The organism is Pseudomonas sp. PD9R (assembly GCF_019200975.1).
GTDB lineage: Bacteria > Pseudomonadota > Gammaproteobacteria > Pseudomonadales > Pseudomonadaceae > Aquipseudomonas.
This window is the reverse complement of the sequence record NZ_JAHTMR010000009.1, coordinates 173,015-227,575: the sequence shown is the minus strand read 5'-3', so window position 1 is coordinate 227,575 and position 54,561 is coordinate 173,015. Positions and strand designations below refer to the sequence as shown.

General features: G+C 58.0%; 58 protein-coding genes and 5 pseudogenes (1 of these 63 running past the window's edge). 27 read left to right on the top strand and 36 right to left on the bottom strand.

Annotated elements, in window-relative coordinates; all coding sequences use genetic code 11:
- From KUF73_RS18935 to KUF73_RS18925, 3 genes and pseudogenes are all read left to right on the top strand, one after another.
- Positions 1–615: pseudogene (locus KUF73_RS18935) on the top strand (colicin E3/pyocin S6 family cytotoxin); its annotated part reaches 165 nt to the left of the window's first position; the annotation flags it as partial.
- Complete coding sequence (locus KUF73_RS18930) at positions 612–842, top strand: hypothetical protein (protein ID WP_218439577.1); 231 nt, start codon at positions 612–614, stop codon at positions 840–842. The pseudogene KUF73_RS18935 and the gene KUF73_RS18930, both read left to right, overlap by 4 nt.
- A gap of 353 nt (positions 843–1,195) precedes the next feature.
- On the top strand, positions 1,196–2,185 hold the full coding sequence (locus tag KUF73_RS18925) for a hypothetical protein (protein ID WP_218439576.1): 990 nt from the start codon (positions 1,196–1,198) through the stop codon (positions 2,183–2,185).
- A 14-nt stretch (positions 2,186–2,199) separates the two neighbouring features.
- Here the strand turns inward: KUF73_RS18925 and KUF73_RS18920 are convergent, their stop codons facing one another.
- Positions 2,200–2,904 carry a hypothetical protein gene (locus tag KUF73_RS18920; protein WP_218439575.1) on the bottom strand — a complete coding sequence of 235 codons (705 nt, stop codon included), beginning with the start codon at positions 2,902–2,904 and terminating at the stop codon, positions 2,200–2,202.
- Positions 2,905–2,940: 36 nt separating this feature from the next.
- Positions 2,941–3,072: a hypothetical protein gene (locus KUF73_RS31440; RefSeq protein ID WP_256345661.1), complete on the bottom strand. Its 132-nt coding sequence runs from the start codon at positions 3,070–3,072 to the stop codon at positions 2,941–2,943.
- A gap of 250 nt (positions 3,073–3,322) precedes the next feature.
- Between KUF73_RS31440 and KUF73_RS18915 the strand changes: the two genes are divergently transcribed.
- Entirely contained in the window at positions 3,323–3,640 is a 318-nt protein-coding gene (locus tag KUF73_RS18915; RefSeq protein ID WP_218439574.1) for a helix-turn-helix transcriptional regulator, read from the top strand.
- Positions 3,641–3,688: 48 nt separating this feature from the next.
- Here the strand turns inward: KUF73_RS18915 and KUF73_RS18910 are convergent, their stop codons facing one another.
- On the bottom strand, positions 3,689–4,747 hold the full coding sequence (locus KUF73_RS18910; RefSeq protein ID WP_218439573.1) for an MBL fold metallo-hydrolase: 1,059 nt from the start codon (positions 4,745–4,747) through the stop codon (positions 3,689–3,691).
- Between the two features lie 216 nt (positions 4,748–4,963).
- Between KUF73_RS18910 and KUF73_RS18905 the strand changes: the two genes are divergently transcribed.
- Entirely contained in the window at positions 4,964–5,572 is a 609-nt protein-coding gene (locus KUF73_RS18905) for a TetR/AcrR family transcriptional regulator (RefSeq protein WP_218439572.1), read from the top strand.
- 107 nt (positions 5,573–5,679) lie between these two features.
- Positions 5,680–6,213 carry a DUF1003 domain-containing protein gene (locus tag KUF73_RS18900; RefSeq protein WP_218439571.1) on the top strand — a complete coding sequence of 178 codons (534 nt, stop codon included), beginning with the start codon at positions 5,680–5,682 and terminating at the stop codon, positions 6,211–6,213.
- Positions 6,214–6,219: 6 nt separating this feature from the next.
- Here KUF73_RS18900 and KUF73_RS18895 read toward each other — a convergent pair whose 3' ends face one another.
- A complete protein-coding gene (locus KUF73_RS18895; RefSeq protein ID WP_218439570.1) occupies positions 6,220–7,161 on the bottom strand; it encodes a LysR family transcriptional regulator in 942 nt (313 codons plus the stop codon).
- A 141-nt stretch (positions 7,162–7,302) separates the two neighbouring features.
- Between KUF73_RS18895 and KUF73_RS18890 the strand changes: the two genes are divergently transcribed.
- Positions 7,303–8,022, top strand: a complete 720-nt coding sequence (locus tag KUF73_RS18890; protein WP_218439569.1) for a CTP synthase — start codon at positions 7,303–7,305, stop codon at positions 8,020–8,022.
- Positions 8,019–8,342 (top strand): antibiotic biosynthesis monooxygenase, encoded by a 324-nt coding sequence (locus tag KUF73_RS18885; RefSeq protein ID WP_218439568.1) that lies wholly within the window; start codon positions 8,019–8,021, stop codon positions 8,340–8,342. Before KUF73_RS18890 ends, KUF73_RS18885 begins: the two co-directional genes overlap by 4 nt.
- A gap of 22 nt (positions 8,343–8,364) precedes the next feature.
- On the opposite strand, the pseudogene KUF73_RS18880 reads toward KUF73_RS18885, so the two are convergent.
- Positions 8,365–8,469: pseudogene (locus KUF73_RS18880) on the bottom strand (DUF2025 family protein); the annotation flags it as partial.
- A 233-nt stretch (positions 8,470–8,702) separates the two neighbouring features.
- On the opposite strand from KUF73_RS18880, the gene KUF73_RS18875 reads away from it, so the two are divergent.
- Together KUF73_RS18875 and KUF73_RS18870 are read left to right on the top strand one after the other, a co-directional pair.
- On the top strand, positions 8,703–9,830 hold the full coding sequence (locus KUF73_RS18875) for a glycerophosphodiester phosphodiesterase (RefSeq protein ID WP_218439567.1): 1,128 nt from the start codon (positions 8,703–8,705) through the stop codon (positions 9,828–9,830).
- A 170-nt stretch (positions 9,831–10,000) separates the two neighbouring features.
- On the top strand, positions 10,001–10,306 hold the full coding sequence (locus KUF73_RS18870) for a PepSY domain-containing protein (RefSeq protein ID WP_218439566.1): 306 nt from the start codon (positions 10,001–10,003) through the stop codon (positions 10,304–10,306).
- Positions 10,307–10,376: 70 nt separating this feature from the next.
- Here the strand turns inward: KUF73_RS18870 and KUF73_RS18865 are convergent, their stop codons facing one another.
- Positions 10,377–10,817, bottom strand: coding sequence for a hypothetical protein (locus tag KUF73_RS18865; protein ID WP_218439565.1), 441 nt, complete (start codon positions 10,815–10,817; stop codon positions 10,377–10,379).
- 208 nt (positions 10,818–11,025) lie between these two features.
- Between KUF73_RS18865 and KUF73_RS18860 the strand changes: the two genes are divergently transcribed.
- Positions 11,026–12,048: a transporter gene (locus KUF73_RS18860; protein WP_218439564.1), complete on the top strand. Its 1,023-nt coding sequence runs from the start codon at positions 11,026–11,028 to the stop codon at positions 12,046–12,048.
- Between the two features lie 182 nt (positions 12,049–12,230).
- Positions 12,231–13,844, top strand: coding sequence for an inorganic phosphate transporter (locus tag KUF73_RS18855; protein ID WP_218439563.1), 1,614 nt, complete (start codon positions 12,231–12,233; stop codon positions 13,842–13,844).
- A gap of 114 nt (positions 13,845–13,958) precedes the next feature.
- On the opposite strand, the pseudogene KUF73_RS18850 reads toward KUF73_RS18855, so the two are convergent.
- Together KUF73_RS18850 and KUF73_RS18845 are read right to left on the bottom strand one after the other, a co-directional pair.
- Positions 13,959–14,363 (bottom strand): annotated as a pseudogene (locus KUF73_RS18850) (LysR substrate-binding domain-containing protein); the annotation flags it as partial.
- 81 nt (positions 14,364–14,444) lie between these two features.
- Complete coding sequence (locus KUF73_RS18845; RefSeq protein WP_218439562.1) at positions 14,445–14,885, bottom strand: multidrug/biocide efflux PACE transporter; 441 nt, start codon at positions 14,883–14,885, stop codon at positions 14,445–14,447.
- A gap of 90 nt (positions 14,886–14,975) precedes the next feature.
- Here KUF73_RS18845 and KUF73_RS18840 point away from each other — a divergent pair, with 90 nt between their 5' ends.
- Positions 14,976–15,830: a LysR family transcriptional regulator gene (locus KUF73_RS18840; RefSeq protein ID WP_218439561.1), complete on the top strand. Its 855-nt coding sequence runs from the start codon at positions 14,976–14,978 to the stop codon at positions 15,828–15,830.
- A gap of 107 nt (positions 15,831–15,937) precedes the next feature.
- On the opposite strand, the gene KUF73_RS18835 is transcribed toward KUF73_RS18840, so the two are convergent.
- The 3 genes from KUF73_RS18835 to KUF73_RS18825 form a co-directional block, all read right to left on the bottom strand.
- Positions 15,938–17,173, bottom strand: a complete 1,236-nt coding sequence (locus KUF73_RS18835; RefSeq protein WP_218439560.1) for an RNA polymerase sigma factor — start codon at positions 17,171–17,173, stop codon at positions 15,938–15,940.
- Position 17,174: 1 nt separating this feature from the next.
- Complete coding sequence (locus KUF73_RS18830; RefSeq protein ID WP_218439559.1) at positions 17,175–17,519, bottom strand: YciI family protein; 345 nt, start codon at positions 17,517–17,519, stop codon at positions 17,175–17,177.
- 66 nt (positions 17,520–17,585) lie between these two features.
- Complete coding sequence (locus tag KUF73_RS18825) at positions 17,586–18,011, bottom strand: nuclear transport factor 2 family protein (protein WP_218439558.1); 426 nt, start codon at positions 18,009–18,011, stop codon at positions 17,586–17,588.
- Between the two features lie 141 nt (positions 18,012–18,152).
- Between KUF73_RS18825 and KUF73_RS18820 the strand changes: the two genes are divergently transcribed.
- Positions 18,153–18,638: an N-acetyltransferase gene (locus tag KUF73_RS18820; protein ID WP_218439557.1), complete on the top strand. Its 486-nt coding sequence runs from the start codon at positions 18,153–18,155 to the stop codon at positions 18,636–18,638.
- 112 nt (positions 18,639–18,750) lie between these two features.
- Here the strand turns inward: KUF73_RS18820 and KUF73_RS18815 are convergent, their stop codons facing one another.
- From KUF73_RS18815 to KUF73_RS18805, 3 genes are all read right to left on the bottom strand, one after another.
- Positions 18,751–19,239: a GNAT family N-acetyltransferase gene (locus KUF73_RS18815; RefSeq protein WP_218439556.1), complete on the bottom strand. Its 489-nt coding sequence runs from the start codon at positions 19,237–19,239 to the stop codon at positions 18,751–18,753.
- A gap of 99 nt (positions 19,240–19,338) precedes the next feature.
- Positions 19,339–19,824 (bottom strand): GyrI-like domain-containing protein, encoded by a 486-nt coding sequence (locus KUF73_RS18810; protein WP_218439555.1) that lies wholly within the window; start codon positions 19,822–19,824, stop codon positions 19,339–19,341.
- A 66-nt stretch (positions 19,825–19,890) separates the two neighbouring features.
- On the bottom strand, positions 19,891–20,553 hold the full coding sequence (locus KUF73_RS18805) for a LysE family translocator (RefSeq protein ID WP_218439554.1): 663 nt from the start codon (positions 20,551–20,553) through the stop codon (positions 19,891–19,893).
- Between the two features lie 139 nt (positions 20,554–20,692).
- Between KUF73_RS18805 and alaC the strand changes: the two genes are divergently transcribed.
- Positions 20,693–21,901, top strand: a complete 1,209-nt coding sequence (gene alaC / locus KUF73_RS18800) for an alanine transaminase (RefSeq protein WP_218439553.1) — start codon at positions 20,693–20,695, stop codon at positions 21,899–21,901.
- A gap of 159 nt (positions 21,902–22,060) precedes the next feature.
- Here the strand turns inward: alaC and KUF73_RS18795 are convergent, their stop codons facing one another.
- Both KUF73_RS18795 and KUF73_RS18790 read right to left on the bottom strand, forming a co-directional pair.
- Positions 22,061–23,413 carry a GntP family permease gene (locus KUF73_RS18795; RefSeq protein WP_218439552.1) on the bottom strand — a complete coding sequence of 451 codons (1,353 nt, stop codon included), beginning with the start codon at positions 23,411–23,413 and terminating at the stop codon, positions 22,061–22,063.
- An 81-nt stretch (positions 23,414–23,494) separates the two neighbouring features.
- Positions 23,495–24,028 (bottom strand): gluconokinase, encoded by a 534-nt coding sequence (locus KUF73_RS18790; RefSeq protein ID WP_218439551.1) that lies wholly within the window; start codon positions 24,026–24,028, stop codon positions 23,495–23,497.
- Between the two features lie 373 nt (positions 24,029–24,401).
- Here KUF73_RS18790 and KUF73_RS18785 point away from each other — a divergent pair, with 373 nt between their 5' ends.
- The 5 genes from KUF73_RS18785 (at position 24,402) to KUF73_RS18765 (ending at position 29,182) form a co-directional block, all read left to right on the top strand.
- Positions 24,402–25,433, top strand: coding sequence for a LacI family DNA-binding transcriptional regulator (locus KUF73_RS18785; RefSeq protein WP_218439550.1), 1,032 nt, complete (start codon positions 24,402–24,404; stop codon positions 25,431–25,433).
- Positions 25,434–25,642: 209 nt separating this feature from the next.
- Entirely contained in the window at positions 25,643–26,128 is a 486-nt protein-coding gene (locus tag KUF73_RS18780) for a hypothetical protein (protein WP_218439549.1), read from the top strand.
- A gap of 130 nt (positions 26,129–26,258) precedes the next feature.
- Positions 26,259–26,897, top strand: coding sequence for a glutathione S-transferase family protein (locus tag KUF73_RS18775; protein ID WP_218439548.1), 639 nt, complete (start codon positions 26,259–26,261; stop codon positions 26,895–26,897).
- Positions 26,898–27,035: 138 nt separating this feature from the next.
- Positions 27,036–28,460 (top strand): MFS transporter, encoded by a 1,425-nt coding sequence (locus KUF73_RS18770; RefSeq protein WP_218439547.1) that lies wholly within the window; start codon positions 27,036–27,038, stop codon positions 28,458–28,460.
- Positions 28,461–28,624: 164 nt separating this feature from the next.
- Positions 28,625–29,182: a hypothetical protein gene (locus KUF73_RS18765; protein WP_218439546.1), complete on the top strand. Its 558-nt coding sequence runs from the start codon at positions 28,625–28,627 to the stop codon at positions 29,180–29,182.
- 77 nt (positions 29,183–29,259) lie between these two features.
- On the opposite strand, the pseudogene KUF73_RS31830 reads toward KUF73_RS18765, so the two are convergent.
- The 7 genes and pseudogenes from KUF73_RS31830 to KUF73_RS18735 all read right to left on the bottom strand — a co-directional run.
- Positions 29,260–29,676, bottom strand: a pseudogene (locus KUF73_RS31830) (methyl-accepting chemotaxis protein); the annotation flags it as partial.
- Positions 29,677–29,802: 126 nt separating this feature from the next.
- Positions 29,803–30,474, bottom strand: a pseudogene (locus tag KUF73_RS31825) (PAS domain-containing protein); the annotation flags it as partial.
- 515 nt (positions 30,475–30,989) lie between these two features.
- Positions 30,990–31,634 carry a peptidase inhibitor family I36 protein gene (locus KUF73_RS18755; protein ID WP_218439544.1) on the bottom strand — a complete coding sequence of 215 codons (645 nt, stop codon included), beginning with the start codon at positions 31,632–31,634 and terminating at the stop codon, positions 30,990–30,992.
- Positions 31,635–31,773: 139 nt separating this feature from the next.
- A complete protein-coding gene (locus KUF73_RS18750) occupies positions 31,774–32,787 on the bottom strand; it encodes an ABC transporter substrate-binding protein (RefSeq protein ID WP_218439543.1) in 1,014 nt (337 codons plus the stop codon).
- Positions 32,784–33,317: a sigma-70 family RNA polymerase sigma factor gene (locus tag KUF73_RS18745; RefSeq protein WP_218439542.1), complete on the bottom strand. Its 534-nt coding sequence runs from the start codon at positions 33,315–33,317 to the stop codon at positions 32,784–32,786. Before KUF73_RS18745 ends, KUF73_RS18750 begins: the two co-directional genes overlap by 4 nt.
- A 191-nt stretch (positions 33,318–33,508) precedes the next feature.
- A complete protein-coding gene (locus KUF73_RS18740; protein ID WP_218439541.1) occupies positions 33,509–34,300 on the bottom strand; it encodes a phosphate/phosphite/phosphonate ABC transporter substrate-binding protein in 792 nt (263 codons plus the stop codon).
- A 140-nt stretch (positions 34,301–34,440) separates the two neighbouring features.
- Positions 34,441–35,382 (bottom strand): fatty acid desaturase, encoded by a 942-nt coding sequence (locus KUF73_RS18735; protein ID WP_218439540.1) that lies wholly within the window; start codon positions 35,380–35,382, stop codon positions 34,441–34,443.
- Positions 35,383–35,771: 389 nt separating this feature from the next.
- Here KUF73_RS18735 and KUF73_RS18730 point away from each other — a divergent pair, with 389 nt between their 5' ends.
- Positions 35,772–36,209 (top strand): GNAT family N-acetyltransferase, encoded by a 438-nt coding sequence (locus tag KUF73_RS18730; RefSeq protein WP_218439539.1) that lies wholly within the window; start codon positions 35,772–35,774, stop codon positions 36,207–36,209.
- 61 nt (positions 36,210–36,270) lie between these two features.
- Complete coding sequence (locus KUF73_RS18725) at positions 36,271–37,089, top strand: class I SAM-dependent methyltransferase (protein ID WP_218439538.1); 819 nt, start codon at positions 36,271–36,273, stop codon at positions 37,087–37,089.
- Positions 37,090–37,163: 74 nt separating this feature from the next.
- On the opposite strand, the gene def is transcribed toward KUF73_RS18725, so the two are convergent.
- The 3 genes from def to KUF73_RS18710 all read right to left on the bottom strand — a co-directional run bounded on the left by def (position 37,164) and on the right by KUF73_RS18710 (position 39,030).
- On the bottom strand, positions 37,164–37,703 hold the full coding sequence (gene def, locus KUF73_RS18720) for a peptide deformylase (RefSeq protein ID WP_218439537.1): 540 nt from the start codon (positions 37,701–37,703) through the stop codon (positions 37,164–37,166).
- Positions 37,700–38,662 carry a YihY/virulence factor BrkB family protein gene (locus KUF73_RS18715; RefSeq protein WP_218439536.1) on the bottom strand — a complete coding sequence of 321 codons (963 nt, stop codon included), beginning with the start codon at positions 38,660–38,662 and terminating at the stop codon, positions 37,700–37,702. Before KUF73_RS18715 ends, def begins: the two co-directional genes overlap by 4 nt.
- 176 nt (positions 38,663–38,838) lie before the next feature.
- The gene (locus tag KUF73_RS18710) at positions 38,839–39,030 is read right to left on the bottom strand and encodes a CsbD family protein (protein ID WP_218439535.1); all 192 of its coding nucleotides are present in this window, start codon (positions 39,028–39,030) and stop codon (positions 38,839–38,841) included.
- Positions 39,031–39,229: 199 nt separating this feature from the next.
- On the opposite strand from KUF73_RS18710, the gene KUF73_RS18705 reads away from it, so the two are divergent.
- Entirely contained in the window at positions 39,230–39,607 is a 378-nt protein-coding gene (locus KUF73_RS18705; RefSeq protein ID WP_218439534.1) for a hypothetical protein, read from the top strand.
- Between the two features lie 114 nt (positions 39,608–39,721).
- On the opposite strand, the gene fadD1 is transcribed toward KUF73_RS18705, so the two are convergent.
- Both fadD1 and fadD2 read right to left on the bottom strand, forming a co-directional pair.
- Positions 39,722–41,422 (bottom strand): long-chain-fatty-acid--CoA ligase FadD1, encoded by a 1,701-nt coding sequence (gene fadD1 / locus KUF73_RS18700; RefSeq protein ID WP_218439533.1) that lies wholly within the window; start codon positions 41,420–41,422, stop codon positions 39,722–39,724.
- A 357-nt stretch (positions 41,423–41,779) separates the two neighbouring features.
- Positions 41,780–43,468, bottom strand: coding sequence for a long-chain-fatty-acid--CoA ligase FadD2 (gene fadD2 / locus KUF73_RS18695; RefSeq protein ID WP_218439532.1), 1,689 nt, complete (start codon positions 43,466–43,468; stop codon positions 41,780–41,782).
- A gap of 270 nt (positions 43,469–43,738) precedes the next feature.
- Between fadD2 and KUF73_RS18690 the strand changes: the two genes are divergently transcribed.
- Positions 43,739–44,683 (top strand): alpha/beta hydrolase, encoded by a 945-nt coding sequence (locus tag KUF73_RS18690; protein WP_218439531.1) that lies wholly within the window; start codon positions 43,739–43,741, stop codon positions 44,681–44,683.
- A 41-nt stretch (positions 44,684–44,724) separates the two neighbouring features.
- Positions 44,725–45,195, top strand: coding sequence for a MaoC family dehydratase (locus KUF73_RS18685; protein WP_218439530.1), 471 nt, complete (start codon positions 44,725–44,727; stop codon positions 45,193–45,195).
- 126 nt (positions 45,196–45,321) lie between these two features.
- Here the strand turns inward: KUF73_RS18685 and KUF73_RS18680 are convergent, their stop codons facing one another.
- From KUF73_RS18680 to KUF73_RS18665, 4 genes are all read right to left on the bottom strand, one after another.
- Positions 45,322–46,185, bottom strand: a complete 864-nt coding sequence (locus tag KUF73_RS18680) for an HlyD family secretion protein (protein WP_218439529.1) — start codon at positions 46,183–46,185, stop codon at positions 45,322–45,324.
- A gap of 10 nt (positions 46,186–46,195) precedes the next feature.
- Positions 46,196–46,402, bottom strand: coding sequence for a DUF1656 domain-containing protein (locus KUF73_RS18675; RefSeq protein ID WP_128605587.1), 207 nt, complete (start codon positions 46,400–46,402; stop codon positions 46,196–46,198).
- Positions 46,389–48,377: an FUSC family protein gene (locus KUF73_RS18670; RefSeq protein ID WP_218439528.1), complete on the bottom strand. Its 1,989-nt coding sequence runs from the start codon at positions 48,375–48,377 to the stop codon at positions 46,389–46,391. Before KUF73_RS18670 ends, KUF73_RS18675 begins: the two co-directional genes overlap by 14 nt.
- Before the next feature lie 237 nt (positions 48,378–48,614).
- Entirely contained in the window at positions 48,615–49,082 is a 468-nt protein-coding gene (locus tag KUF73_RS18665) for a PA2169 family four-helix-bundle protein (RefSeq protein WP_218439527.1), read from the bottom strand.
- Between the two features lie 203 nt (positions 49,083–49,285).
- Here KUF73_RS18665 and KUF73_RS18660 point away from each other — a divergent pair, with 203 nt between their 5' ends.
- Together KUF73_RS18660 and KUF73_RS18655 are read left to right on the top strand one after the other, a co-directional pair.
- Positions 49,286–49,522: a DUF3820 family protein gene (locus KUF73_RS18660; protein WP_003213031.1), complete on the top strand. Its 237-nt coding sequence runs from the start codon at positions 49,286–49,288 to the stop codon at positions 49,520–49,522.
- Positions 49,523–49,546: 24 nt separating this feature from the next.
- Positions 49,547–50,728 carry an aminotransferase class V-fold PLP-dependent enzyme gene (locus KUF73_RS18655; protein ID WP_218439526.1) on the top strand — a complete coding sequence of 394 codons (1,182 nt, stop codon included), beginning with the start codon at positions 49,547–49,549 and terminating at the stop codon, positions 50,726–50,728.
- A 2-nt stretch (positions 50,729–50,730) separates the two neighbouring features.
- Here the strand turns inward: KUF73_RS18655 and KUF73_RS18650 are convergent, their stop codons facing one another.
- From KUF73_RS18650 to zwf, 4 genes are all read right to left on the bottom strand, one after another.
- The gene (locus KUF73_RS18650) at positions 50,731–51,447 is read right to left on the bottom strand and encodes an intradiol ring-cleavage dioxygenase (protein ID WP_218439525.1); all 717 of its coding nucleotides are present in this window, start codon (positions 51,445–51,447) and stop codon (positions 50,731–50,733) included.
- 203 nt (positions 51,448–51,650) lie between these two features.
- The gene (locus KUF73_RS18645; protein WP_218439524.1) at positions 51,651–52,316 is read right to left on the bottom strand and encodes a bifunctional 4-hydroxy-2-oxoglutarate aldolase/2-dehydro-3-deoxy-phosphogluconate aldolase; all 666 of its coding nucleotides are present in this window, start codon (positions 52,314–52,316) and stop codon (positions 51,651–51,653) included.
- A 17-nt stretch (positions 52,317–52,333) separates the two neighbouring features.
- Positions 52,334–53,047 (bottom strand): 6-phosphogluconolactonase, encoded by a 714-nt coding sequence (gene pgl / locus KUF73_RS18640; RefSeq protein WP_218439523.1) that lies wholly within the window; start codon positions 53,045–53,047, stop codon positions 52,334–52,336.
- On the bottom strand, positions 53,034–54,503 hold the full coding sequence (gene zwf / locus KUF73_RS18635; protein ID WP_218439522.1) for a glucose-6-phosphate dehydrogenase: 1,470 nt from the start codon (positions 54,501–54,503) through the stop codon (positions 53,034–53,036). Before zwf ends, pgl begins: the two co-directional genes overlap by 14 nt.
- Between the last annotated feature and the right edge of the window lie 58 nt (positions 54,504–54,561).

Below are 54,561 nucleotides of genomic sequence, written 5' to 3'. Positions count from 1 at the left end.
CGGGTGGAGCAACAGGCTGACGGCAGCCTCAAGGGATATGGTTTCTACACCGGTAAAAATCGCGATTGGGAAATGGTTGATGTCGTGCAGTTCACCTTGCTTGGCAGCCAGCAGGTGGCTGACCTGGGTGACGGCATTGAACTGATCTGGACACCGGCCGTGGATGGTTCCGACATCCTGGGCATTCCGGCGCTGGAGGCCGCCCCGCAAGCACCGCATATCTGGGTTTACCCGCCGACGAAAGCAGCTGAAAGCATCATCGTGAACCCGGTATATCCGCCGGAGTACAAGGATTTCATTCTGGTGTTTCCGGCTGAATCAGGGATTAGGCCGGTATATGTTGTGGTGAGTGTTGCTGACCACAATTATCATCCCGCACCGAAGGGGCTAGTTGCCTTTCCCGATGCAACGAGAGCGAAACGCAAGACCCCACTAAAAGGCGGCGGTGGCCTTCGAAAACGATGGAAAACGTCAAAAGGGACAATTTTTGAATGGGACTCGCAGCACGGCACTGTGGAGATGTACGACAAACGCGGCCGCCATCTCGGAGAATATGATCCGACTACTGGCAAGCAAACCAAACCCGCAGACAACTCTAGGAGTGTGGAACCATGATTTATGTAATCGAAGCCTTTCACAAACATAACGAACTGCTGGCATTCGAAGTGGAGCTACCGACTGGGCACGACCAGGAAATTAAAAACATCATGGGTTGGACTGCTGAGCAGCACGGATGGGAGGGATACAACCTTACGGACGAGCAGCTTGGAGCCTTGGAGGCTTTACTCGAGAAAAAAGTGTATGACGCAGCCTACCTATTTCAACTTAGCTGCAACGCTTGAATATATGAATGGGACTACAAAAGTAATGCTGTGGAAAAATACGACAAACTCGGTGCATATTTACTTGTATCCGTTCATTCATATAGCACCTCCATGGAGTTGGCCACGCTAGATGAAGGCTGAGATTTTCGATAGGCATGGCGAGCCGGCTCTTGGCGGTGTTCCGTTGCACGTTGCGAACGATGGTGCGTAGAACCAGATACTCAGTGGCGTGCTTGGGTTTTTCGCGAGCAAGCTCGCTCCTACAGATTCGGTGGATTGCTGCGGGTTTTGTGGTGTGTTGAAAACAGTCAGTGCAACTCGCCCCGGCTCCCGCTATTAATACCATCCCCCCTCAAGGACCCGAGCCCAGCATGAAATTCGACCTCGCCTACTGCCTCAGCCTTGATGAAAAACTGTCGATCTATGACGTGCGCGATTTGAATTTCGACGAGACGATGGTGTTCAATTCCGCCAAGGAACATTTCCAATGTCCCAATGACGCATGCAGGGCAGCCTTCGATGCAGCAAATGTATTGACGACGTTCAACGCCAAAAACGTGAATTACATCCGCACCCCGCACTTCAAGAACACGCCCAGCACCCGGCATGTGGCGGATTGTCCTTATGTCAGTCTCAAGACGCCGGCGTCGGGCGTGGACGCGGACGGTGCGGAAACGGATGACAGTCGCGAGGAGCATTTCCCGTCGGAGTTGTTACTGACTCGGCGTGAGTATGTGCGCAAGCCGTCGAGCCCGGCGGTGGCTGCGGACATTGCGCGCGATGAGCCACGAACGCCGTCAGCGGCCAGTGATGCCGAGCACCCGAGCGGTGATTCGGCGCCGGACAAGACCAGCATCTTCGCCCACCCTGTGGAGTGTTTTGTCTCGAACTTCGAGGACAAGGAGTTGCTCAAGCGTATGCCGCTCAAAATTGGCGAGCACACGGCGTCTTACGCTTCGTTCTTCAAAAAGATCGAATACCTGTCGGATAACAAGGGGCTGATTTACTGGGGCAAGATCAAGGAGATCAAGGATTACACCCAGAGCTTTCGCATCGATTTCGAACAGAAGGTTTGGTTCAAGCAAGCGCACGAGGCGAAGAAGAAGCCGTATTCGGTCAACGTTTACCTGAGCAAGAAGTTGATCGACACCTACCGCAAGCGCAAGGCGTTTCTGGAGGAGATCAAGCACGCCATCGAGAGTGAACGTGAGTTGTTTTGCTTTTTCTATGGTGTGACGCCGGAGTTGAAGCAGGTGCCGAGCAAGAAAAACCCCGAGCAAACGTTCGGGGTGTTCAGTGCCAACATCGAGAATCTGGATCACTTTATCGTGCGGGAGGCACCGGGGTTGGCGGATAAATAACTCGAGTTGGCGAGTTAGTCCGGCGGCTGATCCTGCATCGCGTGGGCGGCTTCCAAGCCATGTATTTCCTGCCTTACTTCTTCTCGTCGATTGCGTGCGGCCTCGATGCCAGGTTCGTCGAGACGGCAGTATTGACGCAACCAGTGAGCCACCATTTCTTCGTCCGGGACCAGATAACCTTTGGCGCTTTTGTTGCCTCTGATGAAAGCGTTAATCTTCGCGTCGAAGCGACCCGCAGTGAACTCATCCGGTGGTAGACAGCCCCACTCTGCAGCGTAATCCTGAAAGATCCAGGACATTTCGCTCAGATGGCCTTGCGCACTACGATGACCGCGCTTGTACAGTCGGTGGTGGCGATTGCTTTCGTTGAATCGCTCCAACATGGCGTCATGATTGATCCACTGCAGGACGTCATGGTGCAGCGCATCACGCATCAATCCGTAGATCCAGCGATCAACAAAGCGCTGGATAAAACCTTCAGTGTCAGCCTTTTTTGCATCGGCGAAAATCATGCAATAACGGGTCTGGATATGAATCGCGAACGACACATGTTTGCGGTGAACAGTAATGGCGTGAACCAGCCATTGTTCGGCGAATTCACCGGTCTGATCGTCCTCAATAACGGGCGATGGCGGTTTTTCCACCGGAGTGATCTTTTTACCCTTGTGCACGCGGCTGAAGAAATTGCTCGCCGCTTCGGTGCAGTTGAAAATCAACATCCTGGTTCTCTGGTAGAGGCTGGTTAAAAGCGGTTGTCAGTCCTGCCGCACGATCTCGTCGACCCACTCAAGCTTATAGGGCCGACGACCAACATCCGAGATGTAGTCCAACACCTCTTCGCTGAGGACTGATAACTCTGCGTCGGTCAGCAAATCATGCATCATCATCAACCTCAAACCCATGAGCGCATTGGAACGGGATTGACTGTTTGAAGGGTGTTGCCGCTAATTCTTGCGAAAACCCTTTCTGATTCCAACCCTGCTTGATCCTATTCCGTCGCAAAATTTGGCAGACACCGTCCGTCCGGTCGTATGGGGCGAATCAGAAAAAATCAAAAATGCATTTGATTCGGGCTCAAAACAACTGTACAAAAACACAGTATATTTTGCATCCACACTCTCGAGCCCGGAGAACACCATGGCCTCTCAAGCGATGAAAATCACCCTGGAACGTATCGCCCTCTTCCAATTCACCCCGGCCCACTGCGCCCAGGCCCGAGCGATGCTGGGCTGGAGTGTGGAAGAGCTGGCGCTGGAGGCCGGGGTTTCCCTGGACGCCATTCAGCGCTTCGAGGCCAAGCGTGATGTGCTGGATGTCACCCGCCTGGCGTTGGCGTATCGGTTTGAATCGGAGGGGCTGGTGTTCTTCCCGGGGTTTGCGCCGGGGCGCGGGATGAATGTGAAGGGGACTACGCCGAATCCGGTGGGGCGGGCGGATTTTGCGATGGTTGAGTGATGGTTCTGCACGGGCCGCGTTTATGGCAAGCGGCCCGGCTTCCATGCATCAGGTATTCGAAACCGCCACCCGATCAGTCTCCCCTTCCACCGCCAACCACCAAGCACCACCGCGCTGCGGATACATCAGGTTAAACGCCTCACCCATCTGCGGCGTGGTGATGGAAACACTACGTTCCCAAGCCAAAGCCAGGATGCGATCGAAGGGTTCGTACCAGGCATGCATCGACAAATCGAACGTGCCGTTGTGAATCGGCAATAGCCAGCGGCCCTTGAGATCGATGTGGGCTTGCAGGGTTTGTTCGGGTTGCATGTGCACGTGTGGCCATTCGACGTTGTAGGCACCGGTTTCCATGAGGGTCACGTCGAATGGGCCATATTGTTCGCCGATGCGTTTGAAGCCGTCGAAGTAGCCGCTGTCGCCGCTGAAGAAGATGCGGGTGTCGCCGTCGATCATCACCCACGAAGCCCAGAGTGTGCTGTTGCCGTCGAACAGGCCACGGCCGGAGAAGTGTTGTGAAGGGGTGGCGATGAAGCGGATGCCTTCGACTTCGGTGTCCTGCCACCAATCCAGTTGCCGGACTTTGCTGGCGTCGATGCCCCATTTGATCAGGGTGTCGCCGACGCCCAGCGGAGTGAGGAAGTATTGGGTCTTGTCGGCGATTTTCAGCACCGCTTCATAGTCGAGGTGATCGTAGTGGTCGTGGGAAAGGATTACCGCTTCAATCGGTGGCAATTCGTCCAGGCCGATCGGCGGCTGATGGAAACGCTTGGGGCCGGCCCATTGCACCGGCGAGGCACGCTCGGCGAAGACTGGGTCGGTGATCCAGAATTTATCCCGAAGCTTGAGCAGGACCGTGGAATGGCCCAGGCGGTAGACGCTGTGGTTGGGCGCGGCAATCAGCGCCGCTTGCGTCAGAGGTTGCACCGGGATCGGAGCACTCGGACGCGTGTCGCGTGGCTTGTGGAAAATGACGTTCCACAGGATGCGCAGGGTTTTGCGAAAGCCTTCGCGCTTCACAGGCGCATGGTTTCTAAAACTACCTTCGGCTTGGTGGGATGCTTCAGGCGTGGAGGCGTTGTCCGCCGGGGAAGTTGAGTTGGCCATGACTGAATGACTCCAGAAAAACCGCAGCGCTCGCAGTTTTTCACGGTGGGACGATAAATGGCCAAGGCACGCACGCATTAGCCGAACACTCTATTTTTGACCGGGCAGGATTAACAAAACATTACACTGCACAGTGTAGTTTCTAGGTTGCATCAAAGCCGATGACAAGTAAACTACCAAGTGTAATTTTCATCTCTCCTCTGCCGAAGCGTATTTATGACAGTTCCACAGCGCCTCACCGACCGAAAACGCGAAGCCATCATTCAGGCGGCGATTGCCGAATTCCGTGCCAACGGCTTCGACATCACGAGCATGGACAAGATCGCGGCCACTGCCGGCGTGTCGAAGCGAACGGTGTACAACCATTTCCCCAGCAAGGAAGAGTTGTTCGCCGAGATTCTCAATCAATTGTGGGCGCGATTGACGGCAGAACAGGAAACGCCCTACCGCTCCGATATGGCGTTGCGCGACCAGTTACGCCCACTACTGACAACCAAGCTGCAAATGCTGGGCGATGACAATTTTCTGGACTTGGCGCGGGTGGCTATTGCAGCGACGATTCATTCCCCTGAGCGCGCGCAGAACATGGTCGCCCGTATGGGTGAACGCGAAGAAGGCCTGACCGTTTGGATTCGCGCAGCCCAGGCCGATGGTCGATTGAAACCGGTCGCTCCTGAATTTGCTGCACAACAAGTGCAGGGGTTACTCAAATCCTTTGCGTTTTGGCCGCAGATTTCCATGGGAATGCCGGCTTTGACCTCCGAGGTTCAGCGCACTGTCGTGGAGTCCGCGCTGGACATGTTCCTGGCCTGCTATCAGCTGTAATAAATGACATTGTCGACCGCTGTGAAATGAATACTGCAATGTGTTTCAGAATGAAACTGGCGTCGGGGCTATAGTGGCCTAAGTCCCACCGCTATGCAGAGAGCATCATGACTACCACACCCAGCGATACCGCCGCCCCCGTCGATCACCTGCGTTTCCATCGTCCTCACGCTCACTTGGCGCCGACATTCGGCAATGACAAATTTGCCCTGCGTGCCGAAGCCTTTGCTCGGTTCTTCGGCACGCCGACTTTTCTAGGGGCGCAGACGCTGATTGTTGTGCTCTGGGTGTGCCTCAACATCGCCGGTGTTACCCACTTTGATGTGTATCCGTTCATCCTGCTTAACCTGGCGTTCAGCTTGCAATCGGCGTATGCCGCGCCGCTGATTCTGCTGGCCCAGACCCGTCAGGCGGCGCGGGACAAAGCGCAGTCCGATGCCGATGCGCAGCACCGCGAAGCGCTGGCAGTGGCCAACACCGAACGTCAGGCGCAAGCGGCGCACAACTCCGCACAGTTGCTGGAGTTGCTTGAGCAAAACACCCGCCTGACAGAGATGACCAAGGCCCTTACCGAACGCATCGAGAACCTGACCACGGAGATGCATCAGCAATTTGTACGCAAGGAAGAGCCGAAAGCCTAAGCGACTTCACGGCAATTTCAGTGCGCGCCCCAATTCGTCGAACAGCGTAACGACCGAACGCAACGCCCGACAATCCGGACGAGTGAGCAACCACAACGCAGTGTCGTAACCGTGCAGCGGTTCGCCCAGCGGCTGCAATCCATCGCCGATCAAAAAGTCCGGCAACGCCGCCACTCCCAACCCTGCCCGTACCAGTTCGGTGACCGACAACATGCTGTTGCAGCGATACCCCGGCGTCACACCCGGCAACGCTTGACGGCGCCAGGCGATGGTTGGGTGATCGGGCAAAAAGTCGTCCGGGGCGATCCAGGTGAGTGAGGCCAGATCATTGGCGTCGACCGATTTCAGATAACGTTCGCTGGCGCATACCCGATATGAAACATCCGCCAGACGCCGCCCCACCAAATGTTCGGGCGGTGTGCGGGTCAAGCGCAGAGCAATGTCTGCGTCTCGACGGCGAAGGTTGGCGAAGTCGTTGGAGGTACTCAGTTCAATGGTCAGCGCTGGATAGTTGGGCATGAACTGCGCCAGCGCCGGCAACAGCAAGCCTTGCAGGACTGAATCAGTGCAGGTCAGGCGCACGGTGCCGCTGATGACTTCGCCGCCCTGCTCTACGCCAATGCGCGCCGCTTCCAACGCTTGTTCGGCGCGCTCCGCTTGCTCGGCCAAGGTCTGCGCCAGCGTCGTTGGCAAGTAACCGGCGCGACTCTTTTCGAATAACTGCTGCCCGAGCGCCGCTTCCAGCCTGCGAACGGCGCGGAACACCGTCGAGACATCCACTTTCAACAGCGCCGAGGCCCGGGACAGAGAGCCGCCGCGCACCAAAGCGAGAATCAGCGCCAGGTCCGGGTAGTCCAGTCGATAGTGCACAGCTGCATTGATCACTTGGGAAAACGCCAATATTGAGTGCGTGAACGCCAATTTATAGTGGGCACCAGAAACGAACAACCCAACTGCATAAATTGCAGGTGGCGAGGGGGCTTGCTCCCGTCCGACTGCGCAGCAGTTGCGGTAATTAAGGCCGCTTCGCAGCCCAGCGGGAGCAAGCTCCCTCGCCACAAAAAGCATCGTCGCCCGAAGGAAAATCGCATGGATACCGCATCGCCTGAGTCAAACATCCGCATCGCCCTGATCGGCGACTACGACCCACAAGTCACCGCCCACCAGGCCATTCCAGTCGCCCTCGAAATGGCCGCCGAATACAGCGGCCTGAACGTGCAAGGTCAATGGCTGGCTACCGACAGCATCAACGCTGTCACCCCACTGGCTGGGTTCGACGGTTTCTGGTGCGTGCCCGCCAGCCCTTACCGCGACATGGACGGCGCGTTGCGGGCAATTCGTTTTGCTCGTGAACAACGAAGACCTTTCCTCGGGACCTGCGGCGGCTTTCAACACGCGGTATTGGAATATGCGCGCAACGTACTCGGTTGGTCGGATGCCGAACACGGCGAGACATCACCCGACGCGGCACGGGCATTGATTACGCCGCTGGCGTGTTCGCTGGTGGAAGCCGTCGACAGCATTCATTTGGTTGAAGGCTCGTTGATCGCCAAGGCGTACGAAACCTCCGAGATCCGTGAAGGGTATCGCTGCAGCTACGGTGTGAATCCTGAGTTCGAGCGTGAGCTGCTCAAACATGAGCTTCACAGTGTCGGTCACGACTCGGCGCAGGGCTTGCGTGCGCTGGAACTCAGCGATCATCCGTTCTTCATCGCCACGCTGTTTCAGCCAGAACGCGCCGCGCTCGAGGGTATCTTGCCACCGCTGGTGCGGGCGTTGATCGAAGCCTGTGCGAGGCCAAAACCATGACCGCCAACACTCCGCCCACGCCTTACTACGCGGTGATCTTCACCTCGCTGCGCACCGAGGGTGACCAGGGTTATGCCGAGGCGGCCGAGCGCATGGTCGAGCTGGCGCGTGAACAGCCGGGGTTTCTGGGAGTGGAGTCGGCGCGAGGCGATGACGGATTGGGAATTACTGTGTCGTACTGGATTAGCGAGGCGGCGATTCTGGCGTGGAAGCATCATCCGCAGCACAGTGCGATTCGTGAGCGGGGGCGGTCGACGTGGTATTCGCGGTGTCATACGCGGGTGTGCAAAGTTGAGCGGGCTTATGAGTTCAAGCTGTAGTTGATGCTGTGTTTTTTAGACCGTCTTCGCTGAAACGAACGATGTAATGGCCGGTTTTGCGATTGAGGCCGACGAAGCCTTTGAGTTGGTCGGCGGCCTGGCAGATGTGCTGGGAAGTGATGCGCATGGAAACCTCACAAGGGGTCGTCAAGGACCGGTGATCGATGGTTTACACGCGAGGTGGGCGAGTGGAATTCCCTCTGCCGGGGAAGTTGCCGAGGCCAAGAGTAATGCAAAGAACCGCACAAATGCGCTGAAAAAATCTGCTACCGGCAGTTTATGTCGGTCTGGCGATAGCGCCTGTCACGCTCAGTTGCTAAAAGAGATGTCTTCGTAAACCATCGCGAAAGGATCTCGACCATGCCCGCAAACTTCAGCAAAAGCGTCCTGCTGCTGAGCCTGCTGCTCGGCCTTGGCCAGGCGCAGGCCGCCACCGAGCCCAACCCAACTGCGCTGGCCGCCAGTTTGGGCATCCCGCACCCGGCAGTGATTGCCCATCGTGGCGCATCTTTTGACGCACCGGAGTCAACCGCCGCCGCTTATAAAACAGCCCGCGACCTCGGCGCCGATTACCTGGAGATGGACCTGCAACGCAGCAAGGATGGCGTGCTGTTTGCCCTGCATGACAACAAGCTGCAACGCACCACTGACGTCGCGACAAAATTCCCCGAACGCAAGGACAGTCCCGCCAACGCGTTCACCCTCGCCGAACTGAAAACCCTGGATGCCGGCAGCTGGTTCAACACGGCTTACCCGGATCGCGCCCGGCCCGCGTTTGTCGGCCTGAAAATCCTTACCCTCGATGAAATCATCGACATCGCCGAGGGCAATCCGCTGCATAAGCCAGGTCTTTACATTGAAACCAAAGAGCCCAAGCAGTTTCCCGGCATTGAACGCGATCTCAAGGACAAACTTCAGGCGCGCGGCTGGTTGATCCCGGCGGATTCGAAACCGGCGAATAGCGAGCTGGCGGTCGGTCAGGGCCACGGCAAGGTGGTGCTGCAAACCTTCGAGAAGAGCAGCCTCGAATTGCTGCAAAAAGAAATGCCTCAGGTGCCGAAGGTCCTGCTGCTGTGGGTTGGCGAAGGCAGTATCGAGCCTGAATCCAGGGTGAGCTTTGCCGATTCTGGCGAGCAGGACAAAGCGGCTTATTACGCCAAACAGCAACCGAAGGACAAAGCTGAATTCCAGCAATGGATTGACTACGCCAAGGCCCAGGGCGCAATCGGCACCGGCCCGTCCGCTGCGCTGACCCAAGGTGGCGATCAGAGTTACACCGACCTGGTGAAACCGTGGATGAACCAGTACACCCATGATCAGGGAATGCTGGTGCACGTTTACACCGTCGACGATGCAGTGGATTACCAGAAGGTCATGGAAGCTGGCGTTGACGGCATCTTCACCAACCGCGCCAGCGAGTTGTTGAAGTTTTATAAACGACCGGCGGCGGCGAGTGTCGGACAGGTGCTGCAAAATAATGGGTTTTGATTGGGTGCATGACACAGCACCGAGTCGACCCTATCGCGGGCAAGCCACGCTCCCACAGGTGCTGCATCGCTCGCGATGACAGTGGTGCAGGCATCGTTAATTTAAGGGTGGATTAAGTTACGCCAGCTAACCTGATCTCACTTAAACAGCTCGCCCAAGGAAAGAAGCCCATGAAAACCCTGACTGCCCTATTCACCGCCGCGACCCTGACCCTCACCGCTGGTTTGGCCCAGGCTCACGACGTTCCCGTCGACCAGATTCCTCAACTGGTCAAGGATGGCAAGATCAAGCCACTGGAAGAACTGAACCAGATCGTGCTGAAACTGCATCCGGGGGCCACGATCACCGACAGCGACCTGGATAAACATTCCAATCTCTATGAGTACGAAGTCGAACTGCGCGATGCCAAGGGTGTTGAATGGGATGTGGATTTGAACGCCGCCACCGGTGAAGTCCTGAAAAACAAACAGGACTGATGCACGCAGCAAAAAAGCCGTACGATTTTCGGATCGTGCGGCTTTTTTGCATCTGCTGTCATTCGATGGGTCAGGCTGAAGTACTGACCAAAGACCCGGACGTGCTGCCGCCCTCATTCTGCAATGCCTGCAACAGCGAGGCCGTGGCGGTTTGTAACGAGGCGGATGTCGATGCGATTTGCGACTGAGCGGCCGCCACATCGGCAGCCTTGGCATCTTCGCTTTCCTGCTTGGCCTGGGCGGCCTGCAGTTGCTGCTGTTGTTCCTGCAACTGCTTTTGCAGCTCGGCGATCTGCTTGCGCAGTGCCTTCACCGAATCGGATTCTTCACTGCTGCTGGAACTGCTGCCACCTGCCGCAGGTGCGCCACCGGCGGACACCTTGGTGCTGTCGGTGGATGCCGTGGTCGTTGCCGTCGTCGTCGACGTGTCTTCAGTGTTCTTAGCGTTGGTCGAAGTGGTCGATGTGCTCGACAGCGGCTGGGTGATCGATACGGATGTGATGCTGACCATGGGCGGTCTCCAATGTGGTTCGACGTTTCCCATCATCGACAGACCCTGACCGCGCTTGAGATCGACTGTGTAGCCATTCGGCCTCAACACCGATACATACCCGCGACCCCGTCACCAGATCGTCACAAAACGGTCAAACAGTCTTGCGATGATGCGGCTCAAGTGAACCTGTAAAACCCGCGACAGGCGCCTTCCCTTGCGAGCTCCCATGAATCACAGCATCGATCAAAGCCATCGCGACCCGGACCTGTTCGGCCTGCTTTACGGTTTCAGTTTTCGCCCCGGTGAACGGGGTCGAGAGATTGACTCGGCCAAGGCTCTGCAGATCCTGCAACAACCGGACGACAGCGACGAATTCCTCTGGCTGCACCTGAACCTCGCCCATGCCGCGTGCGAGCGCTGGATGAAAAGCCATCTGGAATTGCCCGACGAGTTTTTCGAAGCCTTGCATGAAGGTTCACGCTCGACGCGCATCGAGCATGTCGATTCGGCGCTGTTGGCGGTGGTCAACGACGTGGTGTTCAACCTCAGCAGCATGGTTTCGTCGGATGTCTCGACGCTGTGGGTGTGTGCGCGCAGTCGGCTGATCATCAGCGCACGCCTGCAGCCGCTGCACTCGGTGGACAAGTTGCGTTCGTCAGTGAAGGCCGGCGAGTGCTTTCGCTCACCGTTGGAATTGCTGGTGCACCTGCTGCGCGATCAGGGCGAAGTGCTGACGCAGATCGTGCGCAAAACCAGCCTGAGCGTGGACCAGATCGAAGATGAGTTGCTGTCCTCACGTTTGTCGACCAATCGCGCCGAGCTAGGTGCCAACCGCCGGGTGCTGGTGCGCCTGCAACGTCTGTTGGCGCTGGAGCCGGGGTCGTTGCTGCGCCTGCTTAACCGACCGCCGCCATGGCTGCAAAAGGAAGACGTGAAGGAGCTGCGCAAGTCCACCGAGGAGTTCGCGCTGATCATCAACGACCTGACGGCACTGGGCGAACGGATCAAGCTGTTGCAGGAAGAAATCGCCGCCAACCTCAACGAACAAAGCAACCGCACGCTGTTTACGTTGACCGTGGTGACGGTGCTGGCGCTGCCGATCAACATCATCGCCGGTTTCTTTGGCATGAACGTTGGTGGGGTGCCGCTTTCCCAAGACCCGGAAGGGTTCTGGATTCTGGTGGCATTAGTGGCGACGTTTACGTTGATTGCCGGGCGGTGGGCGTTTCGCAAGCGCGGGGATTATTAGGATCAACAGATCGCAGCCTGCGTCAGCTCCTACAGGGATCGCATTTCAATGAAGGAGCTGGCGCAGGCTTCGATCTGTTGATTTTGCTTTTAAAAACCGCAAACACTGACCCAAAGCTGTCTCCCTGTAACAATTGGCAACGATTATCACGGGTACTCCTTCCCTCCTCAGGAATGTCCGTGATGGCTACGCCCTCCTTCACCGCCGCCCCGGTATCCGCCGGTAGCGCCAAGCCACAATTCGACAAGAAACCCGGCCTGCTGACCATCGTGGTGTTTTTTGCCGTGCTGTCCATCGGCTTGCTGTTCACTGCATACAGCCTGATGCACGACATGCACGAACTCGGCACGGTGGTCACCACCTGGACGCCGTTCCTGTTGTTGGGCGTGGCATTGTTGATCGCGCTTGGCTTCGAGTTCGTCAATGGCTTCCACGACACCGCCAACGCCGTCGCCACAGTGATTTACACCAACTCGTTGCCGCCGAACTTCGCGGTGGTCTGGTCCGGCTTTTTCAACTTCCTCGGCGTGTTGCTGTCCAGCGGTGCCGTGGCGTTCGGCATCATCGCGCTGCTGCCGGTGGAGCTGATCCTGCAAGTCGGTTCATCCGCCGGGTTCGCCATGATCTTCGCCCTGCTGATCGCGGCGATCCTGTGGAACCTCGGCACCTGGTGGCTGGGCCTGCCGGCGTCGTCGTCGCACACTTTGATCGGTTCGATCATCGGCGTCGGCGTCGCCAACGCGCTGATGCACGGACGCGACGGCACCAGCGGTGTGGACTGGGCGCAAGCAACCAAGATCGGTTACGCCCTGCTGCTTTCGCCACTGGTCGGCTTCGGCTGCGCAGCCCTGTTGTTGCTCGCCTTGCGTGCCTTCGTCAAGAACCGCGCGCTGTACAAAGAACCTAAAGGCGAAACCCCGCCACCGTGGTGGATTCGAGGCCTGCTGATCCTGACGTGCACCGGTGTGTCGTTCGCCCACGGTTCCAACGACGGTCAGAAAGGCATGGGCCTGATCATGCTGATTCTGGTCGGCACTCTGCCGATGGCCTACGCACTGAACCGCACCATGCCGGCGGACCAGGCGTTGCAGTTCGCGGCCGTCGCCGAAGTCACCCAGCAAGCGCTGGTCAAAGCTGCGCCACTGCCGGCGCCGGCCGATCCGCGCCCGGTGTTGTCCGATTACGTGCGGACCAAGGAAGTCACGCCGCAACTGGTTCCTGCGCTCGCCGCGCTGACGGGCAACATTGGTAACGAAGTGAAGGGTTACGGTTCGCTGTCGAAAGTTCCGGCCGAGGCCATGGGCAACGTGCGTAACGACATGTACCTGACCAGCGAAACCATTCGCCTGATGGACAAGAACAAGGTCGGCACTTTCGACGCCGACACCACCGGCAAGCTGCAACTGTTCAAGCAACAGATCGACAACGCCACGCGCTTTATTCCGTTGTGGGTGAAAATCGCGGTGGCCATCGCCCTGGGCCTGGGCACCATGGTCGGCTGGAAGCGCATCGTGGTGACGGTCGGCGAGAAGATCGGCAAGACCCATCTGACCTACGCCCAAGGCGCTTCGGCGGAAACCGTGGCCATGCTGACCATCGGCGCCGCTGACATGTTCGGCTTGCCGGTATCGACCACTCACGTGTTGTCGTCAGGCGTGGCCGGGACCATGGTCGCCAATGGCGGCGGCCTGCAGATGAAGACCATCCGCAACCTGCTGATGGCCTGGGTGCTGACCTTGCCGGCGGCGATTTTGTTGTCGGGCAGCCTGTATTGGTTGTTCACCCAAATCTTCTGAACACCGCAAAACACTGTGGGAGCGAGCTTGCTCGCGATTGCAATCTGACAGTCAACATGGATGTTGCATGTTTTGACCTCATCGCGAGCAAGCTCGCTCCCGCAGGGTAATGTGCTACGTCATGGACTGGATGATTTTCCCCAACCAATCCATGAACACTCTCACCCGCAGCGGCAAATGCCGTTGCCGGGCATACAGCAGCGACACCTCCATCGACGGCGCATTGAACTGCGGCAACACCGCCACCAGTTCACCGCTGAGCAAGTACGGGTGCATGCCCATCCTCGGCGCCTGGATCAGACCGAAACCCCCCAGGCACGCCGACTCGTAGGCATCGGTGCTGTTGACCGTGACACTCCCGCTCATCGGCAGTCGTTGTAGCTTGCCTTACGCCTCGTAGACAAACCCTTCAGACCGCGCACCCAGCACACCGACGTAATGCACCAGCCGATGTTGCGCAAGATCCTCCAGCCGCTCCGGCACGCCATACTGCTGCACATACCCTGGGCTAACGCAGTTGAAAAAATCGCAGCCTTCGGCAGCTCCTACAGGGAACGCATTCCAAATGTAGGCGCTGCCGAAGGCTACGATCTTTGGCTTTTACCCTTCACAAACCCTGCTGCGTATTACAAGCCGCTCCCGAACCACGTCATACACCCAGTGGTAAACGTAGGTGTAAGGCAGGAAAAACAGCAGCACGCCAATGTCCAGCAAGAACGCCTGCCACAGGCTGATGTTCAGCCACCAGGCAATCAGCGGCACGCCGAGTGCAACCAGGCCGCCTTCGAACAACAGCGCATGCACCACGCGGACCCAGGCGCTATGCACAATCGCGAAACGCTTGAGCAGCCGATCGAAAAAGCCGTTGAAGACCACGTTCCAGGCCAGGGCAAGGGCCGCTATGACGAGGGTGACGACGCCCATCTCCAGCATCGGTTTGTCCATGATCCATGCCAGTAACGGCGTACAAATCAAAATGGCCAGCAACTCGAAACCGATGGCCTGGAAAATACGTTCAGTGATGGATTTGTTGGCGCTCATGGCCTGCCCCCCTTGAGTGACTGTGGTTGCCATGGTCTTACATCGCATCGATACTTCATAACCAATAACCATCGATCAAGGCGATAGTTCATGGCTTCCCAGGAAGTGTTACAGGCGTTCGTCCAGGCCGCGACTCAAGGTTCGTTTTCTGCCGCGGCGCGTAAATTGGGGCGCAGTCAGTCGACCATCAGCGCGGCGGTAGCCAGCCTGGAGATCGACCTCAATCTGACGTTGTTCGACCGCAGCAGCCGCAAGCCCACGCTCACCCCGGCCGGGCATGTGATGCTGCAACGCGCCGAGGACATTCTCGCCGCCACCAGCCGCCTGGAAATGACCGCCAGCCAACTGTCCCAAGGGGTCGAGGCGAAGCTGACCGTGGCGCTTTCCGACACTTACCAGTCCGACCGATTCGAAGCGTCGCTCAGTGCCTTCGAGCAGCGTTATCCGGACCTGGAACTCGAATGCCTGATCGCTGAATGTGATGACCTGGTGTCGCTGGTTCAGAGCGGCCGGGCGCAGGTGGCCTTCGCCGAAATGCAGGACAGTTATCCGCCAGACCTGGTCAGCTCGACAGTGGACGAACGCACGGACATTGCTTTGTTCGTCTCTCCCCAACATCCCTTGGCCCTGCTGAAAAAGGTCAATCAGGAGCAGTTGCAACAGCATCGCGAGTTACGCCTGGCGACCATCGTCAATCCCTATGAAAGCCGAGCTAAGGGTCGCGTCTGGTCAGCCCCGAGTTACTTGATGCTGCTGGAAATGGCCCAGGGCGGATTCGGCTGGGCACCGTTGCCCCGCTGGCTGGTAGAGCGGTTTGGACCGGGCACTTTGCTGGAGCTGCAAGTGCGTGGCTGGCCGAAAACGGTGTCGGTGGATGCCCTGTGGTCGCGGCTGCATCCGCCGGGGCCGGCGGGGAGCTGGTTGTTGGGCAAGATGTTGGAATAGCGGCGTGGCCATTCGCGGGCAAGCCTCGCTCCTACAGGGTTTATTCGATACCTGTAGGAGCGAGGCTTGCCCGCGAAGAGGCCAGCAGCCACACAACAGATCCCAAGCTATTCCAGTTCCTTGAGCCGCCCCTCGATAAACCGCCGTTCCGGCACTTGCTGCGTCAACTCAAGCGCCCGCTCATACGCCTCCCGCGCTTGCTCCACCCTGCCCAACTGCCGACAAAACTCCGCCCGCGCCGAATGCGCCAGGTGATAATCCAGCAGTTCCCCCCGCGCCAGAATTGCCTCGACCAGCGCCAGCCCCGCCAACGGACCATCGCGTTTGGACATGGCCGCCGCGCGGTTCAATTCGATCACCGGCGATGGCATCGTCTGCAGCAGTACGTCATACAGCCCGACGATCTGTACCCAATCGGTTTCATCCACCGACGGCGCTTCGGCATGCACCGCCGCAATCGCCGCCTGCAAGCAATACGGGCCAAATCGGCGAGTGCCCAACGCCCGCTCCACCAGCGCACAACCTTCGGCAATCATCTCGCGGTCCCACACATGACGATCCTGCTCATCCAGCAAAATCAGTTCGCCGTTCGAGGATGTCCGGGCCATGCGCCGGGATTCATGCAGCAACATCAGCGCCAGCAATCCCATGACTTCCGGTTCAGGCAACAACTCCATCAACAGACGACCCAGGCGAATGGCTTCACGGGTCAAATCTTCGCGAGTTACCTGCGCACCGACCGACGCTGAATAGCCTTCGTTGAACACCAGATAAATCACCCGCAGCACGCTGTCGAGGCGTTCGGGCAGTTCTGCGAGGGACGGCACTTGGTAGGGGATTTTCGCGTCGCGGATTTTCGCCTTGGCGCGCACGATGCGCTGGGCGATGGTGGCCGGTGCCGAAAGAAAGGCCCGGGCGATTTCTTCCGTGGTCAGGTCGCAGACTTCGCGCAGGGTCAACGGGACTTGGGCGTCCGCCGCCAGTGCCGGGTGACAACAGGTAAAGATCAGGCGCAGGCGATCATCTTCCACGTCTTCGTCACTCCAGTCGGCCTGCTCCAGCGCCTCCAGTTGCGCGATCAACAACGGGCGAGATGCGGCGAAGCGTGCGCGCCGCCGCAACACGTCGATGGCCTTGAAACGCCCGGTAGACACCAGCCAGGTGCGCGGATTATCCGGCACGCCGTCCTGCTGCCAGCGCTCGACCGCGACGAAAAACGCCTCGTGCAAGGCTTCTTCAGCGAGGTCGAAATCGCCGAGCAAGCGGATCAGCGTCGCCAGGATTCGCCGCGACTCATCGCGATAAACCTGCTCGACCCGCGCCCGCACCGAAACGCCCGGCATCTCAGGGATTCAACTGGCGAACAGGGCGCACTTCGACACTGCCAACCCGGGCCGCCGGAATGTTTCCGGCGACCTGTAGAGCTTCATTGAGGTCCTTGGCATCAATCAGGTAGAAACCGGCCAATTGCTCCTTGGTTTCGGCGAACGGGCCATCAGTGATCGACACTTTGCCGTTGCGCATGCGCACGGTGGTGGCGGTCTGCACCGATTCCAGCGCCTCGGCCGCGATCATCCGGCCACCGCCCTGGATCGACTCGGCATAGGCCATGCACTCCTCGTCTTTCGGGCTTTCCGGCAGCGAATGCAGCAACTGTTCATCGCTGTAGACCAGGCATAAGTACTTCATCACGCTCTCCTTATCGACCGAACAACTATGGTCGCAGATTGGCATTCTGGCTTGGCTTCCCGACGATCAGGGCTTCAGATCGAACAAGGCTGCGCCGCTGGCCATGTCGAATGGCGCCGACCAGTGTTCATGGACGATCAGCCACACACCCCCTTCCTGCCGATAGCAGGCGGTACCGCGCATCCAGCAGGCTTGGGTTTCACCCTTGTCGTTAGTGCCTCCGCAATGGGTCAGCCAGTGGGCGAAGGCAATCTCTTGAGACGACTCGATCCGGATGTCGTGGAACTCAAAGATATGCGGGCCCGGGCACATCTTCATGCAATCCTCCCAATGCGCGCGATAGGCCTCTTTGCCTTTGAATTGCAGGGCCTTGACCGCGTCGAAGGAGACGATGTCACCGGCGTACAGGGTCATGACTTTGTCCACGTCCTTGGCCATGACGGCCTGGCGATAGGTCTCGATCAGGTTCTGGATTTCGGTCTGTGCATTCATGGTGGTTCTCCGTGTTTTTTGTTTTGAAGACACCCTTAGTCGTCTGGCAAAACAACAAATCGACAGTCGAAATAAAAATAACCCATGAATGCAAACTCGCTAGAATCCGAGGCTCATTTCTGTTGGAAAAAGGACACTCCAGTGACAGCCCGACTCGTGCCTTACGAAAGCCTGAATGCGCTGCAGCGCCAGCAGGTCGAGGCGATTGAAGTTCACCCGGAACAAATCAAGTTTTCCGGTGATATCCACGGTGCATTGCATACGCTGCTGTCGAAACCCGGCCCCGGCGTCAAAGGGTTCGCCTTGCTGGCCGATGCAGTTCCGGTCGCCTTCCTGCTGCTCAAACGCCCGCCGGTGCTGCCGGCCTGGGCCGACGAACACAGCGCCACCTTACATGCATTGCAGGTTGATCAACGTGCTCAGGGCAAAGGTTATGGCAAGGCTTGCCTGCACGGGTTACCCGAAGCAGCGCGCCTGGCCTGGCCGGAAATCAGAGGGCTGGAATTGTCGGTGGATGCGGATAACGCAGCCGCCATCGCGCTCTACAGCCAGTTCGGCTGGGTCGACAGTGGCGAAGCGTACAAGGGCCGGATCGGTTACGAACGGCGGATGGGTTTGATTTTCTGAATCGTCACAACCTCCTGCAGGAACTGCCGCAGGCTGCGATCTTTTGATTTTGTTTTTTCAAGATCAAAAACTCGCAGCCTCGTTGCACCCGACAGCTCCTACATCGGGCGTATTAGAGATTGAGGACCATCTCATGCCACGCCATCCCGCCATGGTCGGACGCCGATGGCTTGATATAGGCAAAACCAAACCCGGCGTAAAGCGGAATATGCCGCTCCTTGCACATCAGATGGATGCTGGCCTTGCCCATGTCGCGCATGCGTTCGATGAACTCCCCCATCAAGCGCTTCGCCAGGCCCAGCCCCTGAAAATCGGGATGCACCACCACCGACATGATCACCACGTGCGGTCCGGCCGGGTCGTGGCCGATCAACTCCTTGAACGCTTCGTCGGACATTTCCACCTGGAACGCCGCGCCGGAATTGATGAAACCGGCGATCACGCCGTCCACTTCAGCGACGATAAAACCCTCAGGCCAGGTGGCGATGCGGGTGGCGATTTTCTCGCGCGTTGCTGCTTCATCGCCCTCGTAGGCGACGGTTTCGATGGCAAAACAGCGGTCCAGATCGGCAGGCGTGACGTTGCGAATGACGATGTTCATAGCAGCTCGGAATCAGCGATGGAAAGACTGGGGATCATAAATCAGCAGCAAGGCGACATCGAGAAACGAATCGCCTGATCCGTCTCTCGATACAGGTTATCAGCCCTTGATCGGCAGCCAGATTTCCAGCTTGCCGGTATTGAGCTTGGGGTTGAAGTCTTCGCTGTAGCGTTCGAATTCCGGGGCGTCGGCCGCCTCTTTACCGGACTGCGGCAGCCAGGTTTTCCAAATGTACTGAAAGGTCTGCGGCAGGGAATCCAGTGACCCTTTGTGCTCGAACACGGCGTACTGCTGAGGCTGAACTTCAACCCAGCGATATTGTTCGGGCAAGTCATCCAGCTTGCTGATTTCCACCCCGGCGATGTACTCGAAGCTGCCCTTGCCGTCCGCATTGCAGCAGATGCCGTAGGTCACTTCGCCTTTCTGGCCCGGAACATTGCCGATGTGGGGAATGAATTTTTCCCAAAGTGCGGGGATGTCTTGGGTGGTTTGCTGGGTAAATCGTCCGCCAAGCCCTGCGATCAGCAGGAAGTGTCCGTGTTCGAAGCGAGGTTCAGTCACTTCGACGCTTTTTTGCTCATCCATGGCTCGACTCCTGGAAGGAAAAATGGGTTCGGCTGGGAGTATAGAAGCCAAACCCGTTTCGCCCACTTACAGCGCATGTAACTGTTCGACAGCGCCCGCACCGACAAACTCGTTGTAACCCGATAGGATCACGTACACCGCGAAATAGCAGAAGATCGCCGCCGATGCCATGTATGAGTAACGCAGTAGTTTGTCGCCGAGCAACTTGCCACCGTGGCTCGCGGCAAAACACAGACCCGCAGACCACAGCAACCCGGCGCAGAGAAATCCGCCGAGGAACAACGCCGAACTGAGCGGGCCACCGCCCCCGGAACGAGCGATCAGCGTGCCGCCCACGGCAGCGAACCAGAGAATCGCGCTGGGCGACGACATGGCGAGGAATATCCCACGGAAGAACTCCTTGCGATGCGAGTTGTGCCCCACCTCGGCAGTCTCGGCCAGCAGCGCCTCATGGTGAATCGCCGAATAGATCATCTTTGCCGCGAAGTAGATCAGCAGCGCCGAACCGCCGATCCACAGCACCCAACGCACGGTTTCGTATTGCAGCAAAACGGTCATGCCGGCCAGCGCCAGCACCGCGTAAATCAGGTCGCCGACACAAGTCCCCAGGCCCAATGCAAAGCCTTGAAAATAGCCGCGCTGCATGGCCAGCGTGATCATCGCAATGTTGGCCACGCCAATGTCCAGGCATAGCGAAAGGCTCAACAAGAAGCCACTGGTAAATTCCATCTAACCCTTTCCTTCGGAAAAATTTGTTTACAGAGAGGCTGGACAGTCTGCCACAGCTGACCGTACATTCCGCCACAGGTCACCGCAGTGACCAGCGTCGCTCGGACGGTTCCGGGCGCTTACGTTATCCGAGGCAACAATGGCCGAACAAGGTTCGCCGCGCCGCTTTGCGCGCATAGATCGACTCCCCCCTTACGTTTTCAACATCACCGCCGAGCTGAAGATGGCCGCCCGACGTCGTGGCGAAGACATCATCGACTTGAGCATGGGCAACCCCGACGGCGCCACGCCGCCGCACATTGTCGAAAAACTGGTCCAGGTCGCTCAGCGCGAAGACACGCACGGCTACTCGACGTCCAAGGGTATTCCGCGTTTGCGCCGGGCGATTTCCAACTGGTACAAGGAGCGCTACGAGGTCGACATCGACCCGGAAACCGAAGCCATTGTCACCATTGGTTCCAAGGAAGGCCTGGCGCATTTGATGCTGGCAACTCTCGACCAGGGCGACACCGTCCTGGTGCCGAACCCGAGCTACCCGATTCACATCTACGGTGCGGTGATTGCCGGCGCTCAGGTGCGTTCGGTGCCATTGGTGCCGGGCGTGGACTTCTTCGCCGAACTGGAACGGGCGATTCGCGGTTCGATCCCGAAGCCGAAAATGATGATCCTCGGCTTCCCGTCCAACCCGACCGCGCAGTGCGTGGAACTGGACTTCTTCGAACGGGTGATCGCCCTCGCCAAGCAGTACGACGTGCTGGTGGTGCATGACCTGGCTTACGCCGACATCGTCTACGACGGCTGGAAAGCCCCGTCGATCATGCAGGTGCCCGGCGCCAAGGACATTGCGGTGGAGTTTTTCACCCTGTCCAAGAGCTACAACATGGCCGGTTGGCGCATCGGCTTCATGGTCGGCAACCCGGAACTGGTCAACGCCCTGGCGCGGATCAAGAGCTATCACGACTACGGCACCTTTACCCCGTTGCAAGTGGCGGCGATTGCCGCACTCGAAGGCGATCAGCAATGCGTGCGCGACATCGCCGAGCAGTATCGGCAGCGCCGTAATGTGCTGGTCAAGGGCCTGCATGAACTGGGCTGGATGGTGGAAAACCCGAAAGCGTCGATGTACGTCTGGGCCAAGATCCCCGAGGCTTATTCGCACCTGGGCTCGCTGGAGTTCGCCAAAAAGCTGCTGGCCGAGGCCAAAGTCTGCGTCTCGCCGGGTGTGGGGTTTGGTGAGTATGGGGATGATCACGTGCGCTTCGCGCTGATCGAAAACCAGGACCGGATTCGTCAGGCCGTACGCGGGATTCGCGGAATGTTTCGGGCGGACGGGATCGTCAGCAAATAAATAACCTGTAGGCGCTGCCGCAGGCTGCGATCTTTTGATTTTGCTTTGTAAAAACAAGATCAAAAGATCGCAGCCTCGTTTTACTCGACAGCTCCTACATGGGAATTTCGCCCACAAAAAAACCGCATCGCTGCGGTTTTTTTGTGTCTTGCGAAACGGTTACACGAACATCGACAACAGCAGGATGAAGCCCAAACCTACTACCGACAGGATGGTTTCCATCGCGGTCCAGGTCTTGAAGGTTTCCGCCACGGTCATGTTGAAGTACTGCTTCACCAGCCAGAAACCGGCGTCGTTCACGTGGGACAGGATCAGCGAACCAGCACCGGTGGCCAATACCAGCAGCTCGCGGTTCACGCCCGGAATCATCCCGACCACCGGCACTACGATGCCTGCGCCAGTGATGGTCGCCACGGTCGCGGAACCGGTGGCGATACGAATCACAGCCGCCACCAGCCAGGCCAGCAGGATCGGCGAGATCTGCGCGTTCACTGCCATGTGGCCGATCACGTCTCCCACGCCGCTGGTCACCAGCATCTGCTTGAAGCCACCACCGGCACCGATGATCAGAATGATCGCCGCGGTCGGCGCAAGGCTGGCATCCAGCAACTTCAGAATGCGCTTGGAATCGATGCCCTGGCGGTGACCGAAGGTATACAGCGACAGCAGCAACGCCAGCAGCAGCGCCGAGATCGGGTGACCTGTCAAGTCCATGAAGGTGCGGAAGAAGTTGCCGTCCGGCAGCACCACATCAGCGAAGGTCTTGAGCAACATCAGGAACACCGGCAACAGCACGGTGACCAGGGTGATGCTGAAGCTTGGCAGGTCGGCTGATTCCGGCTCGCGGGCCAGTTGATCCACCAGTTCCTGATTAGGCGTGCCAGGGATGTACTTGGAAATGAAGGTGCCGTAGATCGGGCCTGCGATGATGGCCGTCGGCAGCGCAACGATCAGGCCGTACAGGATGGTTTTACCGATGTCGGCACCGAATACGCCAATCGCCAGCAGCGGGCCAGGGTGCGGTGGCACCAGACCGTGCACGGCGGACAGACCGGCCAGCAGCGGGATACCGATCTTGATGATCGACACACCGGTGCGACGGGCGACGATGAACACCAGCGGGATCAGCAGCACAAAGCCGATTTCGAAGAACAGCGGGATGCCAACCAGGAACGCGGCGAACATCATTGCCCACTGCACCTTGTCCTTGCCGAAGGCGCGGATCAGCGTCTGGGCGATCTGGTCAGCCCCACCCGACTCGGCCATCATTTTGCCAAGCATGGTGCCCAGCGCCAGGATGATGCCGACGAAACCGAGCACGCCACCGAAGCCGTCCTGGAACGCCTTGATCACGGTGCCGATCGGCATACCGGACGTCAGGCCAAGAAAGGCGGCGGCAATGATCAGGGCAATGAAAGGGTGAAACTTGAACTTGGTGATCAGGACAATAAGCCCGATTACCGTGACCACTGCATCGAGCAGCAGGAACGTCTCGTGGGACATGCCAAACATTAGGGGTGTCTCCTGGTTGTTGTTGTTATTAAAGCGGGTAATTCGAAAGCCATAAGGACAGCGCTATCTCTGCAAGCAAAATCAACCGGCGCGTTTCAAGCCATGCGCAAGCCACCAGTGGTGTGCCTGAACGGCCAGTTCATCGACGCTGTGGCTCGATGCATCGAGGGCCAGGGTCAAGGGTTCGCCAACCGGAGATTCAAGGGTCGCGAACTGGCTTTCGATCAACGTCGACGGCATGAAGTGGCCCGGACGATGGGAAACTCGGTCAGCGGCGACTTCCGGAGTCAGTTCCAGGAACACGAAACCCAAACCCGGCAACGCGCTGCGCAGACGTTCGCGGTAGATGTGTTTGAGGGCCGAGCAGGTCAGCACCGGGCGCTGGCCACTTGCATCGATGCGGCGCAACTCATCGCACAGGGTGTCGAGCCACCCGGCACGGTCCTCGTCATTCAGGGGGATACCCGCGCTCATCTTTTCGATATTGGCGGCAGGGTGGAAAGTGTCGCCTTCAATGGCAGTGGCGCCGCTGAGCTCGCACAAAGCTTCGCTGACGCAAGTCTTGCCGCAACCGGCAACGCCCATGATGACCAGGGCGGTGATGGGATGATTCATGTAACACCTCAGCGCGCAGACAGCGCTACCTTTGCCAGTTAGGACATTAGTGTCCTGTCTTACAAATACGTTCCCTTTTGACGAGTGGCTGTTGTTGTCAGGCAAGGCACCGCGACGAGTCATAGCTGGCTATGGCGAGGAGCGGTAACGCAGCATGACAGCAACAGACGCCGTCAAAATGGAACAGTATTTGTAAGACAGGACACTCAACCAAAAGTAGAGTTGCCGACGCCTTCTTGTCATTTTTGTGGGTTGCAGCATGTTCGTTCCCAATGCCAAAAAGCGAGGATCAGGCAAACCCTCGCTCACGCATTTGCAGCTGCATCGAGACAGCGCTACCTTAGTGCCTTGAATTTTGTTTGGCAAGCCGTCGATGAACCCGACCAAGAACGATAAAAATACTCGCACTACTGGCCGCCCTACCCTGAACGAAGTTGCCCGTCTGGCCGGCGTCAGCCCGATCACCGCGTCCCGCGCCTTGCGTGGCGTCAGCACAGTGGCCGCTGAACTGGTGGAAAAAGTCCAGAAAGCCGCGCTTGACCTCAACTACGTGGTCAACCCTGCCGCCCGCGCATTGGCCTCGGCCCAGAGCCATTCGGTGGTGGTTTTAGTGCCGTCACTGTCCAACCTTTTGTTCATCGATACCCTGGAAGCCATTCATCAGGTTCTACGCCCCAAGGGCTTCGAAGTACTGATTGGCAACTTCCACTATTCCCGTGACGAAGAAGAAAACCTGCTACGCAACTACATGGCTTATCAACCGCGCGGTTTGCTGTTGACCGGTTTCGATCGCACCGAAAGTTCGCGGCGGATGATCGAGGCCAGCAACATTCCCTGCGTGTACATGATGGAACTGGACAGTGGCGCCGGGCTCAATTGCGTCGGTTTCTCGCAACTGGCCGCTGGCGAAACGGCCGCGGAACATTTGCTGTCCCGTGGCCGCAAGCGACTGGCCTATATCGGCGCGCAACTCGACCAGCGCACGTTGTTGCGCGGCGAAGGTTTCCGCAAGGCGCTGCAAAAGGCCAGTTTGTATGACCCGGATCTGGAAGTGCTGACCCCACGCGCCTCCTCCGTGGGCCTCGGTGGCGAACTGTTCCTGCAACTGCTCGCCAGTCATCCCGATGTCGATGCGATCTTCTTCGGTAACGACGACCTGGCTCAGGGCGCATTGCTCGAAGCCATGCGCTGCGGGATCAAGATCCCGGAGCAGGTGTCGATTCTCGGCTTCAACGACCTGCCAGCCTCGGCCCACATGGTCCCGCGCCTGAGCAGCATCAACACCCCGCGTGAGGCGATCGGCCGTCGCGCGGCGGAGCAGATGTTGACGCTGATGGCCGGCAACACCGTGGCCAAACCGGTGCAGGACATGGGGTTTGAATTGATGGTGCGCGAAAGCACATAGCTCTGTGTAGGAGCTGCCGCAGGCTGCGATCTTTTGATCTTGTTTGTTAAAGGCAAGATCAAAAGATCGTCAAAACGCGGCCCGAGCCTGCGGCAGTTCCTAGATGAGGTATCCAGGTTGTTTCGTATTTTGAAACACCTTGATCGGGCACCCGTTCAGCGGTGCGTGCAGAATCCAGCCCCGATCGCCCACCTCCAATGAACACCACCATGCGCAAACTGATCATGCTCAGCCCACTGCTGATGCTTTGCCTCGGCCAGACACTTCAGGCATCGCAATCAGAGGGTTGGATTCAATACTTGAGCGACTCTCGCTTCATGCCAGCGGTCAAAAGCTGTCTTGCCGCTCACCCAAGGGGAAATGGGCCGTCAGTTGTGATGAACGTCTGGCATGCGAGCCTTGAAGACGCAGGCGTCATGACAACGGACTTGAGTGGGCGCAGAAACTCATGCATTGCCAGTAAAGACACCGGACTGGTGAGCCGCTCCGAGCTGGTGTTCGATCTGCCGGGGCCGTTGTTTGTTTCCGTAGAGCAGGTGACCTCCGCCCCTAACGGTAAATGCATTGAATCGACGCCAGTGTTCATCGACCAACAACTTCAGGGCTGGGTCCTCAAGCAGCCGATACTCGAGCCGCACATTCCCAGTGCATGTTCGTCCCTTATCTGGAGCGAACTCTTGCTATACCTTCCATAAAACCGCACCGTCCGACCACGCATCGCCCACCCTACGGGATTTCAACTAACCTTGATGGTGTTGCTCATGGCGGCAACCAGGCACATGGTTAAATTCCCGTAGCGCACCAATCCGCTAACGGAGTAGCACAATGGAACATTCACTGAAGATTTTGGGCAAAGCCTCGTCGATCAACGTCCGCAAGGTCTTGTGGACTTGCGAGGAACTGGGCATTGCCTACGAACGTGAGGATTGGGGCAGTGGTTTTGCCTCGACCCACAGTCCCGAATTTCTCAGGTTCAATCCCAACGCACAGGTGCCCGTGATCATCGATGAGGCGGGCGTGTTGTGGGAGTCCAACACCATTTGCCGCTACCTGTGCGGCAAACACCACCATCATCATGCCGACCTGCTGCCCACCGAACCTGCCGCGCGCGCGCGGGTGGAACAGTGGATGGATTGGCAAGCCACCGAGCTCAATCCGTCCTGGAGCTATGCATTCATGGCGTTGGTGCGCAAAGACCCGGAATTCCAGGACGCCCATCGTCTTGCCGTCGGCGTGCGCGGCTGGAACCAGAAAATGGCGATCCTCGAACATCAACTCGCGCACACCAAGGCTTACGTCGCCGGGGCAAGTTTTACGCTGGCCGACGTTGTCATTGGCTTGTCAGTGAACCGCTGGCTGATGACGCCCATCGAGCGCCCGGACTACCCGGCTGTCGACGATTACTTCAAACGCCTGGCGCAACGTCCCGGTTTTCTAAAACATGGCTGTAACGGCCTGCCTTGAGTGGCCGCTATAAATCCCTAAAACGTAACCACTCATTGCAATAACTCGGCAAATCTCGGTACACAACTACCGGGATTCACAATCATTTTTTTCCGATAGCAGGCTAAGCTTCTCCATCAATAAAAACTGGATCAGCCCATGACTGCACATTCCCCCGGCGTTGCTCAAACAGACGACATCGACCCCGTGCGCGCCGCACAGATTTCTGCCCGCATCGATCGCCTCCCCGCCGTCTCGACCATTTGGCGATTGGTGGCCCTGCTGTCGATCGGTGGTTTTTTCGAACTCTATGACCTGTTCCAGACCGCCTACATCAGCCCCGGCCTGATCAGCGACGGCATCTTCGCCACCGGCAATCAGGGCGTGTTCGGTTTCTCCGATCAGGCGGCCTTCGCCTCGGCGACGTTTCTTGGGCTCTTCCTCGGTGCCAGCCTCTTGAGCCCATTGGCTGATCGGTTCGGCCGACGCGCGATATTCACCTTCGCCTTGATCTGGTACACCGTCGCCACGGTGGCCATGGGCGTTCAAAGTTCGGCGTTGGGCATCATCTGCATGCGGTTTCTGGTGGGCATTGGCCTGGGCATCGAGTTGGTGACCATCGACGCGTACCTCTCGGAACTGGTGCCCAAGCGCATGCGCAGTTCGGCGTTTGCCTTCGCTTTTTTCGTGCAGTTTCTGTCCGTACCGGCGGTAGCGCTGATGTCCTGGTGGCTGGTGCCGCAGGCGCCGTTCGGCATTTCCGGCTGGCGTTTTGTGGTGTTGGCGAGCGCGGTGTTTGCGTTGTTTATCTGGTGGCTGCGCTCGCGCCTGCCGGAATCACCGCGCTGGCTGGCCCAGCATGGGCGGTTTGACGAGGCCGACCAGATTCTCGCCCGCATCGAAGCGCGCTGCGTGAAGGATCAACGCAAACCATTGGACGAACCGGAACTGGCGGCAGTGGATATTCAGGGCAAGGGCCGTTTCGCCGATATCTGGCAGCCACCTTATCGTCGTCGGGCCTTGATGCTGATTGTGTTTCACGTGTTCCAGGCCATTGGCTTCTTCGGTTTCGGCAACTGGTTGCCGGCGCTGCTGAACGGCCAAGGCGTCAGCGTGACCCACAGCCTGATGTACGCCTTTGTCATCACCCTCGCCTACCCGCTCGGGCCGTTGCTGTTCGTGAAGTTCGCCAATCGCTTCGAGAACAAGTGGCAGATCGTCGGCTCGGCCCTCGGCGCCATGACCTTCGGAACGTTGTTTGCGTTTCAGACCAGCGCGTTCGGCCTGATCTTTTGCGGGGTGATGATCACCTTCTGCAACGCGTGGCTGAGCTTCAGCTATCACTCTTATCAAAGTGAACTGTTCCCCACCAACATCCGCGCGCGTGCGGTGGGGTTCTGCTATTCGTTCAGTCGTTTGTCGACGGTGTTCAGCAGTTTGCTGATCGGGATTTTTCTCGAACATTTCGGTACGCCCGGCGTGCTGGCGTTCATTGTCAGCAGCATGCTGATCGTGATGCTGACCATCAGTTGGTTCGGCCCACGTACCCGTAACCTGGCACTGGAGAACATTGCCCATCGCTAATGATCCAGCGGTCGAGTCCTGCCGCCCGACGGCAAGGCTTGACCGCAAGCATCACCGCCAAACGCATCGAAATCCACATAACATGTTGTTTCATTAGCAGTTTTTATGTCAGGCACGTTATTTGCTGAAAGCACTGCACCGCAAACCCACAAGGTCTACACATCATGTTGGTCAGTGCAAAACAATCGTTGGTCACCCCACTTCCCAAACGTCCCGGCGACGAGCCGAGCGCCGATGCTGCCGCCGGACTTCAGGGCGGTCTTCAAGCGATCATGGCCCAGGCCCTGCAAAACAATGTGCAGGCGCAAACCACGGCCACCAAGCAGGTGCAGGACTCCGCCACTCAACTCGCCACGCAACAAGTGAGTGAGGCGAGCAAAATCAGCGATAACGTTGATGAAGCGTTCGCCAAAACCCGCGTGACCCTGCAAGCGAGCGACTCGACCGGCACGACTCAGTCCACCGACAGCGCAGCCATGAGCGACTTCAAGGACTACATGAGCAAAACGCCGGAACAGCGTTTGCGCGACAGCATCCTGAAAGAGATGGGGATTACTGAAGAAGACTTGAAAGCCATGCCGCCAGAGAAACAACAAGCGGTTGCTCAAGAAGTTGCCGATCGCATGAAAGACAAAATGCAATTGGCGCAGGCCGACAAAGAAACCAGCAGCAGCGAAAAAGGCAGCACCCAGGTGGTCGACAAGTTCCTCGCTTCGCTGTAACCCTGTAGGAGCTGCCGCAGGCTGCGATTTTTTGACAGTCAAAAGATCGCAGCCTTCGGCAGCTCCTACATGGATTGCTAGTTCAGTTGCAACGTCGAGTTGAACTGGCTGATCGCATCCACCACGTGCCGCGATCCCTGTTGAATCTCCAGAATCACTTCGCCCGCCTCGTTCGCCAGCTCCACGCCGAGCCCGGTTCGGCTCAGGCTCGACTGCATGCTCGACACCGCACTCAACGACAAGTCGTGGTTCTTGCGCACCACATCGACGATCTCCAGCGTCGCCTGACTGGTGCGTGCGGCAAGGCTGCGCACTTCATCGGCCACCACCGCAAACCCTCGCCCATGTTCGCCGGCGCGGGCTGCTTCGATGGCCGCGTTGAGCGCCAGCAGGTTGGTTTGATCAGCAATGCCACGGATGGTCTGCACGATGGTGCCGATGATGTCCGACTGCTTGCTGACCGCATCGATGCTCAACGCTGCCTGGTTCAAGTCTTTGGAAATGTCCTGGATGATCTGCACCGTTTGCTGCACCACCTCCGAACCTTTGCGCGCACAGGCGTCGTTTTGTACCGAGGTGCTGTGGGCCGATTCCGCGGCAGTTTGTAACGTGGTGACCTGATGGGTGATGTCGCTGGCGAACTTCACCACTTTGTACAGCCGGCCCTTGGCGTCGAACAATGGGTTGTAGGATGCTTCGAGAAATATCGTCTGACCTTGCTTGTTCCTGCGCTCGAAACGATGGGAGTGATATTCGCCGCGATTGAGTGAGGCCCAGAAGGCTTTATACGAGGCGGATTCGGCCTCGGCACGGTGACAGAACAAGCTGTGATGCTGCCCCACAACTTCGTTGAGCGAGTACTGGGTGGTTTTCAGGAAGTTTTCGTTTGCCGCAATCACCCGGCCTTCAGGGGTGAACTCGATGACGGCCATAGAGCGCCCGATGGCGGCGAGCATACTTTGGTTTTCGTGCTCCTTATTAACCCTGGCAGTAATGTCCGTAGCCACTTTGATCACGCTTTTGACCTGGCGATCAGGACCGTAGACCGGCATGTAACTGGCTTCGAGCCAGATTTCCTTGCCACTCTTGTTCAAGCGCAAAAAGGTCCCGCTGACCGGCTCGCCACGCCCCAGGTCGCGCCACAATTTGGCGTACGCTTCGCTGCGGTAAAACACCTCTTCGCAGAAAATCCGGTGATGTTTGCCGCGGACTTCTTCGGCGCTGTAACCCATGGTGCTGCAAAAATTTTCATTGGCATCGAGCACAATGCCATCCGGGGTGAACTCAATCATCGCCATCGAACGGCTGACGGCCGCCAACTTGGCGTTAGCCTCGGTCAGCGCACAGCTGTAGCGTTCGATTTCCAGCAGGTCAGCCTTGTGATGTAGGTTGAACATGGTCGTATCACCCTAAGCGCGGTCTTTTGATTTAAGAAAGTTGCTGGTCTTTCAAATCCACCACTACGTTCCACGGAACAGGTACACGCGCCCCTCCACAGGAAGGACTTGTCAGGTGATAAATGATGTTGAATCGGAGGGTCCTGATTGCGACGTCCTCATCAAGACATCCTTCTCTTGATAGCCCGGGACCGGGCCAGCCCTAACGTACTCATAAGCAAAATCCATTTATTAGGTAGCTCCATTCAGCCAGGCATTGGTGACTTGGGTAGCGCACTCTTGCGGCTTGGATATCGTTCACCTGGAGGTAATCGACATGATTTGTTACAAGCCAGCATAGACAGTCATCAGGGCTAAGCAAGGCCACTAGTCGGCCAGTATTCAGGACAAAATCGATTCAGCGACGAATGTCACTGAGGAGCGCGGACAAACATTGGAGTGAAACGAAGACTCACTATCTTGTCGTTGTATTCGCCGAGGCTGCTCATTTCATATATTTCCGTCCATGCTTTGGATTTTTCGGCCTCACCGAAGGGGCAGCATTCACCGCCGTTATCAATTTCCTTTAGTGTGCTCGTCATAATTTTGCCAGCACCGTTTGGGCCATCGAGGCCATAAACAATCGTTCTATATATATTGTTATTATATTTCCAGGAGGAAACCTCGCGAGTCATGTACACAGGCAAGTTGATTGTTCCGCTGGCTAGCACAGGCTGAGCGACCCTTGTACCTAAGTAATTATTGGCTTCCCAAACACAAAAAAAACCAAAATCACAAGTCGTGTGAGGTTCATGGGTGGCGCCCGGGACCTGGAACGTGGTTACAACACCGCTATCGAACTCCACCTGAGTGGAGCTGACCTGTTTTCCACCTGTTGTGCTTTTGAGCAGTTGATCAATCTGCGGTTGAACTATCGCCTTCTCTACGTCACTCAGAGGAGGATTGAACACTGTGTATGTTCTATGGCTTGTTTTACTACTGCCCGCATAAACAAAAAACAACGCGGCAATGCCAACACATGCAATCCCAAAGAAAGTTAGCCATTTGATTTTCATATTGGACTCCGCACTGTAAGTTTTAAAACTTTCAAGTACAGAATCCAAGTATGAGAGTTGGCCGTCTACTGTCAAAACTAACAGCTCCGACAATCGGTCCTTCGCGAACAGGCAAGGCAACGCACAAACTCTTGGCGTCTTACAAACTCGCACTCACTTTATCTGCCACTTCACCAGGCACCCAGCCCTTCCACACTTGCGGTTGATCACGCAAAAAACCTTCGGCGACTTCACGCGGCTTTTGCCGCTTTTCACTCATCTGGGCCAGCGTCTGGTTCAACAGATCAATCGGCAAGTCGACTTTTTCGAAGAACGCCACCAAGTCCGGATACTGCGTCTTGAACGGCGCAGATACGCCGATGGCCAGGCTTGCCGGCATCGAACGGGTGCCTTTGGGATTCGGGTTGTTGGCATCGGCCAGAGTTTTCCAGGCTTGCGCATCGAACGGTGGCTCGTCGAGTTTCACCAGTTTGAAACGGCCCAGCAGTGGCGTCGGAGACCAGTAGTAGAACAGCACCGGCTTGCCACGGCGGATTGACGATGCCACCTCGGCATCCAGCGCCGCGCCGGACCCGGTGCGGAAGTTGACGTAGCTGGCGGTCAGGTCATAAGCCTTGAGTTTCTGACTGTTGACGATCTCCGAGGTCCAGCCGGTGGGGCTATTGAGGAAGCGGCCACGGCTCGGGTCTTCCGGGTCACGGAACACGTCCTTGTAACGTGCGAGGTCGGCGACGGATTTCAGCTCCGGTGCCAAGGCTTTGATGCCACGTTCCGGATCGCCCTTGATCACGTATTCCGGCACCCACCAGCCTTCGGTGGCTCCCTTGACTGTGTCGCCCAGGCCGAACACTTTGCCTTCCGACGCGGCTTTGACCCACGCCGGACTGCGCCCGGCCCACTCTTCGCCGATCACTTGAATGTCATTCTTGGCCAATGCCGCTTCGAGGCTGACGGTGCTGCCCGGTAACGTGTCCGTCGGATAGCCGTAACCTTTCTCGACAATCAAACGCAGGATCTCGGTGATAAGGCTGCCGCTTTCCCACGTGATGTCGCCAAAGTGAATGGGTGCCGTTTTTTCCACTGCCGATGCCTGGTTGGCAATCAGGCTCAACGCCAACAGCGAACTGCCGAGCAAGGTTTTGATTGATCTCATGCGGACCTCTGGTTCAGGAATTGATTGGCACTGTGCCGGGTGCACAGCGCCTGGGAGCGGGTCATGTAAGCGCTGACCGAACGCGGGGAAATACCCAGTTCGGCAGCGATTTGCGGGTAGGTCAGACCATCGACCCGCGACAGCAGAAAGGTCGCCCGAACCTTGCCGGGCAGGCGCGCGAGTGTGCGGTCGAGCCCATCTAAGGCCTGGGTCAGTTGCGCCAGTTCTTCGGGTGAAGGTGTTGACGGTTGATCGGCGTGTCGCAGTTGATCAAGGTGTTGGCGTTCCAGATCGCGGCGACGCCATAGTTGATAGATCAGGCGGCGGGCGATGGTGCTCAACAGGGCGCGAGGCTCGCGGATTAATACCGGCGCTGGCGCTTCGAGCAATTGCACGAAAGCTTCGGCGGCGATGTCTTCGACACTGGAGCTGGCCCCCAGATGCTGGCGCAATTGGGCGCAGAGCCAGGGGTAATGAGCGCGGAATAATCCGCCCACATCATTACGATGGGAAATATCGGTGCCGGACATAGAGGCTCCAAGGTTAGGGGTCGCTGAATGTCCGGAGGTCCGGTAACGCGATCCTAGCAAGGAGGCTTATTCATTAATAATATTTAAAAGTGATTTTTATATTCCATAAATGAATTAACCCTTAACGTCTCCAGTGTTCGTTTTACCGCCAGGATCGAAGCCTTCGGCAGCTCCTACAGGACGTACGCCATCTAATGCAGGCGCCCATACCCCAGAGCTTCAGCCTCCTGCTGATAGTCGAGTACCACCTGATAGTCACTTTCGCCGGCCGCCAACACCTCGTGCAAACCAAGGGCTTCGACCACTTCCGGCAGTTCGCGCAAAGCCTGATTCATCACTTGCCGAAGGTTTTCAGCCTGTTCATCAGTGACCGTGGCGGCGGTAACGAACGGCAAGGTCGGACTCAATGCACTGCGCCCGACAACACGTAAACCACAAACTTCGTTTGCGGCGTGTCGCGCCAGGTAGGCGAAGGTCACGCTGTCGATGGCCGCCAGATCGGAAAGGTCTTCGCGCAACCAGCGCAGGCTTTCACGGTGGCTGCCGCTGATGCCGACCCGGGAAAAAAACTGACCGTCGCGATGCAGCGGCGCAAGTCGATGTCGCAGCAGATTCATGCCGCTGTTGGAATCTTCGCCATTGATCACGCCACGGCTGCCGCGAAAGTCCGGCAGGGTTCGCCGCTGATCATCGGCTCGACTCAACAGCAGGCTGCAATGATTGCCGCCGGTGCTGTCCGGCAGTTCATAACGGGGGCGACCGAGCACCCGGACCTGGCCGCGCAATGCCGTCATCAACGGATAGCCACAGGTTTGGGTCAGCAATAATTGCGGGGACAGCCAAAGATCCATTAGTGATAAACCCTCGGCGCTGCGGCGGGTGGCGCCCAGCCGCTCAAGGATTCGCGTCAGCCAGCGCTCGTTGGCCTGTCGGATCGGTTCTGGAGCGACGTACATCAGTAGTTCGGCGATGTGTGTCATCAATTCTTCCCATACAGCGAAGTGCTCCCTGTGGGAGTGAGCCTGCTCGCGATGGCGGTGTGACAGACAACACAGGTGTTGTATGTGAGGGCCTCATCGCGAGCAGGCTCGCTCCTGAAGCGGGCTTGTATCGTTCATAAAAATCAGTGAAACGGATGCTGCGGACTGTCGATTGCGCTTAGCCCATTTTCACGCCACAACTGACCATACCCCTGCACCAGAAACCCGCCACTGCGCGCCAGCCATTGCTCGCGTCGGGCCCGATAGGCGCGCGGCAAGTCGTACCACGGCAGCCCCGGCAAGTCGTGATGCACCAGATGCAGATTGAGGTTGAGGAATAGCCAGCGCCACGGCCACGCTGCTTCGTTAAGCACGGTGCGTTGCTCCGGTGCTGCGTGGGGTCGATGTTCATAGTAGGAGCGAATCATTGCAATCGACAGCGCCGGAACGCTGATCAGCAACAGGTAATGCCAGACTGGCAACACGCTGTAGCGGGCAATGAACAGCAGCATCACTAAAGTCAGGGCGCCATGGCTAAGCCACATCAACCACGCCTGGCGCTCGCCGTTTGCAAGCCGTTGCAGCTCTTCGCGGGCCAACGCGAGCAAGGCCAGTGGGGCACCGATGGCGAAGCGGCCAAGTACGGTTTTGTTCAACCAGTGCAGGCCCTGTTCGATCAGCGAACTGCGCTGCCAATGCTCGGCGCGCAAGTAGCGGCTTTCCGGATCGCGACCGGGCACGGTCAGGTCTTCATCGCGGTGATGCAGCAAATGGCTGTCGCGATACAGGGTATAGGGATACCAGACGGCGAACGGCGCGTAGCCGAGGATTTTGTTCAGCGCGGGCCAGCGTGTTGGATGGCCGTGAAGCAATTCGTGCTGTACGGAAAGCCAAAGCACCAGCAAAGGGATCAGCAACAACGTGCTCCACCACAGTCCCAAATGATGACTGTTCAGAACAATGCCAAACCAGCCTCCATAAACGCCGATCAGCAGCAGCCAGGTCGGCCATTCGGTACGGGCAGTCAGGCGCTGGCGCAGGGTGTCGATTTCTTCTCGGTGGGCAGAATCGAAGTAATGGGGCATGGCGTTGCTCGGATCGGGGACCAATCCCCTTCTGTGCAACTGCCCTGGTAAATCTTGCAGATTATTTGCTTACTTCAGAAACCACTGTAGGAGCTGCCGCAGGCTGCGATCTTTAGACTTTGTTTTTCAAGATCAAAAGATCGCAGCCTGCCGCAGCTCCTACAGGGCGTTCGGATCAATGGCCGAAAATATCGACTTTCTTGGCCTTCTTGTCCGCGCGCTTTTCAATGGCGGTTTTCGCCGGCTTTTTCTTCGCTGCTTTCTTTGAATCCATACCTTTGGACATAATGCGTACTCCACTCAAACGGGATGTGAGATCAGGTATACACCTATCCTTGCGGGCGTGTTCTTTTATAATCGCCCGCTTCGCACACCGACAGTCCGCTCCCATGTCCAACACGCAATACGCCCTGCTCGACGAGCCATTATGGCCGTTGATGAACAAGTTTTATCGCGCCCACCAATCTTCGATGAAGGCGGTCCGCGAGGCTCATCTGTGGGTCGCCCGGCGCGAAGAAATCATCGGTGCGCTGTGCTTGCGACCAGTGTCGGGTGGGCATTGGCTTACCGGATTGTTTGTCGATCCGGCCTGTCGTAAACAAGGCATCGCCGCCGCGTTGATCGCCGCCGCCGTCGAGAACGTAGAAAGTCCGGTGTGGTTGTTCTGCCATCCGGATTTACGTGGTTTTTATGAGCGTCGCGGCTTTGTTTTCGACCCGCAGATGCCCTACGCGATGGTCGAGCGATTGAGCCGTTACGCGCGCAGCAAACCGATGATTGCCATGGGCTTAGAACCGTTGGTTCGGTCCACCTTCGATAATGTGTGATCGATCAAAACGGGCCGCGTGCTAGCCTCGCTGTCGACTTCGACTTCGTTCAGGACGCCCCATGAAACCTGCTCTTCTGGCTTTGACGCTGACCACCTTGCTCGCCCCTGCTTTAAGTCATGCCGCTGCGCCGACAGTGTCGGCCGAACAATATGCCAACGTACTGGCCGGCAGTTGGCGCGCGCCGGAAAACGTGGCGCGTGATGGTTACCGTCACCCGCAACAAAGCCTGCAGTTCTTTGGTCTTGGGCCGAAGCAAACGGTCATTGAAATCACCCCCGGTAACGGTTGGTACAGCGAATTGCTGGCGCCGTTACTTAAGGACCAGGGCCAGTATGTTGCTGCGGTTCAGGCACCAACAGTCAGCGATTCGGCCCGCAAGAATGAAGAGAAGTTGAAGAACAAATTCGCCGCCGATCCAGCGCAATATGCCAAGGCCCAGCTGCTGGAGTTCGACCCGAAAGCTCCGGCACTCGGCCAACCCGGCTCGGCAGATACCGTGCTGACCTTTCGCAACGTGCACAACTGGGTGCTGGCGGACACCGCGCCGTTGATGTTCCAGGCGTTTTTCAAAGTACTGAAACCGGGCGGCGTGCTCGGCGTAGTGGATCACCGGGCCAAGGATGGGGCGTCACTGGAAGACATCAAGCACAGCGGCTACCTGACCACCGACTACGTAGTGAAACTGGCGACCGATGCGGGGTTCAAGCTTGAGGAGCAGAGCGAAATCAACGCCAATCCGAAGGACACCAAGGATTATCCCGAAGGCGTGTGGACACTGCCGCCAGCGTTGACATTGGGGGACAAGGATCGGGCGAAGTATTTAGCGATTGGGGAGTCGGACCGGATGACGTTGCGGTTCGTCAAACCGGTGAAATAAGAAGGCCAGATCAAAAGATCGCAGCCTTCGGCAGCGCCTACAGGAGTCGCCCGCAGGCTGCGATCTTTTGCTGTTTAATCATCCGCCGTCGGATCTAGATCCGGAAACATCACTTCGGTAAATCCGAACTTGCTGAAGTCACTGATGCGCGACGGGTAGAGCCGGCCGATCAGATGATCGCATTCATGCTGCACAACCCGCGCATGGAAACCCGAGGCGACGCGCACGATCGGCTCGCCCTTGGGGTCGAACCCTTCGTAGCGGATCTGCTGGTAACGCTCCACTGCGCCCCGCAAGCCAGGCACCGACAGACATCCTTCGAAGCCTTCTTCCAGCGTCGGATTCAAAGGGGTGATCAGCGGATTGATCAGAATCGTCTGCGGCACCGCGTCAGCATCCGGATAGCGTTCGCTGTGCTCAAAACCGAAGATCACCAGCTGCAGATCGACACCGATTTGCGGCGCGGCCAGGCCAACGCCACCAACGCTTTCCATGGTCTGGAACATGTCGTCGATCAGTTGCCACAACTCCGGGCTGTCGAACATTTCGGCGGGAACCGGCGGGGCAATGCGCAGTAAGCGCTCATCGCCCATTTTCAGAATTTCACGGATCATTTGATGACTTCGTCAGTGGGTGGCTTGATCGAGTGGTCCCGGCCCAATCCCGACACGTGGTGTTTTTCTTCATGCACGGGACCATGCTCGCCGGGGACTTTTTCGCCAGGGTCTTTGCCCTCTCGCGACATGTGTTCGATCACCGCATTCATCTCCGCGCCGAGCAACAGCACCGCAGCGGAAATGTAGAAGTACAGCAACAACACGATGATCGCGCCGATACTGCCATACATGGCGTTGTAGTTGGCGAACGTCTTGACGTAAAACGCAAAGCCCAATGAGGCGATGATCCACACCACTACCGCCAGCACCGACCCTGGCGTGATGAAGCGAAACTCCTGTTTGACGTCCGGCGTGACGTAATAGATCAATGCAACGGCCACCATCATCAGAATCACGATGACCGGCCAGCGCGCAACCGTCCAGACGGTCACGATGAAGTCTTCGAGGCCGACTTGCGCAGCGATCCAGCCCATCACCTGGGGCCCGAGCACCATGAGTGCGGCAGCCACCAGCAGCATGCCGGCAATGCCGATGGTGTAGAAGATCGACAGCGGAAAGCGCTTCCATAACGGGCGACCTTCAATCACATCGTAAGCCGCATTCATCGCGCTCATCATCAGCCGCACACCGGCTGAGGCGGTGTACAGGGCGATGACAATACCCACCGACAGCAAGCCACCCTTGGACTGCTGGAGCTGGTCGATCACCGGGTTCACCTGCTCCAGCGCCTGGGGCGGCAACACCAGTTCCGATTGCAGGCGCAGCCAGGAGAAGAAATCCGGCAGGTGCAGGAAGCCGATCAGGGCAATCAGGAACAGGATGAAGGGGAACAGCGAAAACAGCATTTGATAGGCCAGCGCCGAGGCATAGGTCGACATCTCATCGTCGACGAACTCGGTGACCGTGCGCATCATCACACGGTGCAAAGGCAGGCCTCGCATGTCCGGAAAAATCATTAGCGTCTCCATTCGCCGCAAACAAAAGGGTGGGTTAAGTCGTGGCGACTCAGGGCCGTTTTCTACATCAAGGTAGCCTACTTGGCGACTTTGAAACAATTTCCGGGCTCAAGTTCAGGCTGACACAAAAACGGCCATCCGCGGATGGCCGTTTCTTACTTTTATTAAAGGCCGGTTCAGGCTTTGTCGATGCCTTTCTTAAGGGCATCCTTGGCTTTGCCGACCGCTTGCTGGGCTTCGCCTTTCTTTTCCTGGACCGCGCCTTCAGCGCGCATTTTGTCGTTACCGGTGGCTTTACCCACGCCTTGCTTGACGTTACCGGCTGCTTCGTTGGCCATGCCTTTCACTTTATCGCCTGTGCTGCTCATGGTGTTTCTCCTGTGAACATCTGGATGAGAAAAGTGGTTACACAGGGTTGACCGGAGGCGTTTGCACGGAGTTTCATTTATTTTCACAGCGCCATTTCATCGATCCGCGCAGGTTGGGCTTTATGTTTGCCCGGCAACCCCCGAGAATGCGCAACGTATTCAGGCCTTGGCGCTGAAGATCCAACTCCGTAGGAATGTTATGAAACTCGATAAAAAGCAGGCCATTGCCCGCAGAAACCTGGAACTCGGCGGTGCTGTGCTTGGCGTCAACAATTGCCACTTCGCCGAATTGAACCGCAACCGCAACATCTGGTGGTTCGACCTCCCGGTAGCGCGCCTTGCCGTTGGTCAGTACGAGTGGATTCACCTGCTGATGCACACCCCGGACACCGACGAACTGCTGCACCTGAAAGTGCCGACGGTGTTCCTGCGCGAAAAGCTTGAAGGGCTGGTGGTGCGCAACGAAGGCAAGCGCAAGGCAGCCCTGAGCCTGGAACTGAGCGCCGACAAGGACTCGTACCTCCAGGACATGCGCCCGGCAGGCACCAACGTCAATTTCGCGCCGTTCCGTCAATAAAAGCAAAAGATCGCAGCCTGCGGCAGCTCCTACATGAATCCCTGTAGGAGCTGCCGCAGGCTGCGATCTTTTGATCTTCAAAAAAAGCCCCGCTTCTGCGGGGCTTCTTGTTTATTACGCGCTGACCTTTTTTGCAGCGATCTTCTTCAACTCTTCATCTCGCAATTCCCGACGCAAAATCTTGCCAACGTTAGTGGTCGGCAATGCATCGCGGAACTCCACGGAGCGTGGAACCTTGTAACCGGTGACGTTGGCGCGCATATGCTCCATCACCTGTTCCTTGGTCAGGGTCACGCCCGGTTTGGCGACGATGAAAATCTTGATCGCCTCGCCCGATTTCTCGTCCGGTATGCCGATGGCCGCGCATTGCAGCACGCCCGGCAGGGTTGCCAGCACGTCTTCCAGTTCGTTCGGGTACACGTTGAAACCGGACACCAGGATCATGTCTTTCTTGCGATCGACAATGCGCATGTAGCCATCCGGCTGGATCAACGCAATGTCACCGGTCTTCAACCAGCCTTCGCTGTCGAGGATTTCATCGGTGGCTTCCTGACGCTGCCAGTAACCCTTCATGACCTGCGGACCTTTCACGCATAGCTCGCCGATTTCGCCCATTGGCTGCTCGACACCGGCATCATTGATCACTTTGCACAGGGTCGACGGCACGGGAATACCGATGGTGCCGATCTGGATGTTCTGGATCGGGTTGACCGTGGCCACCGGGCTGGTTTCGGTCATGCCGTAGCCTTCGCAGATGGCGCAACCGGTGACCGCTTTCCAGCGTTCGGCAGCGGCCAATTGCAGGGCCATGCCTCCCGACAGGGTGACTTTCAGCGCCGAGAAATCCAGCTTGCGGAAACCTTCGTTGTTGCACAGGGCAACGAACAACGTGTTGAGGCCGACAAAACCGCTGAACTTCCACTTCGACAGTTCCTTGACCATCGCCGGCAGGTCGCGCGGGTTGCTGATCAGGACGTTGTGGTTGCCGATCAGCATCATCGCCATGCAATGAAAGGTGAATGCATAGATGTGGTACAGCGGCAGCGGCGTGATCAGGATCTCGCAGCCTTCATTGAGGTTGGAGCCCATCAGCGCCTTGCACTGCAACATGTTCGCTACAAGGTTGCGGTGGGTCAGCATTGCGCCCTTGGCCACGCCGGTGGTGCCACCGGTGTATTGCAACACCGCGACATCGCTGCTGGCCGGGCTGGCTTCCGCCACTGGCTGGCCATGGCCCTTGCTCAGCACATCGTTGAACTTGACGGCTTTGGGCAAGTGATACGCCGGCACCATCTTCTTCACGTACTTGATGACGCTGTTGATCAGCAGACGCTTGAGCGGTGGCAGCAGGTCGGCCACTTCGGTGACGATCACGTGCTTGACGCCGGTTTTCGGCACCACGGTTTCGGCCAGATGAGCCATGTTGGCCAGGCAGACCAGGGCTTTGGCACCGGAATCGTTGAACTGGTGTTCCATCTCCCGCGCGGTGTACAGCGGGTTGGTGTTGACCACGATCAGGCCGGCGCGAATAGCGCCGAAGACGGCCACCGGGTACTGCAACACGTTGGGCAGTTGCACGGCGATTCGATCGCCCGGCTGCAAATCGGTATGCTGTTGCAGGTATGCAGCAAAGGCACCGGACAATTCGTACAGCTCACCGTAGGTGATTGTCTTGCCCAGGTTGCTGAATGCCGGTTTGTTGGCGAAGCGTTGGCAGGATTGCTTCAACACTGCCTGAATATTCGGGTACTCATCTGGATTGATGTCGGCAGCAATTCCAGCTGGGTACTTATCCTTCCAAAAGTCTTCGATCATGGAAGCCCACTCCTCAGCAACGCGAATTCAGCACCGCATTTGATGCGATTATTATTGGTGTTTGTCTATTGGTGAGTCTGGCTTTTTACTAGGCCGAGAAGTCACAAAGCGCGCCGAGAGTAGCAGCTTTGCCAAGGGTCGACTAGAGCCAAAAGCGGCCTCTACGGTCACATTTGTGACTCAAGAATAACAAGCGGTCATTTTAGAGCAAAAATTCTATAACTCCCTTTAAGGCCCCGTTTTCCGGGGCTTTAAAGCAAAAGATCGCAGCCTTCGACAGCTCCTGCAGAAGAATGCGATCCCTGTAGGAGCTGCCCAAGGCTGCGATCTTTTGGGATCGCCTCAATCTATGACCCGTTACGCGATATCACGCAACTCCCGCCGCAATATCTTGCCCACCGGCGTCATCGGCAACGATTCACGCAACACAATGTGCTTGGGGACTTTGTACGCCGTGAAGTTCTCCTTGCAGTACGCCTTCAACTCTTCAAGGCTGACGCCCGCTTCACGGGCCACCACGAACAACTTCACCGCTTCGCCCGAGCGCTCGTCCGGCACACCGATTACCGCACAGTTGGCGACTTTCGGATGCGCCATGACCACGTCTTCAATTTCGTTCGGGTACACGTTGAAACCCGAGACGATGATCATGTCCTTCTTGCGATCGACGATGCGCACAAAGCCGTCCGGATCGATCACCGCGATGTCGCCGGACTTGAACCAGCCCTCGGCATCCAGCACTTCGTTGGTCGCTTCAGGTTTCTGCCAATAGCCCTTCATGATTTGCGGGCCTTTGATACACAACTCGCCGCGCTCACCTAAAGGTTGCTCGACACCCTCATCGTTGATGACTTTCAACGTGGTGCCCGGCACCGGCAGGCCGACCGTGCCAATGCGTGACTGATCGCCGTAGGGGTTGGTGCAGGCCACCGGCGAGGTCTCGGTCAGGCCGTAACCTTCGGTGATGCGGCAGTTGGTCAGTTGCTCCCAACGCTCGGCGGTGGCCTTGACGAGCGCGGTGCCGCCGGAGTTGGTGAGCTTGAGGCTGGAGAAATCCAGGGTCTTGAAATCCGGATGTTCCATCAGCGCGACAAACAGCGTGTTGAGCCCCAGCAACGCCGAGAATCGCCACTTCTTCAGCTCCTTGATGAAGCCGCCGATGTCTCGCGGATTGGTGATCAGCACGTTGTGGTTGCCGGTCACCATCATGCACATGCAGTTCGCGGTGAAGGCATAGATGTGGTACAGCGGCAGCGGCGCGATCATCACCTCTTGCCCTTCGCGCAACAGCGGCTGGCCGTCGCTGCCGAACTGCCCCAGGCACGCCCGAGCCTGCTGCATGTTGGCCACCAGGTTACTGTGGGTCAACATCGCGCCCTTGGCCAGACCAGTGGTGCCGCCGGTGTATTGGAGCACGGCGATGTCTTTGAGGCCGGCGTTAAGTGGCTTGATCCCCTGACCTCGGCCCATGCGCAGCGCACTTTTGAAAGAAATGGCCTGGGGCAACGAATAGGCCGGGACCATTTTCTTGACCTTGCTCACCATGGTATTGACCAGCCAGCCCTTGGCGGCGGGCATCAAGTCGCCCATTTTCGCTTCGATCAGATACTGGATATCCGTGTCGGGCAGCACTTCCTGGACTTTCTGCCCGAACACGTTCAGGTACACCAGCGCACGGGCACCGGAGTCCTTGAACTGATGACGCATCTCCCGCGCGGTATACAACGGGTTGGTGTTGACTACGATCAGCCCGGCGCGCAAGGCGCCAAACACGGCAATCGGGTAATGCAGGATATTAGGCATTTGCACCGCAATGCGATCACCCGGCACCAGGTCGGTATGGGCTTGCAGGTAACCGGCAAAGGCTGCGCTGTAGCGCTCCAGTTCGGCGTAGGTCAGGGTTACGCCCATGTTGCTGAACGCCGGGCGGTCAGCAAACTTCTTGCAGGAACGCTCGAACACCTCGATCACCGACTTGTACTCACCGACGTTAATGTCCAGGGGTACACCGGCCGGGCGTTTGTCATTCCAGAAATCAGGTTGCATTGTTCTTATCCTCTTTACCTGAGCTATCCGGGGCCACTTTTCTGTCATTTCTCTCTCATCCCTCAAAAAGCAGAAAGCGAAAAGCGGAGCTTCACGGACACTAGCAGCTATGGCGAATCAGGCAAATACGCGCACGGTCGTCATTGATCGTGTGAATCTTCCTGCCGTGGCGTGGGCAGATCAGACGCCTGACTGAGGATGCGCTATACACTTGAGCTGCAAGCTTTAAGCTGCAAGCCGCAAGCTCCATGCCCCAGCAAAGGAACCGCTATGATCCACGACACTTTCTGGCTGACCACCAGTGACCGCAGTCGCCTTTTCGTCAACCAGTGGCTGCCTGCAGGCCCCCTCAAGGCTGTCATCCTGCTGGCCCACGGCATGGCGGAACACAGCGGTCGCTATGCGCGTCTGGCAGAAAAACTCTGCGATCAAGGCTTCGGTGTGTACGCGCCGGATTTGCGCGGACATGGCAAAACTGCCGAAAACGGGACGCTCGGCCATTTCGCCGATTCCGATGGCTGGGCCAAGGTTGTGGGCGACCTGGCGTGCCTCAACCAGCACATCGGCCAGCCGCATCCCGGCGTGCCGATTGTGCTGCTCGGTCACAGCATGGGCAGCTACATCGCCCAGGCCTATTTGCTGCATCACAGTGCCAGCCTGCACGGGGCAATTCTCAGTGGCTCGAACTTCCAGCCGGTGGCGCTTTATCGCGCAGCGCGGCAAATCGCCCGGTTCGAACGCCTGCGACAGGGCCCGAAAGGCCGAAGCGCGCTGATCGAATGGTTGTCGTTCGGCTCGTTCAACAAGCAATTCAAACCGGCGCGCACCCGTTTCGACTGGCTCAGCCGCGATCCGACGGAAGTCGATTTGTACGCCAACGACCCACTCTGCGGCTTTCGCTGCACCAATCAGCTATGGATCGATTTGCTCGGCGGGTTGCAGCAAATCAGCAAAGCGTCCAATCTCGCTCAGATCGATCCGGGCCTGCCATTGCTGGTAATTGGTGGTGAATGTGATCCGGTGAGCGAAGGCAAGCGTCTGAAAGATCTGGCCGACGCCTTGCGCGAAGCCGGTAGCCAGAGCCTGCAGCTGACTATTTACCCGCAGGCGCGGCACGAGCTGTTCAACGATAGCAACCGCGATGAAGTGACTGCCGATGTACTGGCCTGGATCCACCAGGCGCTGGCCCATCGCCGGCCACACCGAACCGAATAGTTTTTTGTGAATTTTTTTATTCGTCACAGGAATTGAGACAGATGACCCAGGTTACCAACACCCCTTACGAAGCCCTCGAAGTCGGCCAGACTGCCAGCTACAGCAAGACTGTCGAAGAGCGCGACATTCAGTTGTTCGCCGCGATGTCGGGCGATCACAACCCGGTACACCTGGACGCCGACTACGCCGCCAGCACCATGTTCAAGGAACGCATCGCCCACGGCATGTTCAGCGGTGCCTTGATCAGTGCTGCGGTCGCCTGTGAGTTGCCTGGGCCGGGCACTATTTATATCGGCCAGCAGATGAGTTTTCAGAAGCCGGTGAAGATTGGCGACACCCTGACCGTGCGCCTGGAAATCCTCGAGAAACTGCCGAAGTTTCGTGTACGCATTGCCACTCGCGTGTTCAACCAGCGTGATGAGTTGGTGGTGGATGGTGAGGCGGAAATTTTGGCGCCGCGCAAACAGCAGACTGTGACGCTGACCGAGTTGCCGCCGATCAGCATTGGCTGATAGTCCACTCGCTTGTGGCGAGGGCGCTTGCTCCCGCTGGACTGCGCAGCAGGCCCATTTTTCGGGGCCGCCTCGCGCCCCAGCAGGAGCGAGCTCCCTCGCCACAAGATCGCGGCGCAGCGCAACTCAGCGTTCGCTCTCCTTCACCTGCACGCTCGCCGTCATCCCCGCACTCAGATTGATCTCTTCGGGCACCTTGTCCAGTTTGATCCGCACCGGAATCCGTTGCGCCAGCCTGACCCAGTTGAAGGTCGGCTCCACTTCCGCCAGCAATTGACCATCCGGCGTGGTGTTGCGGTCGGTGATCCCGCGACTGATGCTTTCCACGTGCCCCTCCAACGCATGCCCCGCACTCATCAGCCAGACCTTCACCGGGTCGCCGACGCGAATCCGCGGCAGTTTGGTTTCTTCGAAATACGCCTGCACATAAAAGGTCGAGTCGTCGATCAAGGCCATCACCGATTGCCCGGCGTTCACGTAATTGCCTTCGGCCAGGCGCAGGTTGGTGATGTGCCCATTGCGAGGCGCGTGGACCTGGCTGCGGGCCAGGTTGATTTGCGCGACCTTGGCTTCGGCCTGGGCTTCGCGCAATTCACCGCGCGCAATGTCAGCGTTGATTTGCGCGTTCTCGCGCAGCTCGGCACTGATCGCCTGCGGCCCGAGGCTGGCACGACGACTGGCTTCGCGCTCACGTAGATTGAGTTGTTGCTGACGGGTTTGCACCACCGCTTGCGCCTTTTCGAGCGCAGCTTCGAAACGGTCGCGGTCGATGCTCAGCAGCAGATCACCCGCCTTCACCTGTTGGTTGTCATAAGCCTTTAGCTCGCGCACCCAACCCGACACATCCGGGGAAATCACCACCACGTCGGCGCCGATTCGCGCGTCGCGGGTCCAGGGTGTCAGCATGTAGTACTGCCACAAATGGAAACCGGCAAAAATCGCCACCGCCACCAGGCACAGCGTTACCGCGACACGTACGGAAGTACGCATGTTCAACTCCTTATAAGGGTCCGAGGACGACGGTGATCACGGTCAATACACAGACGTACAAGGCGCAATCAAATAATGCTTCATGCCAGATCCAGCGCCCCACCGGGGTCAGCCGCAATAGCAGGCGCAGGGCGCCAGTGACCAGCAGCGCCAGCACCACATAAATCAGAAACGGGCTGAGCAGCACGCCGCCCACCGACCATTCACGCAAACCCATGAACGTCCTCCTGCTGGCGGCACCAGGCGCGCCAACTGTTTTGCAATTGCAGCACTGCGCCTTGGGCCAGCTTCACCGCATCGCTGGGAGGCAAGGCGTACAGGGTTTGCAGTAAGGCTTCGCTCGGCTCGATCAATGCTTCGGCGCGACTGCCCGCCGGGCCTTGGCGCAGGACATTTTCCAGGCGTTCGAGATAACGCTGTTGCGGCGCAGTGACCGGCACCTGCGCCACCGCCAGACTCAAGCGCAGGTGCAGCAATTCGTCGCCGATATCCAGGCCGAGCAAGCCGTCGTCCCAGCGGCTGCGAGCAGGCTCCGGCAGCTCCGGATAATGCCGCGCCAGTTGCAGCAAGCGGTCAGCCATCCGCCCACCGAACCAGCTTTCGGCACCGGCCAGATTGCGTCGAGTCAAGCGCACCAGATCGTCAAGGGTTGCTGCCAGCAGGCGTCGGCCAAGCCACACCGGATTGCGCAGGATCAACAAATGGAACGCCAGGACAGCCGCACCGACACCCACCACCATGGCCTGCGCGCTGTTGAAAAAGGCCGCGACATCGAACTTCATCTGATTAAGCGGCGCCACCAGCACAATGAAGTGCAGACAAAATGAAGTAGCCGTGGCACTGATCTGCGGTTTGGCCATGCCCAGCGCCCCAAAAAACAATGGCACGCCCATGGCCATACAGAGCATTGCGAAACCACTCCACTGCGGCAGCAGAATCTGCCCGACGATAAACGCCACTGGAATGGCCAGAAAGATGCCGCGCATAAAACTCATGCCGATCTGAGCGCCGTTCTCGCGACTGGCAAACAGGCTGCACACCACACACGTCAGCACCAATGCGCCTGCTGCCGCAGGCCAGGCCGTCGCCAGCCAGAAACACGAGACCACCAGAAACGCTAGCGCGCTACGGGCACCGAATACCAGGGCCAACGACAGGTCCCGGTGTGGCGTCAGGGTTCTCGGCGGATCGACGGCATCTCTTCCCTCCTCCACGGCTTTCAACGCCACACCTGCCGCCATGGCGGTATCCATCAGCAAGGTGAAACGCACCAGGCAATAACTTTGCGCGGAGCTGATGTGCGGGTCATGGGAGGCGTCGAGCAAGCGCGGGCGCAAGGCTTGCAAAGTCGCGGGATCAGCACCGTTCAGCGCCTCCTGGACTTCGCTCATCCAGGGCAACAATTGCGCGAACTCATGCGGTTCCAGTTGCTTCCACTGCCGGTGCACGGAACGGGCGATGCGCAACAACATCAGCAGCTTCTGGCTCAAGCCGCTGATAGCCCGCGCGCGTTGCCGCCCACGGCTGCCTTCGAACCAGGCATGTTCACGCTGGGCATCCACCGCAACGATTCGCCCGAGAATCTCCAGCAAGCCCTTTCGCGCCTGGCCATCGCCGGCAAGGGTCGCCCGCGCGGCATTCATACCGCTCCGCCAGGCAGCGCGTGCCTGATCGGTCAGTTGCAACTCGACCCGCATCGGCCAAAGCAACGCACTGCTCGCCGTGGCGCAGATAATGCCCAGGCAGATTTCCGTGCATCGCGCCACGGCCTGGTCGAATACCGTCAGCGGATGGCTGATCGCCGGCAACGCGATGATTGCCACGGTGTAACCGGCCAGCACAAATGAATAGGACCAGGCGCTGCGCAACAACGTCGAACTCGCCGTACAGAGTCCCAGCCACAACGCCAAGGCCAACAGGAACAACCAGGGCGTCTGGGCAAAGGCGCCCATGAACACCACCGACATGATCGTCCCGACCAGCGTCCCCAGCAGACGCGCCAGCCCCTTTTGCATGACCATCCCCGACAACGGCTGGGCGACGATGATTGCCGTCATCAACGCCCAGGCCGGTTGTTCCAGCCCCCACCGCAAGGCCAACCACAACGCCAGCCCCCCGCCGATCAAGGTTTTGATCGCGAATTGCACGGCGCGGCGGTCGGGCGCGAACAAAGCCTGCAAAGTGATAGGCACTGAATAAACTCTTCAAAGGACGTTGTAACGATAGCCGGCTTCTCCCATCGGCCCGTCAAAAAACGCGACCATGAAGGAGCTGCCGAAGGCTGCGATCTTTTGCTTTTTTCGCACTCGCAGAAGAGCAAGGTCAAAAGATCGCAGCCTTCGGCAGCTCCTACAAGCGGCGATTGCGGTATTAACCACAAGCACAAAAAAACGCCAGACTGGCTGGCGTTTTTGACAGCAAGCGTACGCTTACGAGCGTGCGCGCGCCTGGTTACGCAGGGCTTTTACCTGATCGTGGTTGCGTTGCACGCCGTGGTACTGACGTTCAACGATGTCACGGATACCCACCAGGTTGTGTTTGTTGATTTTTTCCATGGCTTCCCGATAAGCCTTCATCGCATGGTCTTCACCGCGCTCGGCTTCGTTGAGCACGGCTTCTTCGTCCTTGCCGGTAAACATTGATTTCACATCGACCCAGCGACGGTGCAAATCGCCGCTGACACTGGTGGAAGTTTCCGGATCGCCACCCATCGAACGTACGGCGCTCTGCAGCTCGGCTGCCGCTGTGGCGCAGTCGGCGGAACGTTGCACAAACAGGGTTTTGAGTTCAGGGTGTTTGATGTCTTCAGCGCAAGTCTTGAACCCTTCCTGACCGTCTTTGCTGGTTTCAATCAGGTCGTTGAGCACAGAGATCGCTTCTTTATTCATGTCGGTCATTTTTCAATTCCTTGCGGGTGATGAAAGTTGCAATAGGTATTGCAGCTCGCATGCCAGCTTCCGAATGATAAATTACCCTTTGTTTTTCAAATACTTAGTTATCAACAAAAAATCTGTATCCGCTTTTTTTGCATGATCTGTCATTTGGCCTGCATGCAGAATGCCTGTATTTTCCAGACTGACTGAATCAAGACGACTGATCGATGAACCCTGAAAAGCTCGAACTGCTGATTACTCGCGAAATGCCCTTCGGCAAATACAAGGGCCGAATCATTGCCGACCTGCCAGGACCGTACCTGAACTGGTTCGCCCGGGAAGGTTTCCCCCATGGCGAACTGGGCGGCCTGCTGGCCCTGATGCAGGAAATCGATCACAACGGTTTATCCGAATTGCTCGAACCCTTGCGCGCCAAACACGGCAAACCTGCCCCTCGGCACTGATTCACCTCCTGATCGAGTAATCCCATGCCTGACAACACCCGCCGCGCCCGTGATGAATCCTTTTGGCAGACATTTGCCGACCGCTACGCTGTCCAACCTGGCCCGATCAACCTGGAAAACGGCTATTTCGGGCGCATGTCGCGCACGGTGGTCGAGGAGTACCAGCGCAACATCGAGTTGGTCAACCGCAGCAACTCCGTCTACGTGCGTCAGCGTTTCGAACAGACTGACAGCCTGAAAATCCGCGCTCAGGTGGCCGAACTGATTGGCGTACCCGCTGAGACAGTCGCCCTCACCCGCAACGCCTCGGACGGTTTGCAGTCATTGATCCGCAACTACAACCGCTTGCAGCCAGGCGATCAGGTGCTGATCTGTGATCTGGAGTACGACACGGTCAAGGGTGCCATGCGCTGGCTCGCGCGTAATCGCGGTGTCGAAGTGATCGAAATCGAACACCCGCATCCCGCCAGTTTCGACAGTTTGCTGAGCACTTACCGTGCAGCGTTCGCACGTTATCCGCGACTCAAGCTGATGGCGTTGACCCACGTCACCCACCGCACGGGTCTGGTGATGCCGGTACAAGCTATTGCAGCCGCTGCCAAAGAATATGGCATCGACGTAATCCTCGACGGCGCACATGCCTTGGGCCAGTTTGAATTCGATCTCGATGAACTGGGCATCGCTTTCGCCGCCTATAACCTGCACAAGTGGATCGGTGCCCCACTGACCCTCGGCTTCCTGTATATCGCCACTGAACGCCTGGCCGACATCGATCCGGACATGGGCGAAATGCATTTCCCGATCACCGACATTCGCGCCCGCACGCCGTACAGCACGCCCAATATCCCGGCATTGCTGACCCTGCCGCTGGTGCTTGAGGAACATTGGGCCATGGGTGGTTCCGCCGCCAAAGGTGCGCGGGTCAACTACCTGCGCAACCTGTGGGTTCATGCGGTTCGCGAGTTACCAGGGATCGAAGTCATGACCCCGGACGACCCACGACTGTATTGCGGAATTACGTCGCTGCGCTTCACCGCACATGCCGATCAACAGCCGATGGTCGAACGCCTGCTCAACGATTACAACCTGTTCACGGTGGTACGCAGCGGGGCCGCGTGTGGGCCGTGCATTCGTATAACGCCGGGACTGACCAGCACTGCGGCCGACATGACGTTGTTGACCACGGCGCTGACTGAACTGAGCTGACGTCACACGGTGTACTTGTCGAAGTCCTCAGGCTTGATCTGGCTCGACACCGCGAAGGTGTCGATGCCGATGGTCATGTGCCCGAAAAAGCCATCGTCATTGGAGTCGCGACCCAGGGTTTGAACGTTCAGGGTCGAGGCACCGCCACCCATGTTCTGATAGAAGAAGTCTTGCTCGTTGGTCAGTGGCGGGATGGCCCGACCGCGATACTCCCGGGCATTGAGCACCGAGCGCGCCGCGACCGCGGGAAAGTACAACTGGCCGACCCAGGCAACGTGTCGCTCCTGCAGATAATTGTTACCACTGGTGATGCGCACGGCGACATGGATGTGCAAGGTGCGCCCGGCATAAAAACCCGGACAGATCGTGGTGAACCGGGCGATGCCGTTTTTATCGGTGAATTGCCCGCCGCGCAGGTAGGTGTCATCGTCGGTTCGCGCGACCGAGCCGATGTCGCCATTGTCGACTTCCAGGTCCGGATTGATTTTGCTCCAGCCCGAATACGCCCCGCGCGCATTGCAGTGCCAGATATCCACCAATGCATCGGTGACGGGCTGGCCCGTCATGGCATCGACGATTGCCAGCCGTAGCACCAACGGAACGCCGTCGGCGCCTTCGCTGATGTTTCGTCTGATCAGCTTGGGATTGCGAAAATAGGGGCCGGCGATCTGTTCAGGTGATAGCAGGCAAACCGGTGTTTCTGAGGTATTGGCGTCCATGACGTTCTCTCTTCCATAAGATGAACGCAGGCTAGCACTGGTCGAAAATCGGTATGCGGTAACTATGTATCGCATCTTGTCGCGCCCTGCGGCAGCTCCTACAGGGTTGGCACCACGGATTTTGCGCAGGCAAAAAAAAACGGTGCACCGACCAAGCGCACCGTAAAGCCGTAGTACACACAACGAGTGTTGGGGAAAGCTGATCAGTCCAGCAGCGCCAGGGCCTCGGCGGTGCATTCCTGAATGCGGGCCCAGTCGCCGTTCTTGATCCACTCCGGATCAAGCATCCAGCTACCACCCACGCACATGACGTTTTTCAATGCCATGTAGCTCTTGATGTTGGCAGGACCGACGCCGCCGGTCGGGCAGAATTTCACTTCGCCGAACGGACCGCCGAGGGCCTTGATGGCCGCAACGCCGCCGCTGACTTCCGCCGGGAACAGCTTGAAGCGGCGATAACCCAGGCCGTAGCCTTCCATGATGCCCGAGGCATTGCTGATGCCCGGCAACAGTGGAATCGGGCTGGCAACGCTGGCTTCCAGCAGGTCGCGGGTGATGCCCGGCGTGACGATGAACTGCGAACCCGCCGCCTCGGCAGCGGCCAGCATCTGCCGATCAAGCACGGTGCCAGCACCGGTCATCAGTTCCGGACGCTGCTCGCGCAGAATCTGGATGGCCTTGAGGCCGAACTGCGAACGCAGGGTCACTTCCAGGGCGGTCAGGCCGCCGGCGGCGAGGGCATCGGCCAGCGGCAGAACGTCCTGCTCGCGGGCGATGGTGATGACCGGCAGGATCCGCGCCTTGGCGCAGAGGCTGTCGATCAGGGCAACTTTATCCGCCATGGAAACGGTCGGGGATGGGTTTGTCATAGCGGCTGTTCCTTGGCTCATGGGCACCAGTAAATCTCTAACGTGGGTTGCAAAAACGCGCGAATCGGCAGTGCGGCGACATCGTCACCGGCCAGTGCGGTATTCAGGGTGGTCAACTTGGACTGACCGGAAATCGATAGAACTTTGTGTTTGGCCGAAGCCAGCAGCGCACGACTCATGGTCAGACGCTGATGCGGCACGCTGGGTGCCAGCATCGGGTAGCAGCGACGACTGCCGTCCGGCTGCAAGGCTTCGGTCAGGTTCGGGCTGTTGGGGAACAGCGAGGCGGTGTGGCCGTCGTCACCCATTCCCAGAATCAGCACGTCGATCACCGGCAACTCGGAGAGCAAACGATCTGCCTGTTCAGCCGCCTGTTCCAGGTTGGTGCTGGCGCTGTACAGACTCAGGAACTGCGCCTTGGCCGCCGGGCCTTGCAACAGATACTTCTTGAGCAGACCGGCATTGCTGTCGGCATGTTCAACCGGCACCCAACGCTCGTCAGCCAGGCTGACCACCACGTTCGACCAGTCCAGCGGCTGTTTGGCCAGGTGCTGGAAAAACGCTACCGGGCTGCGCCCACCCGACACTACGAGCGTCGCAGTGCCCTGGGCATCAATCGCGTCGCTCAGTTGTTTGGCCACGTTCAGCGCCAGGCCTTCGGCCAGCAGCGTCGGGCTTTTGAACTCACGGACGCTGACGCCCTGAGGCAGTTTCAAATCAGATATCGCCATACCACGACCTCCCATCCCGCGTGATCAGAGCAATGGAGCTCATCGGTCCCCAGGACCCGGCCGCGTAAGGCTTGGGCGCATCACCGGATTTTTTCCACCCGGCGATCAGCTGGTCACACCAGTTCCACGCGGCTTCGATTTCATCTTTACGGACAAACAGGTTCTGATTGCCGCGCATTACTTCCAGCAACAACCGCTCGTAGGCATCGGGAATCCGAGCACTGCGCCAGGTGTCGGAAAAATTCAGCTGCAACGGACCGCTGCGCAGCTGCATGCCTTTGTCCAGGCCTTGTTCTTTGGTCATCACACGCAAGGAAATGCCTTCGTCCGGCTGCAGGCGGATAATCAGCTTGTTGCTGATCTGCAGGCGCTGCTCGGGAGCGAAGATGTAGTGAGACGGTTCCTTGAAGTGGATGACGATCTGCGACAGCTTTTGCGGCATGCGCTTGCCGGTTCGCAGATAGAACGGCACGCCGGCCCAACGCCAGTTGCGGATATCGGCACGCAGGGCGACGAAGGTTTCAGTGTCGCTTTGGGTGTTGGAGTTCGGTTCTTCCAGGTAACCCGGCACCGACTTGCCTTCGCTGTAACCGGCGATGTACTGGCCGCGCACCACTTGCGTGGTCAGGCCTTCCGGGCTGATCGGCGCCAGCGCCTTGAGAACTTTGACTTTCTCGTCGCGGATGCTGTCGGCGGACAGGTCGGCGGGCGGGTCCATGGCGATCAGGCAGAGCAACTGCAACAGGTGATTCTGGATCATGTCCCGCAGTTGACCGGCCTTGTCGAAGTAACCCCAGCGGCCTTCGATCCCGACCTTTTCGGCCACGGTGATTTCAACGTGGGAGATGTAGTTCTGGTTCCACTGGGTTTCGAACAGGCTGTTGGCGAAACGCAGGGCGATCAGGTTCTGGACGGTTTCTTTGCCCAGATAATGGTCGATGCGATAGGTGCGGTTTTCCGGGAAGAACTGCGCCACCGCGTCGTTGACCTTGCGCGAAGACTCCAGGTCCGAGCCGATTGGCTTTTCCAGTACCACACGGGTGTTTTCCGCCAGGCCAACCTTGGCCAGGTTTTCGCAAATCGCACCGTAGACCGCTGCCGGCGTGGCGAAATAAGCAATGACCCGTTGCGCGCTGCCGGCCATCTCGGCCAAAGCCACATAGTCTTCGGACTTGAGGAAATCGACGTGCAGGTAACTCAACCGAGCCAGGAAACGCTCGACCACGGCTTCGTCCAGTTCTTTGGCACCGACATAGCGGCGCAGTTCGGAAGCGATGAAAGCCAGATGCTCCTGCTCGCTGCCAGCCTCACGGGCCAGCGCGATGATCCGCGTGTCCTCGTGCAACAGGCCTGCGCCATCAAGCTGATAAAGGGCAGGAAACAGCTTGCGCAAGGCCAGATCGCCAAGGGCGCCGAACAAGGCGAAGGTGCACGGTTCAACCGTAATCGAAGGCATGATGTTTGTTCTTTTATCAAGTTAAGCTACAAATACCTTTTTTCAAGGCATCACTCAA

Excerpts from the sequence above, each read along its gene's own strand:
- KUF73_RS18930 (WP_218439577.1), top strand. The coding sequence starts at position 612 with ATGATTTATGTAATCGAAGCCTTTCACAAACATAACGAACTGCTGGCA.
- KUF73_RS18925 (WP_218439576.1), top strand. The coding sequence starts at position 1,196 with ATGAAATTCGACCTCGCCTACTGCCTCAGCCTTGATGAAAAACTGTCG.
- KUF73_RS18920 (WP_218439575.1), bottom strand. The coding sequence starts at position 2,904 with ATGTTGATTTTCAACTGCACCGAAGCGGCGAGCAATTTCTTCAGCCGC.
- KUF73_RS31440 (WP_256345661.1), bottom strand. The coding sequence starts at position 3,072 with ATGATGATGCATGATTTGCTGACCGACGCAGAGTTATCAGTCCTCAGC.
- KUF73_RS18915 (WP_218439574.1), top strand. The coding sequence starts at position 3,323 with ATGGCCTCTCAAGCGATGAAAATCACCCTGGAACGTATCGCCCTCTTC.
- KUF73_RS18910 (WP_218439573.1), bottom strand. The coding sequence starts at position 4,747 with ATGGCCAACTCAACTTCCCCGGCGGACAACGCCTCCACGCCTGAAGCA.
- KUF73_RS18905 (WP_218439572.1), top strand. The coding sequence starts at position 4,964 with ATGACAGTTCCACAGCGCCTCACCGACCGAAAACGCGAAGCCATCATT.
- KUF73_RS18900 (WP_218439571.1), top strand. The coding sequence starts at position 5,680 with ATGACTACCACACCCAGCGATACCGCCGCCCCCGTCGATCACCTGCGT.
- KUF73_RS18890 (WP_218439569.1), top strand. The coding sequence starts at position 7,303 with ATGGATACCGCATCGCCTGAGTCAAACATCCGCATCGCCCTGATCGGC.
- KUF73_RS18885 (WP_218439568.1), top strand. The coding sequence starts at position 8,019 with ATGACCGCCAACACTCCGCCCACGCCTTACTACGCGGTGATCTTCACC.
- KUF73_RS18875 (WP_218439567.1), top strand. The coding sequence starts at position 8,703 with ATGCCCGCAAACTTCAGCAAAAGCGTCCTGCTGCTGAGCCTGCTGCTC.
- KUF73_RS18870 (WP_218439566.1), top strand. The coding sequence starts at position 10,001 with ATGAAAACCCTGACTGCCCTATTCACCGCCGCGACCCTGACCCTCACC.
- KUF73_RS18865 (WP_218439565.1), bottom strand. The coding sequence starts at position 10,817 with ATGGTCAGCATCACATCCGTATCGATCACCCAGCCGCTGTCGAGCACA.
- KUF73_RS18860 (WP_218439564.1), top strand. The coding sequence starts at position 11,026 with ATGAATCACAGCATCGATCAAAGCCATCGCGACCCGGACCTGTTCGGC.
- KUF73_RS18855 (WP_218439563.1), top strand. The coding sequence starts at position 12,231 with ATGGCTACGCCCTCCTTCACCGCCGCCCCGGTATCCGCCGGTAGCGCC.
- KUF73_RS18845 (WP_218439562.1), bottom strand. The coding sequence starts at position 14,885 with ATGAGCGCCAACAAATCCATCACTGAACGTATTTTCCAGGCCATCGGT.
- KUF73_RS18840 (WP_218439561.1), top strand. The coding sequence starts at position 14,976 with ATGGCTTCCCAGGAAGTGTTACAGGCGTTCGTCCAGGCCGCGACTCAA.
- KUF73_RS18835 (WP_218439560.1), bottom strand. The coding sequence starts at position 17,173 with ATGCCGGGCGTTTCGGTGCGGGCGCGGGTCGAGCAGGTTTATCGCGAT.
- KUF73_RS18830 (WP_218439559.1), bottom strand. The coding sequence starts at position 17,519 with ATGAAGTACTTATGCCTGGTCTACAGCGATGAACAGTTGCTGCATTCG.
- KUF73_RS18825 (WP_218439558.1), bottom strand. The coding sequence starts at position 18,011 with ATGAATGCACAGACCGAAATCCAGAACCTGATCGAGACCTATCGCCAG.
- KUF73_RS18815 (WP_218439556.1), bottom strand. The coding sequence starts at position 19,239 with ATGAACATCGTCATTCGCAACGTCACGCCTGCCGATCTGGACCGCTGT.
- KUF73_RS18810 (WP_218439555.1), bottom strand. The coding sequence starts at position 19,824 with ATGGATGAGCAAAAAAGCGTCGAAGTGACTGAACCTCGCTTCGAACAC.
- KUF73_RS18805 (WP_218439554.1), bottom strand. The coding sequence starts at position 20,553 with ATGGAATTTACCAGTGGCTTCTTGTTGAGCCTTTCGCTATGCCTGGAC.
- alaC (WP_218439553.1), top strand. The coding sequence starts at position 20,693 with ATGGCCGAACAAGGTTCGCCGCGCCGCTTTGCGCGCATAGATCGACTC.
- KUF73_RS18795 (WP_218439552.1), bottom strand. The coding sequence starts at position 23,413 with ATGTTTGGCATGTCCCACGAGACGTTCCTGCTGCTCGATGCAGTGGTC.
- KUF73_RS18790 (WP_218439551.1), bottom strand. The coding sequence starts at position 24,028 with ATGAATCATCCCATCACCGCCCTGGTCATCATGGGCGTTGCCGGTTGC.
- KUF73_RS18785 (WP_218439550.1), top strand. The coding sequence starts at position 24,402 with ATGAACCCGACCAAGAACGATAAAAATACTCGCACTACTGGCCGCCCT.
- KUF73_RS18780 (WP_218439549.1), top strand. The coding sequence starts at position 25,643 with ATGCGCAAACTGATCATGCTCAGCCCACTGCTGATGCTTTGCCTCGGC.
- KUF73_RS18775 (WP_218439548.1), top strand. The coding sequence starts at position 26,259 with ATGGAACATTCACTGAAGATTTTGGGCAAAGCCTCGTCGATCAACGTC.
- KUF73_RS18770 (WP_218439547.1), top strand. The coding sequence starts at position 27,036 with ATGACTGCACATTCCCCCGGCGTTGCTCAAACAGACGACATCGACCCC.
- KUF73_RS18765 (WP_218439546.1), top strand. The coding sequence starts at position 28,625 with ATGTTGGTCAGTGCAAAACAATCGTTGGTCACCCCACTTCCCAAACGT.
- KUF73_RS18755 (WP_218439544.1), bottom strand. The coding sequence starts at position 31,634 with ATGAAAATCAAATGGCTAACTTTCTTTGGGATTGCATGTGTTGGCATT.
- KUF73_RS18750 (WP_218439543.1), bottom strand. The coding sequence starts at position 32,787 with ATGAGATCAATCAAAACCTTGCTCGGCAGTTCGCTGTTGGCGTTGAGC.
- KUF73_RS18745 (WP_218439542.1), bottom strand. The coding sequence starts at position 33,317 with ATGTCCGGCACCGATATTTCCCATCGTAATGATGTGGGCGGATTATTC.
- KUF73_RS18735 (WP_218439540.1), bottom strand. The coding sequence starts at position 35,382 with ATGCCCCATTACTTCGATTCTGCCCACCGAGAAGAAATCGACACCCTG.
- KUF73_RS18730 (WP_218439539.1), top strand. The coding sequence starts at position 35,772 with ATGTCCAACACGCAATACGCCCTGCTCGACGAGCCATTATGGCCGTTG.
- KUF73_RS18725 (WP_218439538.1), top strand. The coding sequence starts at position 36,271 with ATGAAACCTGCTCTTCTGGCTTTGACGCTGACCACCTTGCTCGCCCCT.
- def (WP_218439537.1), bottom strand. The coding sequence starts at position 37,703 with ATGATCCGTGAAATTCTGAAAATGGGCGATGAGCGCTTACTGCGCATT.
- KUF73_RS18715 (WP_218439536.1), bottom strand. The coding sequence starts at position 38,662 with ATGATTTTTCCGGACATGCGAGGCCTGCCTTTGCACCGTGTGATGATG.
- KUF73_RS18710 (WP_218439535.1), bottom strand. The coding sequence starts at position 39,030 with ATGAGCAGCACAGGCGATAAAGTGAAAGGCATGGCCAACGAAGCAGCC.
- KUF73_RS18705 (WP_218439534.1), top strand. The coding sequence starts at position 39,230 with ATGAAACTCGATAAAAAGCAGGCCATTGCCCGCAGAAACCTGGAACTC.
- fadD1 (WP_218439533.1), bottom strand. The coding sequence starts at position 41,422 with ATGATCGAAGACTTTTGGAAGGATAAGTACCCAGCTGGAATTGCTGCC.
- fadD2 (WP_218439532.1), bottom strand. The coding sequence starts at position 43,468 with ATGCAACCTGATTTCTGGAATGACAAACGCCCGGCCGGTGTACCCCTG.
- KUF73_RS18690 (WP_218439531.1), top strand. The coding sequence starts at position 43,739 with ATGATCCACGACACTTTCTGGCTGACCACCAGTGACCGCAGTCGCCTT.
- KUF73_RS18685 (WP_218439530.1), top strand. The coding sequence starts at position 44,725 with ATGACCCAGGTTACCAACACCCCTTACGAAGCCCTCGAAGTCGGCCAG.
- KUF73_RS18680 (WP_218439529.1), bottom strand. The coding sequence starts at position 46,185 with ATGCGTACTTCCGTACGTGTCGCGGTAACGCTGTGCCTGGTGGCGGTG.
- KUF73_RS18675 (WP_128605587.1), bottom strand. The coding sequence starts at position 46,402 with ATGGGTTTGCGTGAATGGTCGGTGGGCGGCGTGCTGCTCAGCCCGTTT.
- KUF73_RS18665 (WP_218439527.1), bottom strand. The coding sequence starts at position 49,082 with ATGACCGACATGAATAAAGAAGCGATCTCTGTGCTCAACGACCTGATT.
- KUF73_RS18660 (WP_003213031.1), top strand. The coding sequence starts at position 49,286 with ATGAACCCTGAAAAGCTCGAACTGCTGATTACTCGCGAAATGCCCTTC.
- KUF73_RS18655 (WP_218439526.1), top strand. The coding sequence starts at position 49,547 with ATGCCTGACAACACCCGCCGCGCCCGTGATGAATCCTTTTGGCAGACA.
- KUF73_RS18650 (WP_218439525.1), bottom strand. The coding sequence starts at position 51,447 with ATGGACGCCAATACCTCAGAAACACCGGTTTGCCTGCTATCACCTGAA.
- KUF73_RS18645 (WP_218439524.1), bottom strand. The coding sequence starts at position 52,316 with ATGACAAACCCATCCCCGACCGTTTCCATGGCGGATAAAGTTGCCCTG.
- pgl (WP_218439523.1), bottom strand. The coding sequence starts at position 53,047 with ATGGCGATATCTGATTTGAAACTGCCTCAGGGCGTCAGCGTCCGTGAG.
- zwf (WP_218439522.1), bottom strand. The coding sequence starts at position 54,503 with ATGCCTTCGATTACGGTTGAACCGTGCACCTTCGCCTTGTTCGGCGCC.